This window comes from Mariniluteicoccus flavus (assembly GCF_054776655.1).
The window spans coordinates 111,100-153,180 of the sequence record NZ_BAAHBN010000007.1 but is presented as its reverse complement, the minus strand read 5'-3'; the positions used below and the strand labels follow the sequence as shown (position 1 = coordinate 153,180).

The window sequence follows — 42,081 nt, the reverse complement described above, 5'->3', positions numbered from 1 at the left end:
CCGGGGCGGGGTTGTTCCACGGTGAGGTTCCCGTGGGTGTTCGCACGGTGGACCCGGCGGGACAGGGGTCCGAGGTTGCCGGTGTCGGTGGTGCCGCCCTGGGAGCGGGGGATGGTGTGGTCGTGGTTGATCAGCCGGGACCGGGCTTTGCGGTTGGAGAAGGGGAACATTTCGCGTTGGTCGCGTTCGTCGACGATCCACCGGATGAGGGGGGAGGGGGTGTAGATGTCGGTGGAGCGGGGTTCGTGGAGGTCGATCACGGGTCGGATGGTGACGTGGGTGCAGCCGGCGAGGATCTCGGTGAGGTGGGCCTGGGTGACGGGTCCGAAGCCGTCGAGGACGCCGCCGAGGCCTTGGTGGAGTTCGCGTTCGCGGACGCGGATGACCAGCTCGGCGCCGTGGCGGCAGGGATCGGGCAGGCAGCGGCCGGGTTGGCCTGCCGCACCGGTGTTCGGGCAGCAGGACGCGGCGGTGGCCACGGTCTGCTCGGCGCCCGCCTGTTCGCCCGTCGTGATGTCGGGTAGGTCGTGGAGGGGGAGTGCGTGGTCGAGGAGGTGGTGGGCGCGGTGGGGGTGGGCGAGGAGTCCGAGGGCTTCGGAGCGGAGTTCGGCGTGGGTGCCGTCCATGCCGCCGGTCTTCAACGCGTGGGCGGTCTGGTCGAGGGTGGTGTTGAGGTGGATGGCGGCGGTGGCGTCGAGGGTGCCTTCGAGCCAGGCGTGGCCGTCGGTGCGGCCGTCGGCGCTGATGGTGATGGTGCGGTTGTGGCGGGCGCGTTCGCGGCGGTTGTCGGCGTTGGTGTCGAGGAGGGTGAGGAGGCGTTCGGTTTCGGCGAGGAGTTGGGCGGGGGTGGCGCCGGTGATCCGTCGGGCGAGGAGGGTGTCGAGGTGGCGGGCGTCGGTCTGGCTGAGGGGGGCGGTGAGTGCGGCGATCTTGCGGGCGACCCAGGCGCGGACGCGGCCGGTGAGGGCGTGTTCCCAGAGGATGGGGTGGCGGTGGCGGAGGTTGAGGACGTCGCCGATCAGTCGCCAGGCGGCGTCGGGGGAGATCTGGAGGGCGGGGCCGAGTTCGACCGACAGGAATTCGGCGACCTGCGGGGTGCCGTCGGCGCCGGCGTCGAGGAGTTGTTCGCCGAACAGGAGTGAGGGTGGGAGGTCGCCTTCGGCGCGGGGGTCGGTCGCGGGGGAGGAGGTGAGGGCCCAGGCGTCGCACATGAGGGCGACGAGGGCGAGTTGTTTGCTTTCGGTGGCGATCTGGGTGGCGAGGTTCTCGCGGACGGCGGTGACGAGTTCGCGTTGGGTGGGTGCGGGGGTGGTGGTCATGGGGGCCTCCTCTCACTCCCAAGTATAGTCCACCTGTTCGAATAAAGGAAGGGTGTTCGGGGATGGATTTCGGGGGTGGGCTCCTCGACTCGCTGCGCTCGCTCGGAGAGCGTGTGGCCCTCGACTCGCTGGCGCTCGCTCGGAGAACGTGAGTGGGGAGCTCTTGGGACTCGCGCGCCCAGTGTCCGAAGACACCGGATTGAGCGCGCGAGGCCGTACGCGTCGCGGAGCGACGCAATGTTTACCGCGCGAGGCCGTACGCGTCGCGGAGCGACGCAATGTTTACCGCGCGAGGCCGTACGCGTCGCGGAGCGACGCAATCCAACTACGCAGCCAGTTCCGTGTTCTCCCGCAGCTTCGTCAGCGCGTGCCGCTCGATCTGGCGTACGCGCTCCGCCGTGATGCCCCAGACCGCGCCGATGTCGGCGAGCTTGGCCTGGCGGCCGTCGAGCAGGCCGTAGCGGCGACGTACGACGTCGGCGGACCGCTCGTCGAGGTTCGACAGCATCGACTCCAGGCGCTGGCGCTCCTCGGCGTCGATAACCATCTCGTCGGGGCCGGGCTGGGGCTCGCGGGCGATCAGGTCGCCCAGCGAGGTGTCGCCGTCCTCCTCGACGGGGGCGTCGAGGGAGATGTGGTCGCGGCCATAGCGCATGAGGTCGACGACCTTCTCGGGCTCGAGGCCCATCTCGTCGGCGATCTCGGCGATCTCGGGCTCGCGGCCGAGGCGGCGTTCCAGGGTCCGGCGGACCGAGCCGACCTGGTTGACCTGCTCGGCGACATGGACCGGGAGGCGGACGATGCGGCCCTGCTGGGCGATGCCGCGGGAGATCGACTGGCGCACCCACCAGGTGGCGTAGGTCGAGAACTTGAAGCCCTTGGTGTAGTCGAACTTCTCGACCGCACGGATCAGGCCCGTGTTGCCCTCCTGCACGAGGTCGAGCAGCGGCATCTGTGCGCGACCGTACTTGCGGGCGACCGACACCACCAGACGAAGGTTGGCCTGCGTGAAGCGCTCCTGGGCGCGGCGGCCCAGTTCGGCGAGCTCCTCGAGCTCGTCGCGGGAGATGCGCTTCGCGGCCTTGCCGTTCTCGCGGGCACCGGCCGTGCGCTGGGTCTGGTTGACCTCACCGGCGAGGATCTGCTCGGCGTACAGGCCCGCTTCGATCGCGCGGGCCAGTTCGACCTCGTCCTCCGCGGTCAGCAGGGGCGTCTTCGCGATGCCGTCGAGATAGAGACCGACGGCGTCCTTTCCGTCGATGCCCTCGTTGGCGCGGACGCGGGGGGCGGTGCTCGTGGCCATGTGGATGGCTCCTTTCGTTGCCTTCACCAGCGTCAACGCGCCACCGGGGCAAAAGGATTCCCCAACAACCCTGAAGAGTCCCTGAACCCGACCCTGAGCCGAACCCGTCCGATCGGTGTCAGACCGTGGTCTGATGCCCCCGCCCGGGAATCGCCTGCGTGGCCTGGTCGATCAGCCACGCGTACTCGAATGCGTGCTCGCGCCACGCGCGATAGCGTCCGCTCGCGCCGCCGTGTCCGGCGACCATCTCGGTCTTCAGCAGGATCGGCCGATCCGTCCCGTTGGTCGCCTTCTCGCGCAGCGCGGCGACCCACTTGGCGGGCTCCACATAGAGCACGCGCGTGTCGTTGAGGCTCGTGGTGGCGAGGATCGACGGGTACGCGGTGGCGCGCACGTTCTCATAGGGCGAGTATGCGCGGATGTAGCCGTAGACCTCCGGATCGTGCAGCGGGTCGCCCCATTCCTCCCACTCGGTGACGGTGAGCGGCAGGTCGGGGTCGAGGATGCTGGTCAGGGGGTCGACGAACGGCACCGAGGCGTGGATCGCGCGGAACGCTTCTGGGGCGAGGTTCGCGATCGCGCCCATCAGCAGTCCGCCGGCCGATCCGCCCTCGGCCACCAGCCGGTCGCTGGACGTGAATCCCTGATCCACCAGGTGACGCGCGCAGGCGATGAAGTCGGTGAAGGTGTTGGTCTTGGCGAGCATCTTGCCCTCGTCATACCAGTGGCGGCCCAGCTCACCGCCGCCGCGGACGTGGGCGATCGCGTAGACGAAACCCCTGTCCAGGAACGAAAGGCGGAGGAACGAGAAGTAGGGGTCCATCGACACCTCGTAGGACCCATAGCCGTAGATCAGCGCCGGGGCGGTGCCGTCGAGCGGGGTGTCGCGGTGGCGTACCACCGACATGGGTACGCGGGTCCCGTCGTCGGCGATGGCCCAGACCCGTTCCTGGACGTAGTTCTCGCGAATGTACGGGCCCTCGGTCGGGTGGTCGAGCACCGGCGTTTCCTTCAGCAGCACGGTTTCGCCGGTCGTGAGGTCGAGGTCCAGCACCGACGACGGCGTCACCATCGACGTGTAACCGAGTCGGATGGTCGTCGCGTCGTAGTCGAACGCCCCCGTCGCCGACACCGTGTGGATCGGCTCGTCGAACACGACATCGCGACCCGGGAGCAGGTCGCCGGATTCGTTGCGGGGAAGGACATGCAGCGCGGTCAGGCCGTCGCGCCGCAGCGAGGCGACGGCGTGGCCGGCGTACGCGTCCACACCGAGGATGCGGTCGCCGGCGCGGTGGGGGAGGACCGTGCGCCAGTCGTCGGTGGACGTCGCGGTCAGCGGTGCGTCGGCCAGCGCGAAATCCGGCCCGTCGCCGTTGTGCACGATGAGCAGGCGGTCCCCGGCGGGCTCGATCTCATATTCCAGTCCCTCGCGGCGCGGCGCCACGCAGGAGAACTCTCCCTCGGGGTCGTCGGTGGCCAGGAGCCAGCACTCGGACGTCAGCTTCGACGCCGTGGACAACACCAGGAATCGCTCGTCCCGCGAGTCGGTGACATCGAGCCAGTGTCGCTCGTCGTCCTCGGTGAACACCACGGGGTCGCTGTCCCCGTCGGGGGATCCGAGCCGGTGGCGCAACACCTGGTGGGGACGCCACGACTCGTCGGCGCGGGTGTAGAAGACGTGGTCGTTGCCCGCCCACGCGAGGCCCCAGGCCGTGTTGTCGATGGAGATGGAGCGATCGACGCCCGTGTCCAGGTCGCGGAACCGCAGCGTGTAACGCTCGGCCCCGGTGTGGTCGACCGAGTACGCCAGCACTCGTCCGTCGGGAGACACCGCGAACGCACCGATCGAGAAGAACTCGTGGCCCTGCGCCTCGGCGTTGCCGTCGAGCATGACCTCCTCGCCCGCGATCGGACGCTCGGGGTCGGGCGGGGTGTCGGAGGTCGCGAGGGCCCGGCAGTGCAGGCCGTATTCGGATCCCTCGACGGTGCGGGTGTAGTACCAGTAGCGCACCGGCGCGCCGTCGCGCGTGTGGGTGGCGATCGCGGGAACGCTGAGGTCGGTCTGCTTCGTGCGCGCCTTGACCGCCTCGAAGATGTCCTCGGTGAGCTCGGCCAGGTGGGCCGTCTGTTGTTCGGTCCACGCATTCTCGGCCTCGAGGTGGGCGAGGACCTCCGGATTCTCCTTGTCCCGCAGCCATTCGAACGGATCGACGAACCGGTCCCCGTGGTGCTCGCGGACGGTGTCGACATGCTTCGGGCTCGGGGGCTGCGCGGAATCCATGCGGGCAACGATAACGGCGGTGGCCCCGTGGGGGACCACCGCCGTCATCAGCACCGTCTCGACGTCATCGTGCCCCGTCGATCAGGCCGCGAACCGCTTCCGCAGGAGCGCTGCCGCTGCGGCGAACATGCCGAGACCGGCGAGGCCCTGGCCCAGGCTGCGCGACTCGGAGCCGTCGACACCGTCGATCTCCAACGAATAGGCCGTCATGCCCTGCGCCCCGGCCGGGGCGCCGATCGGCATGGCCTCCTGCTCGGCCCGTTTGGCGCCCGCCTCGATGGCGGCGTACTTCACGCCGTAGTCGACCGAGGTGTTCTTGCCGGCGTCCATGAGCTTCGAAGACCCCTTCTCGTGCAGCTCGTTCGCGCCCTGGGGGATCTTCGCACCGCCGTCGGCGGCCTCGCGGGTGCCGTCGGCGATCTGGGAGGAGCCGTCAGCCGCCTTGTCGAGGCCGGTGGCCAGCTTGGTGGCTCCGTCCTTCAACCGCCCCGCACCGTCGTAGAGCTTGGACGCGCCCTCGTCGAGCTTGCCCGCGCCCTGGTTCAACTCACCGGCACCCCGGTTGACGTCACCGGCACCCTTGTTCAGCTCGCCTGCGCCCTGGTTCAGCTGGCCCGCGCCCTTGTTGACCTCGCCGACGCCGGCGTCGAGCTTCCCGGCACCCGTGTTGAGTTCGCCCGCGCCGCTGTTCAGCTCGCTGGCGCCCTTCTTCAGTTCGCCGGCCCCGGCACTGAGCTCGCCGGCGCCGGCCTTCAGCCTGTTCGCGCCCGCATCGGCCGCGACCACGCCGTTGGACAGCTCGACCGCGCCGAGGCTGAGGGCCCCGGTGCCCTGCTTGAGCTGCCCGGCGCCCGCCTGCAGCTGGGTCATGCCCTCGAGCAGCCGCGCGCCGCCCTCCTGGATCAGGTCCATGCCGCCGCTCAGGGCGCCGGTGCCGGCGCGCAGCGAGGAGGCCTCGACCGACTCGCCCTTCTTGGCCGCCGCGAGCGCCGCATCGTGCTGGCCCTGCGTACCGACCCCGGTCTGGACGCCCTTGACGACCTCGTTCACCAGCGTCGTGACGCCCTGGTCGACGAGGCCGAGCCCCTCGAGGATGCCCGGCGCGAACTGACCTGTCTTCGGGTCGGCACAGGGACTCGCCTTCGGATCGGTGCCGAACGACGTCGCGCTGAGTCCGCACTCGACCTTGACCAGGCCGGGCACGGCACGGTTCTTCAGGCGACCCCCGATGTAGGTCAGCGCCTGCTGCATCGTTGCCGACGACGGATCGGGCTTCGCCCCGTCGATGTACGCGGCGCTGTTCGGGTTGCCCAGCTTGTTGGGGTCGGCGAGCTGGTCGCGGCCCTTGGCGAGCTCGGCGGCCAGGTTGGCCAGGATCAACTTCTTGATGGGGTTGGACTCGCCGGCCGTGGACCCCAGGGGTGCGGCGGCGTTGAGGATGGCCGCCTGGCCGCCGTAGCAGAACGGGTCGAACGTCGTCCGCTTCGAGCCGTCCGGGTTCGTGCCATAGCCACCCTCGTTGAGCTGTTTGGCGACCTGAACCGCGCAGTCGATCTTCTGGTAGGCACCCGCCGTGTCCTTGGAGTCCGACTCCTTGTAGACCTTGTCGGCCACCGTGAGCAGCCCGGCCGCGCCCTCGCCGATCTGCGTACGCAGTTGGTCGACGCCGTGCAGCAGGGTGCCCTCGCTCTTGGTCGACCCGATCCCCTTCTGCAGCTTCTGGATGCCTTCGTGCAGCGGCTTGGCCTTCTCGGGGACGCCGCCGATCTGGTCATACATCTTGACCATGCCGGCGTCCAGGTCGTTCAGCCCGGCGGAGATCTTCTCCAGGCCGGCGATGAGCTGCGGGGCGCTCTTCGTGGCCTCGGACAGGCCTGCGTACAGCTTGTCGGCGCCCGCGTCGAGCTGCGCCGCACCGCCCTCCAGCTTCTCGGCGCCGACAGCGAGCTTGCCGGTGCCGGCCGCGAGCTCGACCGTGCCCGCGGCGAGGCGCCCGGTGCCGTCGACCAGACGTCCCGTGCCGTCGACGAGGCGTCCGGTGCCGTCCTTGAGGCGGCCGGTGCCGTCGACGAGCTTCACGGTGCCGTCCTTCAGTTGGACCGTTCCGTTCTGCAGCTTCACCGTGCCCTCGACCAGGCGGCCGGTGCCGTCGACGAGGCGGAGCGTGCCGTCGGCGAGCTTGCCGGTGCCCTCCTTGAGCTTGCCGGTGCCGTCTTTGAGCTGGCCCGCGCCGTCCTTGAGCTGGTCGCCGCCGTCCGCGAGCTGGCGGGCACCCGGTGCGGCCTCGGTCGACAACCCCCTGTTGAGCTCGGCCGAGCCCTCGCGCAGCTTGACCAGACCCGCCAGGAGCTGGTTGCCGCCGTCGCGGAGCTTGATCAGGTTCTCGTCGATCTGGGCCGCGCCCGAGCTGAGGTCGCGTCCCGATTTCGCGCCGGCCCCGTACGACGCCGCGCCCGCCTTGAACGACGGGCTCTGCAACGGGTTGACCGGCAGGCCCGACACCGACGCCGGTGGCACGGCGCCGTCCTTGATCTGCGCGGTGTAGCCGAACTCCGCCTTCGGGCTGCCGATGGGGCCGAAGAGCGTCATCGTGAACGACAGCTTCGTCCCGCCGCGGCCGTCGCCGGCCATGTTGGCCTCGCCGCTCTGCACGTCGGAGAACGTGGAGGGGAGCGTGGTCGTCAGCTGTCCCACCATCGGGACCACGACGCGCTCGGTGCGCTCGACCATCTTCCCGGTGCCGTCGTCGACCTGGAACGTCTGGTCGCGGCCCGTCACGTTCTCGACCACATAGCGGACGTCGAGCGCGCCCGACTTTCCCACCAGCTGCTTCGCCGTCACCGGCTTGCCGTCGAGCCTGTAGGACACCTTGACCTTCAGCGGGATCTTCTTCGCGTCGTAATTGGACACGGTGCGCAGCCGCGCCTGTCCGTCGACCTGCTGCGTCGTCTCGAGTCTGCTGTTCACGACCTGGAAGCCGCCGAACTCGTCGAGGTTGCGCAGGCCGTCGGTGGCCACCGGGTTGGAGATCTTCGCGGTGCCCCTGCCCTCGAGCGCCAGCTGTTCATAGATGCGGGCCTCGCGGACAGTGCCGTCGGGGGCCAGGTAGGCCTGCACGGTCTCGGTGTTCGTCACTGACACCGGGCCCTCCGCGTGGGCCGCGGGGGCGAACGAGGTGAGGGCCAGGCCGGTCGCGCCGGTCAGGCCGGCGGCGCGGAGGATGAGTCGTCGGTTGGTGGTCATGCGCGGCCTCCGAGGGCGTCGTCGACCGTGAGGCGGTCATGGGGATGGGCGTCGGGATGGGGCTGGGTCGTGTCGGCGGGGCGGTCGGGCGTACGCGCCCTCTCGCCGCGGCCGACCAGCTGCGCCAGCGTCGTGGCGAGTACGCCGACCGACGCCGCGACCAGCACCGTGGTGGCCGCCTGCGGGGAGTCGATCAGGAAGCGCGCGGGGGCGCCGGTGTAGGTCGTCTCGTACGCCGCGGCGATCGCGGCCGCCCCGAGCAGCATCGACCACAGGGGGATCCGTCCGCCGGACACCCCGGCCACGACGGCGAGCAGCAGCAGGACGCCGAGGCACGCGATCGCGCGCCCCGTCGTCGAGTCGGGCAGCGCGGCTGCGCGCACGGCGAAGCCGGCCCACGCGAGCAGGAATCCTGCGGCGAAGCCCAGGAACCTCCCCAACTGGTGCTCGGACGGGACCAGTCCCAGGACGCCGCCCAGAGCGGCGCCCACGAGGGCCACGTGCTCGAGCTCGGACCCGGATCCCAGGAATAGGACGGCTGTGGTCCCCAGGGCCAGAAGACAGCCGCCAGCAAGGTTTCTCAACACTTCTCACACCTCGTCGTGCGATAGGAAACGCTTCTGCGCGCACCCCTCGGTAAGGGGTTACGGGAGCGTAACCATACTGGCGAGTAGTTAGCCAGAGGTGACCCTCGAATGGGTCATAACCTCTCGCTATGTGAGACGGATCACGTGAGCGTCACCACTCCGGCTCACGTTGGGGTCAGCCCGGCGGGAGCGGGCGTACGGTCAGGATCTGCTCCGAACGGCCGACCGGGCCGTCGAGGTCGTGCAGCGTCGTGGACGTGAGGCCCACGCCGGTCGGGCCGAACGTGACCTCGGTGTCGAAGCCCACCCACGGCCCCCGCGGCGAGCGGAAGAGGTGGATCGTGAGGTCGGTGTTGGGGAACATCCACTCGCGCGGATGGACTCGCGTCGCGATGCCGTTGGCCGTGTCGATGAGCTTGCAGAACTCGGCGGTGGGGGAGACCTGGGCGTCGGCGACGAGTGGCTTGTCGGTGCGGATCCAGACCCGGCCGCGGCCAGGCTCCGACGCGGGGTCCATGCGGCACTCGAGTGAGGCGATGTAGCCGCCGGGCCACTTCGTGGTCGAGTCGTACGGCTCGAACGCGTCCGGACCCGGCATGGACTCCCACGGCGTGCCCGCCACCGGGGTGGAGTCGACGCGGAGCAGGCGCCAGGCCGTCGCCTTCACGACCGCGCGGCCGCGTACGGACAGTGTGGCCTCGAGCAGCTGGATCGTCTTGCCCGGGCGAACGACCTCGACCTCGACCGTGGTCGGCTCGGCCGGGATCTGGCCGAGGATCTCGAAGGTGATCTTCGCCAGCTGCAGGTCGTCGCGCGGCTCGTGCTGTTCGATCGCGTGGATCATCAGCCCGCCGACCGGCGCCATGTGCTGCTCGTGGTCGACCCACGCGCCCTGCACGTGGAGGGTCGGCTGGAAGGTGCCGTCGTCGTTGGCCGTGTAGTAGGCGGCGACATCGGCGTCGAGGTTCATCGGGTTCGTCACGGGCCAACTCTGTCACGGGCCCGCCCCGGTGGGCCGGAATCGGGGAAATGTCGACCTGTACGCAAGACTGTCGCTCATGGGTGACGACATCGGACGCTCCGACTACACCGACGAGGACTTCGCACGCTTCCGGAAGGCGGCCGCGGCCGAGCTGGAGCAGCTGCGGACCATGCTCGACGAGCACGCGTTCGACGAGGCCAATCCGCGGGCCGGCATGGAGCTCGAGATCAACCTCGTGGACGCCAACGAGGAGCCGGCGCTCAACAACGCCGCGGTCCTGCAGGCGATCAACGACCCCCAGTTCGTGCCGGAGCTCGGCCTGTTCAACATCGAGATGAACCTGCCGCCCCGCCAGCTCGGCCCCAGCGGCCTGTCGGCGTTCGAGCACACCATCCGCAGCACCTTCAACGATGCGCGCTCGCGGGCGGGCAGCCTCGGCGTACGCCTGGCCGCCATCGGCATCCTGCCCACGCTGGGGCGGGGCCACCTGACGTCGGACTCGCTGTCGGACAACCTGCGCTACCGCGTCATGGACGAGCAGATGCGGCGCATGCGGGGCGGCCGCCCGGTCGCGCTGGACATCAGCGGCGCCGAGCGCCTCGAGTGGACCGTCGACTCGATCGCCCCGGAGGCGGCCTGCACCTCCCACCAGATCCACCTGCAGGTGGCGCCCTCGGTGTTCCCGGCGTACTGGAACGCCTCGCAGGCCATCGCCGGCATCCAACTGGCCCTGGGCGCGAACTCGCCCTATTTCCTCGGCAGGCGCCTGTGGGCCGAGAGCCGCATCGCGCTGTTCGACCAGTCGACCGACCTGCGGAGCCCCGAGCAGAAGGCCGCCGAGGACAAGCCGCGGGTCTGGTTCGGCGAGCGCTGGATCACCTCGATGGTCGACCTGTTCGAGGAGAACGAGCGCCATTTCGAGCCGATCCTGCCCGAGACCGGCGAGGAGGCGACCGACGCGGTCGAGGACGCGGTGCCGGAGTTCAGCGCACTGTCGATGCTCAATGGCACCGTCTATCGGTGGAACCGCCCCGTCTATGACGTCGCCGGCGGCGCGGCCCACGTCCGCGTCGAGAACCGCGTGCTGCCGGCAGGGCCGACCGTCGTCGACATGCTCGCCAACACCGCCTTCTATGCCGGGCTGACCAGGGCCCTCGCGACGCAGGACCACCCCGTCTGGCGTGACGAGGCGTACGCGGTGGCCGAGCGCAACTTCCTCGCCGGCGCGCGCGACGGCATCGAGGCCACGATCGCCTGGCCCGGGCAGGGCGAGCGGCCCGTACGCGAGCTCGTGCTCGACACGCTGCTGCCGCTGGCGGCCGCCGGCCTCGAGATGTGGGGGGTCGAGCCGGACGACATCGCGACCTATCTCGGCGTGATCGAGGGACGCGCCACGGCCGGGGTGAACGGTGCGTCGTGGCAGGTCGCCGCGGTCGAGGCCCGCGAACGTGCGGGCGAAGGACGAGACGATGCGCTGCGTGGCATGCTGAGGGACTACCTTGCGCTGATGTCCGGCAACGAGCCGGTCCACACCTGGGAGGTCTCTGCATGACAGTGGTGGTCGGATTCTCGACGAAGCCGGAGGGCCACGCGGCGCTCGCCGCCGCGGTGACGGAGTCCCGGCGCCGTGCGACGCGCCTCGTGGTGGTGCCGAACACGGCTGCCGACGCCGAGGCGGTCCCGGAAGCGCTCGCCGGTCAGCAGGTCGCCCACGATGTCGTCGCCCCCAGTGACCTCGGGCTCGTCGGCGAGCGCATCCTCGACGTGGCTGACGAGGTGGGTGCGGAGATCATCATCATCGGCCTGCGCCGCCGGTCGCCCACCGGGAAACTCCTGCTGGGCCTCAACGCCCAGAAGGTCCTGCTCGACGCGGGCGCTCCGGTGATGGCCGTCAAGGCGGACAGCTGACGGCTGCAGGCCCGAACGTGACCGGGGGCCGATTGGTCGAGATTTGGGTCGACGTGCCAGAATGAACCGGTCGGCAGCATTGACACCAGCGTGGTTCTTTGCGCCCGAAAACCAGTCGACCATGGCGAGAGGTTCTTTGTGACGCCCCCCGAAACGCGAGATGCAGCCGTTCCAGCCACCACCGCCCGTGCGGGCGAGGTGAAGGCCCCGGCGAAGGCCCCCGCCAAGAAGGCCGCCGCATCGGCGGCCGGTGAGGCCCCCGCGAAGAAGGCTCCCGCCGCGGCCAAGACGGCGAAGAGCGCACCGGCCAAGACCGCCGCCAAGAAGGCGCCGGCGAAGAAGGCCCCGGCCAAGAAGGCTCCCGCCAAGAAGGCGGCGGCCAAGGGCGACGAGCCCACCGCCGTCGAGGTGCTCGACCAGGTCAAGTCCGGCTCGACCGAGGTCGAGGCCAAGATCGAGGGCGACGACCTCGTCCTCACGGTCGGCAAGAAGCGCACCCTCGACGACGTCGACGAGTCTCAGTTCAAGCCCGAGGTCGCGGCGGTGGAGGAGAAGCAGATCGTCGAGGAGACCCAGGGCTTCTCGCTGTCCGACGCCGACGACGCCGACGAGCCCGAGCAGCAGGTCATGGCCGCCGGCGCGACGGCCGACCCGGTCAAGGACTACCTGAAGCAGATCGGCAAGGTCGCGCTGCTGAACGCCGAGCAGGAGGTCGAGCTCGCCAAGCGCATCGAGGCGGGTCTGTTCGCCGACGAGCGGCTCAACGACTCGGGCACCAAGGTGAAGGCGAACCAGGTCGACGACTACGAGTGGATCGCCGAGGACGGCCGCCGCGCGAAGAACCACCTGTTGGAGGCCAACCTGCGCCTGGTCGTCTCGCTCGCCAAGCGTTACACCGGCCGCGGCATGTTGTTCCTCGACCTGATCCAGGAGGGCAACCTCGGCCTGATCCGTGCGGTCGAGAAGTTCGACTACACCAAGGGCTACAAGTTCTCGACCTATGCGACGTGGTGGATCAAGCAGGCCATCACGCGCGCCATGGCCGACCAGGCCCGCACCATCCGCATCCCGGTGCACATGGTCGAGGTCATCAACAAGCTCGCCCGCGTCCAGCGCCAGATGCTGCAGGACCTGGGCCGCGAGCCCACGCCGGAGGAGCTCGCCAAGGAACTCGACATGACGCCCGAGAAGGTCGTCGAGGTCCAGAAGTACGGCCGCGAACCCATCTCGCTGCACACCCCGCTGGGCGAGGACGGCGACTCCGAGTTCGGCGACCTGATCGAGGACTCCGAGGCGGTCGTGCCGGCCGACGCGGTCAGCTTCACGCTGCTGCAGGAGCAGCTCCACGACGTGCTCGACACGCTCTCGGAGCGCGAGGCGGGCGTGGTCTCGATGCGCTTCGGCCTGACCGACGGCCAGCCGAAGACGCTCGACGAGATCGGCAAGGTCTATGGCGTGACGCGCGAGCGTATCCGCCAGATCGAGTCGAAGACCATGTCGAAGCTGAGGCATCCGTCGCGGTCGCAGGTGCTGCGGGATTATCTGGACTGAGTCATCGCTGTGCACGCAGAACGCCCGGGCCATCGGCCCGGGCGTTCTGCGTTGGTTCGGATCCGTTCCCGGCTCCCCGGTTTCCGGTTTCCGGCTTCGCCGGGTCTCGGGCTTCGCCGGGTCTCGCAACTTGTGCACGCGGGTGCACGTGTTGCGTCTTTTGCCCGGCGTGTCGACCCAACTCGTGCAGCGGTGTGCACAAGTTGGGCGAGGGCGAAGCCCGAGGGCACGCCCACACCCGGGAGGGCAGGTCAGTTCGCGAAGCGCGTCGCCCAGCCCGTCGGCGGGCCCAGCCACAGCAGGAACGCCATGACCGCGCCCAGCACGACGACCGCGAGCGCGATCGCCAGCCACGGGCGGCCCAGCGCGAAACCGCGGATCCGCTCGAGAGCCCCCGCGTCCTCACCGGGAACCGGCTTCCGCCACGGGCCCTCGAGCATGCCGCGGCGCTCGAGCCAGCGGTCGTAGGGGAGGGTCGCGTACGGCACGAAGGTCGTCGCGAAGCCCAGCAGGACAGTGCGCGCACGCCACCCCTGGTTCAGCGCGACGAACACGTTCGTCAGCAGGTACGCAAGGAAGGCCGCGCCGTGGCAGAGCCCGGCGATGCGTACGCCGACCTCCGTCACCCCCGTGTATTTCAGCGCCATGCCGGCCAGTAGGAGCGTCCAGGTGACCATCTCGGCGGTCGCGGCGACGCGGTAGAGCCTTCGCGGCGTCCATCCGCTCTCGGCAGCAGGCGACTGCATCAGGTCGGTCGTGGCGTGGCTCATCAGGCTCCTCGGGGTGCTCGGGTCCCCCCATCCTGCCCGCAGGTCCAAGCCCTGCGTACGGTCCGAACGGACCGAACCTCGCTCGCTACGATGCGCGGGTGAGCGAGAACCCCGCGACCGTACGCGTGACCGAGACGACGCTGCTGGGCAAGGTCACCGGCACCGACTCGACCAACGAGACCCACCTCGGCCTCGGCATCCATGGCACCGACCTCGGCTTCCTCTGGGACGCCGGCGACGACCGGGTGTTCTCGATGTTCGGCGACACCTACGGCGAGGGATGGGGCGGCCACGGAGCGGGGCCCCGCAACGCCGACTGGCGCCGCAACGTCCTGCTGTCGTCGCGATCGCGCGACCTCGAGGGCGAGGGGCTGGTCTTCGACCAGGGCGTGGTGAGGCGTACGCGGGGTGGCGCGGCGCAGGTGATCCGGTCGAGTCGGATGAACATCCCGAGGACGAACTTTCCCGAGCACACGCTGATCCCCAACGGCGGCATCACCGTCGACGGCGTCCACTACGTCCACTGGATGTCGGTGCTGATCTGGCTGCGCGGAGGCCGGTGGCGCACGTTCCAGGCCGGCATCGCCCGCTCCGACGACGACGGCCGCACGTGGACCAAGCCGCTGCGCGGACGCTTCCCGAACCTGCTCGGGCGCAGCCGGTTCCAGGTCGCGACCTTCGCGCGCGAGACCGACCCCGCCGCGGGCGACTGGGTCTACCTCGTCGGGACCAGCAACGGGCGGCACGGGTCCGCGTACGCCGCCCGGACCCGGCCGGACGCCGTCGACCGCGTGTCCGCGTACCGGTATTGGGACGGCGCGGACTGGCAGCCGCGCATGGACCGCGCCGCGCCGATCTTCCCGGGGCCGGTGGGGGAGATGTCGGTGGCCTACCACCACGGTCTGAAGCGCTGGCTCGCGATGCACCTCGACGAGGACCGCGCCGCCATCGTGGTGCGCAGCGCGGAGTCGATCACCGGGCCGTGGTCGGCCGGCGAGATCGCGGCGAGCGGGCAGCAGTTCCCGGCGTTGTACGGCGGCTATCTGCACCCCTGGTTCCTCGACGGCGACACGATCTATTGGCTGATGTCGCAGTGGGCGCCCTACAACGTGTTCCTCATGCGCAGCCGCATCGCGCTGGACGTCCCGGAGCGCGACACCCGCTCCACGGGGTCGACCCCGCTGGGGTGAACCGACGCCCGCCCGGCTGGCGACGGCAGTTCGACCTGCCGTGACAGGGTCATCGATCGGCGGCGTCGCGGGAATAGGGCGCCACACCCGCCGGTTGTCCCTGCCATGACGATCCCTCTCTCCGTCCTGGACCTCGCGATGGTGACCGAAGGGGGGACCAGCGGCGACGCGCTCGGGCGTACGCTCCGCACCGCGCAGCACGCCGACCGGCTCGGCTTCGCGCGCTTCTGGGTGGCCGAGCACCACAACATGCCGCAGATCGCGTCGACCAACCCCGCGGTCCTGATGGCCGCCCTCGCCGCCGCGACCGACCGCATCAAGGTCGGGTCGGGCGGCGTGATGCTGCCCAACCACGCCCCGTACGTCGTGGCCGAGCAGTTCGCGCTGCTCGAGGCGCTGCACCCCGGCCGCATCGACCTCGGCATCGGCCGCGCGCCCGGCACCGACCAGGTGACCGCCCGCGCCCTGCGCCGCGACGGCGGCCAGCTCGGCGTCCAGGAGTTCCCCCAGCACGTGCTCGAGGTCATGGCCTGGCTGGGCGACAACCGGCTCGAGGCCCCGATGGCCGCCCAGCTCGCCGCGACCCCGGTCGCCACGTCGTTCCCGGAGGTCTGGCTGCTCGGCTCGTCGGGGTACGCGGCCCAGCTCGCCGGCATGTTGGGCCTGCGCTACTGCTACGCCCACCACTTCGGCCAGATGGACCCGGTCGCCGTGATGGACAGCTATCGCGCCCACTTCACCCCGTCCCCGACGCTCGCCGAACCCCACGCGATGGTGTGCACGTCGGCGCTGGTCGCCGACACCGCTGACGAAGCGGAGTTCCTGGCCGGTCCGGCACGGGTCTCGGCGCTCAGCCTCCGCACCAACGAGCCGAAGCCCGTCACGACGCCCGAGAAGGCCGCGGAGCGCGAGTGGACCGAGCTCGACCTCGCGCTGCTCGAGCAGTTGCCGGCGATCAAGTTCGTCGGCGAGACCCAGGAGGTCGTGGACCGCCTGCGTGCGTTCTGTGAGCGCATCGGCGTCCAGGAGCTGATGTTGACCGGCTCGACCTACGCCGAGGAGACCAAGCACGCGACCCTGACGGCGATCGCCGAGCGCTGGTGATCGGTGCGGCGTGCGTTCTCGGCGAACGGCCCCCAAACACAGAGGTGCCCCGCGCTCAGCGAGCGCGGGGCACCTCGTGCGTGTGATTCAGACGAGTTTCTCGGACTCGTCCTGGATCTTCAGGGCGACCTGACGGAGCTTGTCGCTGTGTTGCTTCGAGTGGTGGTTGCAGAAGAGCAGCTCGAAGCCGCTCTCCATGACGACGCGGACGTAGGCCTGCGCGCCGCAGCGGTCGCAGCGATCAGCACTGGTCAGGCTGGAGTCGATGACGGTGGTGGTCACGTGGGCCTCTCTTTCTGGGTTCACCCGGTAGGTGTCTCACCCTGAACAACAGGTGGGCCCGGGAGTTTGTTCCCGGCCTGCCGCGTCGGTTGAGTTGTGTCGAGAGTACCCGCGAAGCGGGCGAAGTCCAGCGTGTTCCGGGGGTGTCACCTTCCGGGTCCCGCCGGGTGGCTGAGGACCGCGTACGCATCGTCTGGTCCCCGGCGCGCGTCCCACCGCGCACGGGGTCCGCCGGTTACCCTTCGCGGGTGTCAGAAGCAGCGAACTCCGCCCCGACCCGAGCGACCGGCAAGAAGCAGGCCAACAAGGCCGCCGGCGGCCATGACTACGAGGCCCGCCACCTGCTCGTGCTCGAAGGCCTCGAAGCCGTACGCAAGCGCCCGGCGATGTATATCGGGTCGACCGACACCCGCGGCCTCATGCACTGCCTGTGGGAGATCATCGACAACGCCGTCGACGAGGCCCTGAGCGGGTTCGGCACCGAGATCTTCGTCGCCCTGCGGTCCGACGGGTCGATCCACGTGGCCGACCAGGCCCGCGGCATTCCCGTCGACGTCCACCCCGGCACCGGCCTGTCGGGCGTCGAGGTCGTGTTCACCAAGCTGCACGGCGGCGGCAAGTTCGGCTCGGGGTCCTACAACGCGACCGGAGGCCTGCACGGCGTCGGTGCGTCGGTCGTCAACGCGCTCTCCAGTCGCCTCGACGTGGAGGTCGACCGTGGGGGAGCGACGTACGCGATGTCGTTCCGCCGCGGCGTGCCGGGCACGTTCGACGGCCCCGGGCCGGACGCGGCGTTCACGCCGGGCGCGGGCCTCGCCAAGGTCGGACGCGCCAAGCGCGGGGTGACCGGCACGCGCGTGACCTACTGGCCCGACCGCCAGGTCTTCCTCGCCGACGCCGAACTGTCGCTGACCAAGCTGACCGAGCGCGCGCGCCAGACGTCGTTCCTCGTGCCTGGGCTGGCACTGGTCGTGCGGGACGAGCGCGGCGACGAGGTCGTCGAGGAGATCCACCGCCACGACGGCGGCATCGCGGAGTTCTGTGAGTTCCTCGCGCCCGACGCGCCGCTGACCGACGTGGTGCGCCTGCAGGGTTCCGACGAGTTCACCGAGACCGTCCCGATGCTGGACGACTCGGGTGCGCTGACGCCGACCGACGTCGACCGCACGCTCGAGGTCGACATCGCGCTGCGCTGGGGCAACGGCTATGACACGACGACCCGCTCGTTCGTCAACATCATCGCGACGCCGAAGGGCGGTACGCACGTCAACGGCTATGAGCGCGCCGTCGCGAAGTCGCTGTCGAAGGTGCTGGAGGGCACCCGCCTGCTGAAGTCGGGCGAGGAGATCACCAAGGAGGACGCCCTCGAGGGCCTCACGTCGGTCGTGACCGTACGCCTGGCCGAGCCCCAGTTCGAGGGCCAGACCAAGGAGGTGCTCGGCACGCCCGCGGCCTCGCGCATCGTCGCGAAGATCGTCGAGCGCGAGCTGGGCGAATTCCTGAGCTCGACGAAACAGGCCACCAAGGCTCAGGCCCGCACCGTGCTGGAGAAGGTCGTCTCGGCCTCGCGTACGCGGGTCCAGGCCCGTCAGCACAAGGAGGCCCAGCGGCGGAAGAACGCGCTGGAGAGCTCGACGCTGCCGGCGAAGCTGAAGGACTGCCGCTCCAACGACGTCGAGCGCTGCGAGCTGTTCATCGTGGAGGGCGACTCGGCGCTCGGCACCGCACAGCGCGCGCGGAACTCCGAGTTCCAGGCGCTGCTGCCGATCCGCGGCAAGATCCTCAACGTCCAGAAGGCGTCGGTCGGCGACATGCTGAAGAACGTCGAGTGCGGCCAGATCATCCAGGTCGTCGGCGCCGGCTCGGGGCGGACCTTCGAGCTCGACGCGTCGCGCTACGGCAAGGTCATCTTCATGGCCGACGCCGACTCCGACGGCGCCCACATCCGCTGTCTGCTGGCGACGCTGTTCTTCCGCTACATGAGGCCGCTGGTCGAGGCGGGCCGGGTCTACACCGCCGTCCCGCCGCTGCACCGCTTCGAGTTGGTGAACCCGAAGAAGGGTCTCGACAAATACATCTACACCTACTCCGACGCCGAATATCAGCGCACGGCGGCGATGCTGCAGAAGAAGGGCCAGAACTTCAAGGAACCCCAGCGCTACAAGGGATTGGGCGAGATGGACGCCGACCAGCTGAAGGAGACGACCATGTCGCCGATGCACCGCACGCTGCGGCGCATCACGGTCGACGACGCGGCCGCGGCGGAGGCGACGTTCGAGATGTTGATGGGCAACGAGGTGGCCCCGCGCAAGGAGTTCATCGTGGACGGGGCGTACCAGATCGACGCGGAGCAGATCGACGCGTAGCCAGCTAATTGCGTCGCTCCGCGACGCGTACGGCCTCGCACGCGGAGTTGGATTGCGTCGCTCCGCGACGCGTAGGGCCTCGCGCGCGGGGTTGGATTGCGTCGCTCCGCGACGCGTACGGCCTCGCGCGCACAATCCGGTGTCTTCGGACACTCTTCGCGACGCGGCCGGGCGTGGGCGCTGAGGTTCCTGTCGGTTCGCGGGGCCATGTCGCTCATCGGTCCTCCAGAGACCGGGCGCGCGAGTCCCAGGCGTGGCGGGCCGAGGGACCCTCTCCGGGCGAGCGCCCGCGAGACGAGCCCCCGACGTTCTCCGAGCGAGCGCCAGCGAGACGAGGAGCAGGGGTCCGTCACCTTGGCGAACCGTCCTGCAGTTGGCGAGCGCTGGTTGTCCTCGCGAACGGTGCAACGTTCTCCAACGCAATTTCGACTCGCCAAGTGCAGGAGCGTTCGCGAACCCGGGCCCGCGTTTCGGCGTTTGAGTCCCGAAAGGTGGTTTGAGGCTGTTCGAACCGACTCGAACGACCTTTCGGGACTCAAACGTGTGCCTTCACCTCTGGTTGACGTTGATCGCCCAGGTCAGGCCGAAGCGGTCGGTCAGTTGGCCGTACACGTCGCCCCACTCCTTCGTGTCGATCGGCAGGTGGATCTCGGCGCCCTCCGACAGGCCCGCGAACCAGCGGCGGCCCTGCTCCTCGTCGTCGGTGAAGATGCAGGCCTCGAAGCCCTGGGGCTTGATCTTCTGACCCATGCAGTCGTCGGAGCCATAGAGTGTGGCGCCGTCGCCCAGCTTCAGCTCGGCGTGCATGACCATGTTCGGGTCCATGCCTTCGGCCTGCATGTCGCTCCCGCGCAGGATCGTCGGCTGGGCGTCGAAGACGCTGCCGTAGAAGGCGAACGCGGCGGCACAGTCGTTGTTGGGGAAGTGGACGTAGGGGGCGAGCTGGAGAGCCATGATGCGTGATCCTTTCGGTGCCGGGATGTTCCGGTGACAGCAACGCTAGGGGCGGGCGTACGCCGGCGACTTCTCCGATCGTGCTCGGTCAACCGCCCACTTTAATGAAAAACATTTTCACCTAGGCTACTGTGGAGACATCACCGTCCCACTCCAGGAGCAGCCATGACCGCCACCCACACCCATGACGTCGTCATCATCGGCGGGGGAGCGGCCGGGCTCACCGCAGGCATCCTCCTGGCCCGCGCCCGGCGTGGGGTCGTCGTGGTGGATTCGGGCGAGCCGCGCAACTCGCCCGCCGCGCACGCCCGCGGCTTCCTGAGCCGCGACGGCGTTCCGCCGCAGGAGCTCCTGCGGCTGGGCCGCGAGGAGTTCCTCGGCTTCGGCGGCGAGGTCGTCGACGATCGGGTCGTCGCGCTGGACGCGGACCGGACCGTCCGCACCGAGGGCGGCGTACGCTTGTGCGGCCGCCGCGTACTCCTCGCCACCGGGCTCCGCGACCGGCTGCCCGACCTCCCGGGGGTCGCGGAGCGGTGGGGTCGCGACGTGCTGCACTGCCCCTATTGCCATGGCTATGAGGTCCGCGACCAGCGACTGGTCGTGCTCGGCACCCACCCGATGGCGGCCCACCAGGCGCTGCTCCTGCCGCAGTGGAGCCCGCGCGTCACGTTGCTCAGCCATGAACTCGACCTGACCGATGAACAGCGCGACCAGCTCCGGCGTCGAGGCGTCGAGGTCGTGCCCGGGGGGATCCGCGAACTCGCGGTCGCCGACGACCGCCTCCGGGGCGTGGTGGTCGAGGGTCGCGAGGTGCCCTGCGACGCCGCCTTCCTGTTTCCCCCGCCGGAGGCGCGGGACGGATTCCTCGCCGGGATCGAGCCCGAGCGCGACCAGTTCGGCCTCGTGGTGACCGACGACCAGCAACGCACCACCGTGCCCTGGCTGTTCGCGGCGGGGAACTCGACCAATGCGCGCGCCCAGGTGATCACGGCCGCGGGCGAGGGATCGACCGCAGGGATCGCGATCAACATGGACCTGGTGCTGGACGATCTCGCGGTCAGCTGACCGTCAGAGCACCTGCTCCAGCAGCCCCGTGTCGACGTCGTACAAGAACCCGCCGATCTCCACGCTGGTTCCCTGGAGCAGGGGGTGCGTACGCAGCCGGCGTACGTCATAGGACAGGCCGGCGCGCTGGTCCGGCGTCGTGCCGAGCACCATGCCATGGATGTCGACGCCCGTCGCGTCCTGCACCTTGTCGGCGATGGAGCCGTCGTCGCCCGACGCCATCGCGCAGCGGGTGTGGGGGACGATCATGATGCGGTCGACGTTCAGCAGGTGCACCGACAGGATGCAGCCGACCATGGCGTCCGGAGTGATGCGGCCACCCGGCGTACGCAGGATCTTGGCGTCACCGAGGTGGAGCCCGAGCATGCCGAGGGGCTCGATGCGCGAGTCCATGCAGGTCAGGACCGCGACGCCGGCCCGCGCGATGCCGTCGAAACCCCCGTCGGTGAAGGTCTCGGCGTACGTGCGATTGGCGGCCAGGAGGTCGTCGAAGGCGGACATGGGGCCCAGATTAGTGGCCGGGGCAGGTCCGCGTACGCCGAACCCGGGCAAGGAGACACGACCCGTTCATCCGCTCGTCACCCGACTGCGGCCCACGGGTCGGTCAATCGTCCTACTTTTGCGAGGTCAGACCTCCCGACCCCCCTTTGGAGAACCCATGTCCCTCCCCACCCGCCTCGGCGCGGGGCTGCTCGGCCTTGTCCTGGCCTTCAGCCTGGTGCCGGCGGCCCACGCGTACGACGACTTCACGAGCGATCCCACCGCGAAGGGGAACGCGTCGCGTTTCACGCTCGCGGTCATCCCCGACACCCAGTTCTATGCCCGGTACGCCGATCCGCTCGTCGGCGACAAATACACGCCGCGTTGGGGTTCCGAGCCCTGGGCCGCCCAGACCGAGTGGCTGGTCAAGCACCGCCAGGACTACAACATCGCCTTCACCACCCACCTCGGCGACCTCGTCGACCAGTCCGACAAGCCGGGGCGGTGGCAGGTCGCCTCGAAGGACATGGCGGTGCTCGAGGACGCGAACATGCCCTACAGCGTGCTGGCCGGCAACCACGACCTCGGCTCCGACAACAACTACCTGGAGACCTTTCCCAAGGCGCGGGCTCAACGGCCACCACCACGGCGCCGTGCAGCGCGTGAAGAACAACGCGAGCGGCAAGCCGGTCGTGCAGGCGCTGACGGACTACCAGATGGCGTACGCCGGCGGCAACGGCCAGATGGGCCTCGTCGAGTTCGACCTGACCAACAACCGCATCACCGGCACGGCCTTCTCGCCGTGGGTCCTGAAGAAGCCGACGGCGACGCTGCTGCCGCAGTTCGACCGCGCCCTGCCCGACGAGAAGGGTGACAGCTACTCGATCCCGTTCGACTTCCGCGCCCGCTTCGCCGGCCTCGCCGCCGGCGCCGCCGACCAGCCGTCGCTGACGGCCAAGCTGCGCTCCGACATCCGCAAGCAGTTCACCGATCCGGTCGTCGCCCCGCCGGCGCTCCCGAAGGGCCGGGACGACTACGCCAGGGTCACCGGCACCGCCGCCCACTGGCGCATCGACCCCGAGAAGATCGTCGCGGGCCGTCGCCTGGCCGACGGCGACACGATCCCCGAGGGCGGCCGCATCCTCGACGTCGTCGAGGGCGCCGACATGACGCGCGCGAAGGTCGGCCTGCACGGCGCCACCGGCACCGTCGGCGACGTCACCTATTCGACCGACCACCACCGGCTGTCGTCCGACGGCGGCTCGGTGTGCTTCCCCAACGCCACGCGCAACGGCAACCGGGCCAGCTGGTTCTCCACGGCCGTCGGGCCCGTGATCAACGAGCGCCGGTTCACCCAGGGCTACACCTTCGAGACTTTCATCAAGGTGGACAAGGGATTCACGCCCCATGCCAACCGCTGGATGGTGGCCGCCGGCCGCTCCGGCGACCGCGCCGCCATCACCCCGCTCGACCAGATCGAGGGCGGCGAGCCGCCCATGGCCGTCGCGATCTCGAACCTGCGCGAGGTGCAGTTCTCGTTCATGTCGGCCGTCCGCACGCGGTCCGAGGTCGGAGACGGCTCGGCGTGGTCGGGCGACCTCGACCCAGGCAAGTGGATCCACGTCGCGGTCACCAATGACCCCAAGACCAGGGAGACCACGCTGTTCCTCGACGGCGCCCCGATGTTGCGGTCGGTCAGCGGGCTCGCCGGCATCGAGACCGGCGTGAACAGCGTGTGGACGCTCGGCGCGAACTTCAACAGCGTCGACAAGGTCGACAACGGCTGGCGCGGGTGTGTCGGCGAGACGCGCATGGTCGACCACGTGCTCGACGCCACGCAGTGGCTGACGGCCCGCGCCGTGGTCGTCGCGCCGACCGCGACGCCGACCCCGACGCGTACGCCGACCCCGACGCGTACGCCGGCACCGTCCGTCACTCCGGCACCGTCGGTGACCCCGACCGGTACGCCGGGCTCCCCGGCACCCTCCGGTTCGCCCACGCGTACGCCGGTGCCCACGGCCGCACCCTCGGTGACGACGCCCTCGTCGCCCGCGCCGTCGGCCACGCGCCCGCCGAAGGACAGCGAGGGCGGCCTCGCCAAGACCGGCCGCTGAGCAAGCAGCACAAGAGAACGACGGCGGTCGCCCGTTCGGGCGGCCGCCGTCCTTTCTTGGCTTGGTGGGAAATCCGGCCGTCAGTGGCCGATCGCCGCGATCGGCTGGGTGCCGAGCACGCCGGCGCCGTCGCGGCGCTGGTCGGGCTCGGGCAGCTCGACCGCCGAGCCGTTGGCGGCCCCCGCGATGGCCGGCGCGGGACCGGCCCACGCGACCTGGAGCCGGTCCTCGCCCTTGAGGAACCGGTGGCAGCGGACGCCGCCCGTGGCGCGGCCCTTGCCGGGGAACTGGTCGAAGCCCGTCACCTTGACCGTGCCGGAATCGGTGCCGGGCAACGAATCGGAGCCGCCCGCGACGGTGACCACGACCGAGCCGGACGCGGGCGCGGCGCCGAAGAACAGCACCTCGGCCCCGGCGCCGAGCTTCACGCCCGCGATGCCGCCGCCGGCGCGACCCTGGGGGCGGACGCCCGAGGCCGGGAAGTGGAGGAGCTGGGCGTCGGTGGTGACGAAGACCAGCTCGACCGACTCGTCGGTCAGTTCGAGCGCGCCGACCACGGAATCCTTGTCAGCAAGGGTGATCACGTCCCACTCGTCGCGGCCGAGCGTCTCGGGGCGGACGCGCTTGACCACGCCCGTCGCGGTGCCGAGCGCGAGCCCGAGCGAGTCCTCCGACAGCGTCGTGAGGCAGAGGATGCGCTCGTTCTTCTCGAGGCCGACGAGCTCGGCCAGCGGCGTCCCGCCCTGGAGATTGGGCGCGTTGGCCGTGAGCGGCACGTTGGGCAGATCGATGGCCCCCAGCCGCAGCAGCCGCCCGCGCGACGTGACCACGCCGAAGTCGCCGCGCGCCGTGCAGCGGATCACCGACGTGATGACGTCGTGGCGGGCGCGGGCGGCGCGGTCGGGCAGCGGGGCCGAGGTGTCGACGCGGGCGATCAGTCCGGTCGCCGACAGCATCACCCAACAGGGGTCGTCGGCGACCTCGAGCGGCGCCGCGGAGGCCACGGCGCCCGACGACTCCAGCAGCACCGTGCGCCGCGGCGTACCGAACCGGCGCGCGATCTCCGCCAACTCCTCGTTCACCACACCGCGCAGGCGATCGTCGTTGTCGATGATCTCGTTGAGGGCGGCGATCCGCTTGGCGAGGTCGTCGCGCTCCGACTCCAGCTCGAGCCGCGAGAACTTCGTCAGGCGCCGCAGCTGCATGTCGAGGATGTAGTTGGCCTGCACCTCGCTGAGCTCGAACACCTCGATCAGCTTCGCCCGCGCCGTGGCCACGTCGTCGGACTGGCGGATGATCGCGATGACGTCGTCGATGTCGAGGATCGCGATGAGCAGGCCCTCGACCAGGTGGAGCCGGTCGACGGCCTTGTCGCGGTCGAACGTCGTGCGCCGCAGCGTGACCTCGAGCCGGTGGTCGAGATAGACCGTCAGCAGGTCGCGGAGCGACAGCGTGCGGGGCTGGCCCTCCACCAGGGCGACGTTGTTGATGCCGAACGAGTCCTCGAGCTTCGTCAGCTTGTAGAGCTGCTGCAGCACGGCCTCGGGGTTGAACCCGTTCTTGATCTCGATCTGGAGGTGGGTTCCGGTGTCGAGGTCGGACAGGTCCTTGACATCGGCGATGCCCTGGAGCTTCTTCTTGCCGACCGCGTCCTTGATCTGCTCGATGACCTTCTCGGGGCCGATCGTGTAGGGCAGCTCGGTCACCACGATGCCCTTGCGGCGCGGCGAGACCTGCTCGATGCGCGTGGTGGCGCGGATCTTGAACGAGCCGCGGCCGGTCGCGTACGCGTCCTTGATGCCGTCGAGACCGATGATCTTGCCGCCGGTCGGCAGGTCGGGACCCGGGATGAACTTCATCAGGGTGTCGAGCTGGGCGTTCGGGTGCTTCAGCAGGTGGCGCAGCGCCTGGACGACCTCGATGAGGTTGTGGGGCGGGATGTTGGTCGCCATGCCGACCGCGATGCCGGTCGCGCCGTTCACCAGCAGGTTGGGGAACGCCGCCGGGAGGACGACGGGCTCGGACTCCTTGCCGTCGTAGTTCGGCTTGAAGTCGACGGTGTCCTGGCCGAGCTCGTCGGTCATCGCCAGCGCGGCGGGGGCCAGGCGGCACTCGGTGTAGCGCATCGCGGCCGGTCCGGCGTCCGGCGAGCCGAAGTTGCCGTGGCCGTCGATCACGGGCAGGCGCAGGCTCCAGTCCTGAGCCATGCGGACCAGCGCGTCATAGATCGCGGTGTCGCCGTGGGGGTGGTAGAGGCCCATGACCTGGCCGACGACGCGCGACGACTTCACGTGGCCGCGGTCGGGGCGCAGGCTCATCTCGTCCATCGAGAACAGGATGCGGCGCTGCACCGGCTTCAGCCCGTCGCGGGCGTCGGGCAGGGCCCGGGCGTAGATGACCGAGTACGCGTACTCGAGGAACGAGGTCTGCATCTCCGACGACACGTCGATGTCGATGATCTTCTCGGTGAAGTCGTCATCCACCACGTCGGTGCGTCGAGCCATGCCTCATTCTCTCGGTCAGGTGCTGTGCAGCCGCCAGTCTCCCGCCTGCGGGCGCGCTGATGCGGGATGGCGGCCCCGCGTGTCCTAGGTTGGGGGCATGCGCACGGCCCGTCGCCGCTCGGCGATCCTCCTGCTGGTGCTCGTGATGGCACTTGCCACCGGCTGCACCCGGTTCACCGGTTCGGTGACGGTCAACGCCGACGACTCGGTGTCGATGAACTATGACTTCAGCGTCCCGGACGACCCGGCGAACGCGAAGGGCATCGAGGCCGTGAAGGCGAAGTGTGCGGACAACCGCCGGTTCGGCCAGTTCTTCCGGCCGGTGAAGACCGAGTACGCCGAGGCCGGCCGCGTCGGCTGCCGCATCCGGGGCGACGCCAACCAGCGCCGGCTCGGCCAGGCAGGCATCGCCATCTATCACCAGGACGGCAAGCAGCACTTCTCGTTCGGTGAGGGCATGCTCGAACAGCTCGACCCCGAGGGCCCGAAGTCCGGGCCCGTACGCGGCATCGAGCAGTTCGAGCTCAAGGTCACCTTCCGCGGGAAGGTCGTCAGCCACAGCGGCAGCAGCACGGTCGACGGCACGACCGTGACCTGGCGCGATGCCAACGACCTGCGTACGGGCATCAACGCCGCCGCCCAGGAGCCGGGCCTGTTCGACCGCACGGTGGGCGAGTGGGTGGCGATCGGCGTCGGGGCGGCCGGGCTGTTGGGCTTCCTCGGCTGGGCCGTCGTCGACTCCCTGCGGCGGCCCCGCGTACGCCACACCCCGCCGTGGGGCGGCCCCACGCACCGCTAGTTCAGTCGCACGGCCAGGCGCTTCGACGCGCTGCGCTCGCTCGCGAACGTGAAGGGGTGGTTCAGCCGCGCTGCGCGATGGCGTCCCGCAGCAGGGGCTGGAGCCCCTGGCCGTCAGGCGCGCGCACTTCCGGGACCTCCGGGTCACGCGCGGCCTTGTCCTCCTGGTCGAGCGAGGCGAGCGTGCCGTGGGCGAGCACCTGCTCGCCCGGGGTCAACTGGCGGATGCCGATCACGCGGACGCGGTCGGGGTGGGCCTCGGCGAACTCGCCGTACAGGGCGGGATCGTGCTGGCCGTCGTCGCCGATGAGGATCCACTTGACCTTCGGGAAGTCGATGGCGAGGTCGCGCAGGCACATGCGCTTGTGCTCCTGGCCCGAGCGGAACCAGCCGGAGTTCGTGGGGCCCCAGTCGGTCAGCAGCATGCAGCCGCGCGGGTAGTCGTGGTGGCGGAAGAAGCGCTGCAGCGTCGGGGCCGTGTTCCAGGCGCCGGTGGAGACATACACCACCGGGGCGTCGGGATGGTCGGCGAGGAGGTCGGCGTACAACTCGGCCATGCCGGGGACCGCCTGGCGCGCGTTCTCCTCGAGGACGAACGTGTTCCAGGCCGCGACGAGCGGACGGGGGAGCGAGGTCGTGATGACCGTGTCGTCGATGTCGGAGACCAGGCCCCACTCCTGCTCGGGGTCGATGATCTGCATCGGCACCTGGACCGGGTCGGACCCGCCGGCCTGCAGCGTGATCTCCTGCCAGCCGGGCTGGAGGCCCCGGGCCGGGAGGCGCAGGTCGATGTAGCCGTTGCGGTCGGTCACGACCTCGTAGTCGGTGCCGTTGACCGTGCAGGTGACGGACTGGTTGATCGCCGGGGCCGTCACGAAGTTGCGCCACCCCCGGCGCTCGAGCAGGGTCATGGGCGCCTCGGGGCGCGTGGTCGCGTCGGGTTCCGGCGGCGTCAGGATGACGCGGCCCAGCACCCGGACGAACTTGGACGAGCCATAGCCCGTGTAGCCGATGACGCGCTCCTTCCACCCCCGCCCGCGGACGGTCTGGTCGATCTGGCGGTTCAGCTTGTCCTCGACACGCGCGGCGATGAAGGGCTTCGACATGGGCATGACCCTAAACCGTTCTCGGGTCCGGTGCCGAGTCGGGGGATGGGTAGGCTGGGCCCGTGACCAGCGACGACGACGCCGTGGTCCCGGCGTACCCCGTGGAATGGGAGGCGGACGTCCTCCTGTCGGACGGCAGCGCCGCGCGGCTGCGCCCCATGCGGCCGACCGACAGCGACCTGCTCGTGGCGTTCTATGCCCGGGTGTCGCCCGAATCCAAATACCTGCGCTTCTTCGCGCCCTATCCGGTGCTGTCCGCCGCCGACGTCCACCGCTTCACCCACGTCGACCACACCGATCGGGTGGCGCTGGTGCTCACCGTCGCCGGTGACATGGTGGCGGTCGGCCGCTATGACCGCGTCAACGACTCCGTCGCCGAGGTCGCCTTCCTCGTCGAGGATTCCCAGCAGGGCAAGGGCGTCGGCCAGCTCCTGCTCGAGCACCTCGCCGAGGCCGGGCGCGAGCGCGGGGTCCAGCGGTTCGTCGCCGAGATCCTGCCCCAGAACCGCAAGATGGCCCAGGTCTTCGTCGAGGCCGGCTACACGGTGAAGCGCGAGTTCGAAGACGGCATGATCATGGTCGAGTTCCCGATCTCGCCCACCGACAAGTCGGTCGAGGTGATGTTGCGGCGCGAACACCGCGCCGAGGCCAACTCCGTACGCCGGCTCCTGCACCCGCAGCGGCTGGCCGTGGTCGCGCCCGCCGACCGGGCCGCCCAGGTCGTCACCTCCCTGCTGGAGGGTGGCTTCGAGGGGGCCGTGGTCGCCGTCGCGACCGACGGTGGCACGGTGAACGGCGTGCCCACGGCAGCCACGCTCGCCGACATTGACGGAGGCGTCGACATCGTGGTGACCTCGCTGCCGCGCGAGGGCATGGCCGAGGTGATCGGGTCCGCCCGCGAGGTCGGGGCGTTCGGCCTCTACGTGCTGCACTCCGGCGAATACGGCGGTGAGCAGAACCGTGCCATCGTCGCGCAGGTCAGGGCGGCCGGCATGAGGGCGTTCGGGCCCGACGCGCTCGGCATCATCAACACCTCGCTCGGCCTCAACGCGAGCCCCGCCCCGATGCCCCGCGCCGGCGGCATCGGCATGTTCTGCCAGTCCTCCGGCGTCGGGGTCATCCTGCTGTCGACGGCCATCGAGCAGAACCTCGGCCTCGCGAGCTTCATCTCCTCGGGCCTGTACGCCGACGTCACCGCCAACGACGTCCTGCAGTACTGGATGGACGACGAGGCCACCCGCGTGTGCCTCCTGTCGCTCGACCGCATCGGCAACCCGCGCAAGTTCACCCGCATCGCCCGCGCCCTGGCGTCGAGCAAGCCCGTCGTGCTCTTCGCGCCCGGCAGGTCCGAGCGCGAGGCCCACCTGGGGGCGGCGGCGTCGCTCGTCCGGGCCCCGGAGAAGGCCGTCGACGCGCTGTTCCGCCAGTCCGGCATCATCGTGTGCTCGCGACGCGACAGCATGTATGACGTCGCCCAGATCCTCGCCCGCCAGCCCCTGCCCACCGGCGAGCGCGTGCGCGTCATCACGAACTCGCCCGCGCTGTCGGGCCACATCGCCCGCGTCGGGCTCCGCAACGCGTTGGTCTGCGACGACCCGGTCGTCCTCCCGTCGGGAGCGCCCGCCGACGCGTACGCCCGGGCGGCCCGGGCCGCCCTCGCCGACGGGGCCGTGGACTCGGTCGTGGTCTGCGTGGTGGACATCTTCAGCGCGACGGCCCACGCGACCCACGCGGCGCTCGCCGAGGTCGCGCGCGACGCCGCCAAGCCCGTGCTCGGCGTGTTCGCCGACTTCGTGCGCGTCGACAGCGGCCACGACGACGACGCCGAGGGCGGGCTCCCGACGTTCTCGAGCTATGCCGACGCGATCGCCGCGCTCGGCCAGGTCACCGCGTACGCCCGCTGGCGTGCGGCCGACCACGGCGTGGTGCCCGACCTGGAGGTGGACCGCGCGGCGGCGGGCTCCGTGATCGACGACGCGCTGGCCGACAGCCCGGGGGGACGCACGCTGTCGTCCGACGAGACCGCGCGACTCTTGGGGGCGTACGGCATCCCCGTGGTGCCACGCGTCCACGTGGCGACGCTGGACGACGCGGTGCGCGCCGCCGAGGCCGCGGGCTGGAACGTGGTGCTCAAGGCGACCGACCCCGGCGTACGCGGGCGCCCGGACGCCCCGAGCGTGTTCCGGCACCTCGACTCCGCTGATGAGATGGCCGAGGCCTGGCGCGACCTGGGCCTGCTCGTCGACGAGTTGGGCCTGCGGCCGCCGGAGGGGACCGACCCGCAGCGGCTGGCGGCGCCGGTGGTGCAGGCGATGGTGCCGACGGGCGTGTCGCTGGAGGTACGCAGTCGCGAGGACGCGGGCTTCGGGCCCATCGTCTCGATCGGCCTGTCCGGGATCGCGTCGGACCTCCTCGACGACATCGCCCACCGCGTGCCGCCGCTGACGACCGCCGACGCGGCGACGATGGTCCTCGACCTGCGGGCCGCGCCGACGCTCTTCGAGCACGACGGGGCGCCGGGTGCCGACCTCGCGGCCGTCGAGAACCTGCTGGGGCGCGTCGCGCGCCTCGCGGACGACCACCCCCAACTGGCCGACGTCGACCTGACCCCCTGCATCGCGTCGCCGGGCGGCGTGTGGGTCGTCGGAGCCACGGTGACGGTGGCGCCGACCGCCGACGTGCGCGACGCGCAGTCGCGGAGCCTGGGTTAGGCCACGTTGGCTGAGCGAGCGCCAGCGAGTCGAAGTCACCGTGCCGCCTTCCGGTACGCACCCGGGGCGAGAGCGCGTTTCGACCCGCGTACTTGTGTTTGAATGGCGCAATGACCTCCCGTGACGGCGACCTGCGCGCGGGTCTGCGCGCCGACCTCGAGACCTGTGGCTATTTCCCGGACCTCGTCGAGGACTCGATCCTGCTGACCCTCGCCGACGAGGAGTTCGTCGACTTCGTGGTGCACCACGAGCCGACCTTCAACAACGACGAGATCCGGCGCCACCTCACCGTCCTCCTCCTGACGCCCACCCGCCTGCTGATCGGTCACACCGACGAGCAGCCGTCCGACGGGCTGCCCCATGTCGGCGCCCAGGCCGCGTCGTCGGCGGAGTCGATCGACCTCGGCTCCATCAACGCGGTTGCGCTGACCCGCGTCGTCGACCGGCCGGAGACCTATCGGCCCGGCATGGGGGTCTCGGAGGCCTGGCTCTCGGTCTCCTGGGGGGCGATGCGCCGCATCGAGCTCGAACCGGCCGGCTGCGCCGATCCCACGTGCGAGGCCGACCACGGTCTCACCGGCACCATGTCGCCGGACGACCTCACCGTGCGCATGAGCGCGGCGGCGGACGGGGCCGACAGCGTACGCCGACTGGTCTCGTTCTCCACCGCGCTGCAGCGCGCCACGGGCCGGGGATCGCTGGCGACGCAGGTGGGCGGAACGCGCTGATGGCGGTGTGGCCGCAGGACATGGTGACCCCGGCGTACGGGTCGGGGACCCTGTCCGACCTGCTGCCGAGCGTGGCCGCGCGCCTCGGGGTCAGTGGGGCCGACAACCGGCTGGAGCTCCCCGACGGCGAGCGCTTCGTCGTGATGCTGGTCGACGGGCTCGGCGACGTGCTGCTGCGCGATGCGGCCGAGACGGCGCCCTATCTGTCCGGACTGCGGGAGCGCGGGCGGGCGATCACGTCGGGCGTGCCGTCGACGACGGTGACCTCGCTGACGTGCCTCGGGACGGGGCTGGCCCCGGGCGAGCACGGCATGGCGGGCTACATGTGCCGCGTCCCCGAGACCAATGAGGTCCTCAACGCGCTGGTGTGGGACTCGGCGGTGCCGCCGCGCGAGTTCCAGCCGCTGCCGACCTGGTTCGAGCGCGCCCACGCCGAGGGCGTGACCGTCACCTCCGTGACCCCCGCGCGGTTCCAGGGCTCCGGACTCACGTTCGCGGCCCTGCGGGGACCGGACTTCTGCGGGGTGAAGGACGAGGCCGACGAGGACTTCCGCGTGTCGGCGACCGTCGCCGCGGCCGTGGCGGGGGGGCGGACGCTCGTGTACGCGTACGAGCGCGAGCTCGACCACACCGGCCACTCGCTCGGCGTCGCCGCGCCGCAGTGGACGGCCCATCTCGCGCGGGTGGACGCGCTGTGCGCCCGGCTGCGCGCCGAGTTGCCGAGCGACGTCCGGCTGGTCGTCACCGGCGACCACGGCATGATCGACGTCCCGGGCCGCAACTTCCTGGTCGTCGAGGACGAGCCCGGCCTCCTCGCCGACGTCGACCTGTTCGCCGGCGAGGGGCGGCTGCGCCAGCTCTACACCGAGCGGGCCCCGGAGGTCGCGGCGCGCTACGCGGACCGGCTCGGCACCCACGCGTGGGTGCGTACGCGGGACGAGGCGATCGACGAGGGCTGGTTCGGGCCGGTCAGCGACCGCGTACGACGGCGGTTCGGCGACGTGCTCGTGGCGATGCGGACCGACTGGGCGGTGATGTCGACGCGTCTCGGGCGGGAGATGAACCTCGTCGGCATGCACGGGTCGCTGACGCCGGTCGAGATGCAGGTCCCGCTGCTGGTGGACTGACGGCCCGTGATTTCCGCCGCGGCGCCCGAGCGGGAATGATGTGGGCGTGGCTGACCTGCTCTTCTTCACCGGACCGATGGACTGCGGCAAGTCGACGCTCGCGCTGCAGATGGACCACACGCAGCGACTCGGCGGACGGACCGGCGAGCTGTTCACCTGCCGCGACCGGGCGGGGGAGTCGACCATCTCGTCGCGCCTGGGGCTCGTGGGGCGGGCGACGGAGGTCGCGCCGACGTTCGACTTCTGGAAGCACGTCGTCCACCAGCTCACGCAGGGACGCCGGATCGACTACCTGATCTGCGACGAGACGCAGTTCTACACCTCCGAGCAGATCGACCAGCTCGCCCGGATCGTCGACGAGCTGGCGCTGGACGTGTTCGCGTTCGGCATCCTCAGCGACTTCCGCACCGAACTGTTCCCCGGGTCCAAGCGGCTGGTCGAGCTGTGTGACCGCCTCGAGACGCTGCAGGTGCAGCCGTTGTGCTGGTGCGGCGAGCGCGCCACCCACAACGCCCGTACGATCGACGGCAGGATGGTCACCGAGGGCAGCCAGGTCGTCGTCGGCGACACGACGGCGGTGGGGACCCCGGCCGAGGAGGTCCCGGTGGTGGCCTACGAGGTGCTGTGTCGCCGCCACCATCGTCGTCGCGTGAGCCGCTCGGTGGCGACCTCGACCCTCAACGCCGACCCGCTGCCGTTCGGGTCGGAAGACGACTGAACGACCGACGTCCAGGAGGACATCCCATGAACCACGTGCTGATCAGCGCCGATGAGCTGCGCGCCGAGCTGGAGGGGGTGCGGCCGCCGCTGGTGCTGGACGTGCGCTATCTCGGACCCGCCGCCACCGAGACGGGGGAGGCCGAGTTCCGCGCCGGTCACGTGCCCGGCGCGGTGTGGGTCGACCTCGACGCCGACCTCGCGGGTGAGCACGGGCCGGGGACGCCGGGGGGCCGCCACCCGCTCCCCGCCCCGGAGGACTTCGAGGACGCCATGCGCCGCCTCGGTGTCGACAACGGCTATCCGGTCGTCGTCATGGACGGGGCCGCCTCGCTGGCGGCCGGCCGGCTGTGGTGGATGCTGGTCGACGCGGGGCACGACAGCGTGCGGGTTCTCGATGGCGGGTTCGCCGCCTGGCGCGAGGCCGGCTTCGAGGTGGAGACCGGCGGCGGGGCCGCGGTGAACGACGGGAGCTTCAAGGCGCGCCCCGGCCAGCGGCGCGCGGTCGACGCGGAGGGCGTGGCCGCCGCCGCGGCCCGTGGCGGAACCATCTGGGACGTGCGTACGCCCGACCGCTTCCGCGGCGACAACGAGCCGATCGACCCGGTGGCCGGCCACATCCCGGGCGCCGCGAACCTGCCGGCCATCGAGAACCACCACCGCGAGGGCACGTTCAAGTCGGTCGACGACCTCCGCGACAACTTCCGCGACGTCCGACCCGGTGACGTGGTCTATTGCGGGTCGGGGGTGACGGCCGCGCAGACGCTGGTGGCGATGGAGGCGGCAGGCCTCGAGGACGTCGCCCTCTATGCCGGCTCCTGGAGCGACTGGATCACCGACCCCGACCGAGGGGTGGAGCGCGGCTGAGGTTCGCTCGGCCCTCGGGTTCCCCTCGGCCCAACTTGTGCACACGCGTGCGCAGGTTGGGTCGGCGGCCCGGCGTGTCGACGCAAGACGTGCACACGAGGCGAGCGGCTGAGGCGTACGCGGACACCCGGTCGCTGAGGCCCCTGACCGGATGGATGGCACGTGGTGCCGCGTACTCCCGGCACGCGACGCCCACCCGCCCGGTCAGGTGAGGGTACGCGGACGCCTCACTTGGTCTGCGGGCCGCCGAACATGATCTCGTCCCAACTCGGGACCGAGGCGCGCCCCTTCTTGCGGGCGGGCTTGCGCGGGGGCTTCGGGGCAGCGGGCGGGGGCTCGGACGAGTCGTCCGGCATCGCGTCGGCCGCCTGTGGCGCGGACGAGTCGTCCGGCTTCGCGTCGGCCGCCTGGGGCTCGGCCGCCTGGGGCTCGGACGGTGCGGGCTTGGTCGGTGCGGGCTCCGACGGTGCGGGCTTGGTCGGTGCGGGCTCCGACGGTGCGGGCTCGGACGGTGCGGGCTCCGACGGTGCGGGCTTGGTCGGTGCCGATTGCCCCGCCCCGGATTCCGCCACGGGCGGCGCCTCGGGGTCCACCACCGCGGCCTTCTCCGCGATGGCTGCCGGCGTCTCGACCGGGCTCGTCCCAGCCGGCTCGTCGCCGGTCTCGGCCTCATCGACCAGCGACGGCTGCTCGGGGTCGGAGAAGCCGGCGGCTGCGGCGGGTCGGCTGCGGCGGGTGGTGCTGGCCGGGGTTTCGCCCTGCGGAGCCGGTGCCGAGCGAGGCTGCTCGCTGCCGGGACGAGATGCCCGCCCACTCGGCGTGGACTCCGGGGCTTCGACTCGTTCCGCTCGCTCAGCCGGCGGCTCGGCCTCCTCCGACGCCACCACCGGGGTGTTCAGCCCTGCATAGATGTTGATCGAGTCCTCGGCGATGCCGCCCAACATGTCGTAGAGCACGTCCAGTTCGGACTGGCCCTCCGGGATCACGTCGAAGGCGTCCAGCTCGGCCTCGACCTCGTCGCCGATCTCCTGCGGGCTCGGCACCGACCGTGCCTCGCCGGGCTCGTCGCCCCGTTCCTCGTCGGTCGCGTCATCGGCGGCGGGCGGCACGGCCGACAGCGTCGCCCGCGGTTCTGGCAGGCGCTCGGTCGGCTCGTTGTCGGACGTGTCCCCGGCCGTCTGGCCAGGTTCGGCCGCGTCGGCAAGGTCCTCGTCCGCCACCGCGCGCACCAGCGCCAGCTCGTCGGTGTCGTCATAGCGATGGCCCTTGCGGCCCGGCTGCGGGCCCGTCGCCGGGCTCGGTTCGCTGATCAGCCAGCGCGCGTCGTCGTTGGCCGCCGAGGAGAACCTCGCCGCCTTGTCGAACAGGAACAGCGCCTCCCTGTCGGCGCTCCCCGACGAGTACGCCGCGCGTACGGTCCAGCGCCGGTCATCGTTGCGCCAGGCGTCCCAGTCGACGTCGTCGGCGTCGATCCCGCGCGACAGCAGGCGCTCGGCGACGACCTGGCGCAGCGTGCGGTGGGCGTGGGTCTCCCCGCGCCGGCGTACGCTCGACGACAGCGCGATGCCGGCCACGTGCTCGCGCTCGGCGAGGACCGGGGCCGCGAACGGCTCGATCTTCTCCGGGGGCACGCCGGCGGCCCGGGCGACCTCGTCGAGGCTCTGCCCGGAGCGGATCCGCGTCTGGATCTCGCTTGGTCTCAGTGCGCTGTCCATCTCGATCTCCAGTTGTCCCATTCGTGGTCGATCGCGGCGCAGGGCCGCGCGCAACCGTTCGTCCGCCGGTACGCCCAACTGCTCGCCGTCATCGGTCTCGACGACGAGGACCGCGCCATCGGCGCTCAGCCCCAACGGATGCGCGATGCGCATGGGCGTCCGTTCCTCCCGACGTTACAGGGCGGCCGTCAGCGGCCCCACTGACCTGACCGGCATGTCGCGGCCAGGGCAGCGACAACCTACCGGTTCGACGCCGGACCCCGCGTACGCGGGCTCAGAGCTCTTCGGTCGTCCGGCGACGCGTCGGGGCGCCCTCGACCCGGGTCTCCGAGACGTGGCGCGTGCGGTTGCGCATCGCGTTGAGCACCAGCGAGAGGATCAGGGCGAGCGCGCCGACGACCATCAGGATCCAGCCGAGCGTGTCGTCCTCGACGCCGGGGATGTTGACGTCCAGCGCGAAGGTGAGGACCGCGCCGATGAGCAGCAGCAGGATGCCGAGTCCGATTCCCATGGTCATGACCTTTCCTCGATGCCAACCGTGTGTCGACAAGGTGATACGTACCATGGCAGCACACGCGCGAGACTCGCAACACCCCGCAGTCCGCGGCGCGTCGCCGTGGTGCAAGGATGATCGCCATGTCGACGTCCCCCTACGATGCCCTCCTGCTCGTCTCGTTCGGTGGCCCCGAGGGCGAGGACGAGGTCGTGCCCTTCCTCGAGAACGTGACCCGGGGCCGGGGCATCCCGACCGAACGCCTCCGTGAGGTCGGCACCCACTACTTCGCCCGGGGCGGCGTGAGCCCGATCAACTCCGAGAACCGCGCGCTCATCGCCGCGCTCGAGGCGGAGTTGGCGCGGCGCGGGCTCGACCTGCCGATCGCCTGGGGCAACCGGCACTGGGCCCCCTACACCGCCGACGCCCTCGCCGACCTGGCCCGTGCCGGCCATCGCCGCGTCCTGGCGCTGACGACGAGCGCCTACCCCTCGTACGCGTCCTGCCGCCAGTACCGCGAGGACCTCGGCCAGGCGCTGGCGACCCTCGAACGAAGCGACACCCCGGCCGACGGCGTCGAGATCGACCGCGTGCGCCAGTACGCCCAGACCCCCGGCTTCGTCCGCGCCAACGTCGACGCGGTGGTGGACGCGTACGCCGGCGTCGCCGCAGACGCCGCACTGGTGTTCGTGACCCATTCGATCCCGATGTCGATGGCCGCCACCGCGGGACCCGAACCGCGTTCTGCGCGCGGCAGCTATGTCGAGTGGCACGAGGCGGTCGCCCAGAGTGTCGCCGACGGCGTCTCCGAGCGCCTCGGTCGCACCGTCGACTGGACCCTCGCCTACTGCTCGCGCAGCGGGCCCGCCCACCAGCCCTGGCTGGAGCCGGACATCAACGACCACCTCGCCGACCTCGCCAAGGACGGGGTGGGGGCCGTGGTCCTGAGCCCGATCGGCTTCACGTCCGACCACATGGAGGTCGTCCACGACCTCGACACCGAGGCCGCCGCCACCGCGCGCGAGCTCGGCCTCGGTTTCGCGCGTGCCGCGACGGCGCGTACGCATCCCGCGTTCGTCGCCGGGCTCGTCGACCTCATCGAGGAACGCGCGGCCGCCGCCCGCGAGGAGCGCGTGCTGCCGGCGGTCGTCGACGGGGGTTCGCCCGGGCTATACGTGTGCCCCGCGACCTGCTGCCCGGCGCCCCAGCGGCCGGGCCGGCCGGCCGTCGGCTCGCGGCCCGATCCGTCGCCCGCGGACCCCGGTCAGGGCCAACAGCGATCGGGACGCGTGATCACCTCGGAGAGCTGACCACGTCCGCGCGTGGACAGTTGGGCGTCCGGCCAGCACGCGCTTGCGCAGTGTGGTATTCATACGCCCAGACGTTTCGCGGGTGGCTGGTGGAATACATCGGTGGTCGCGCCCGTTGACCGCCCGTCGACCCCATTCCATCCCCGGGGTCACTGCTGATGAGGAAGGCACCCATGGCGACTGATTACGATGCACCACGCAAGACCGATGAGGAGATGAGCGAAGACTCCATCGAGGACCTCAAGACCCGTCGCAACGACAAGAATTCCGGCAAGGTCGACGAGGACGAGGTCGAGGCGGCCGAATCCTTCGAGCTGCCCGGCGCAGACCTGTCCCACGAAGAGCTCACGGTTCGGGTCCTGCCCCGCCAGGCCGACGAGTTCACGTGTGCCGGCTGCTTCCTCGTGCGACACCGCTCGCAGATCGCCGAGGAGAAGAAGGGCAAGGCGTACTGCCTGGACTGCGCGGGCTGACGCGACGCGATTGCCCAGAAGAGACGCGGCGGGCCCCCGGGAAACCGGGGGCCCGCCGCGCATCTGTTCCGGGTTCAGATCTTGAGCCGGACCTGCTGCACCTTCGCGTCCGCCTCGGCGAACTGTGCGCGGAAGCGGCGCATCGTGAAGCGGTTCGTCATCAGCTGCACCACGCCCACGCCGATCGCGCTGGCCAGGGCCCACGTGACCGCCATGTGGAGCGGGGTGTCGGGGTCGCCCGGCTCCGGCGGCTCCTCGCCGGTCGCCAGCTTCCAGGCCTGGGTCACGGCCTTCTGTGCGGCGATCGTGGTGACGGCGCCCAGAACGCCGGTGTAGATCTTCCACACCAGTCCCTGTGTGGGTCCCATGCGGGCCTCCTCGTGTTGTCCAAGTGGCCTCCACACTAGCGCGGGGTGGGGGTACGCTCGCACCCGTCCCCGTCCCGACCGACCCGCCCAGGAGCCGCCGCCGTGCCGACCTTCCGAGAACGCGTTTTCGTGCCGGTGTGGTGGTGGCTGGTGGCGGGCGTGTTCGTGTTCTCGGTGTTCGTGGCCGCGGCCTTCTCCCTGGGCCCGTGGCCGGCGCTGGTCCTCGCCCTGGCGGGGGCAGCGGTCGTCGCGGCGGTCCTCGTCCCGTACGGGTCCGCCCGGATCGTCGTCGACGACTCGGGGCTGACGGTGGGGGACTCCCACCTCGAGTGGCAGTGGGTCGCCGGCGTACGCCACCGCGACGCCGCTGAGACCCGGGCCCGCCTGCGCACCGAGGCCGACGCGCGGGCCCACCTGGCCGTACGCCCGTTCCTCGCCGATTCGGTCGAGGTGACGCTCGACGACCCGGCCGACCCGCACCCCTACTGGCTGGTGAGTTCGCGGCGGGCGACCGAACTGGCGGCCGCGATCCAGCAGCACCTCGCCACGCAGGAGTCGCCTCGTGCCTGAACCCACCCGCCCCGTCGTCCGCGTACGCCGCCTCGATCCCGACATGCCGGTGCCGGCGTACGCCCACCCCGGCGACGCCGGGGCCGACCTTCCGTGCGCCGAGGACGTGGTCCTGGCGCCGGGGGAGCGCCGCCTGGTGGGCACGGGACTGGCGATCGAGCTGCCGGAGGGGTTCGCGGCCTTCGTCCATCCTCGGTCGGGACTCGCGGCGCGCCACGGGCTGACCATCGTCAACGCGCCCGGCACGATCGACGCGGGCTATCGAGGCGAGATCAAGGTCTGCCTGCTCAACACCGATGCCCACCACCCGGTCGCGCTGGGCCGCGGCGATCGCCTGGCCCAGCTCGTCGTGCAGCGGGTCGAGACCGTGCGCTTCGTCGAGGCCGGTGAGCTCGAGGCCAGCGCGCGCGGCGAGGGCGGGCACGGCTCCACCGGGCTGGGCCGTCGGGACACACCCGCCGGATCGTGAAGGGCGCCCCCACCTTTTGATGGAGGCCCCGACACCTGACAGACTGAGATGTCGTAACGGGCCGCGCCTCGCGGTCCCCGGATTGCGCGCAGTCAGCCGACGTCACGCGGAGGAGAACCCGAATGATCTTTGGTCGCAGGAAGAAGAACGCAGCCGACGAGGCCGAGGCGGTCGAGGTCGTCGAGACGGACGCGGCTGACACCGGCGCGGCCGAGGAGACCGACTCCGCGGACGCGGACGTCGACGCGCGCGAGGCCGATGCCCTCGAGCCCGACGACGCCACCGACGCGGGCGAGGACGACGACTCCGACGACGACCGCTGGGCCGCGTTCGACACCAGCCGCGACTGGCGCGAGGAGGGCCCGTTCGACATCTCCGAGGTCGACATCGACGACGACGACACCGAGCGGCTCGACTTCGGCGCCCTGATCATCACCCCGATGCCGGAGTGCGAGATCCGGCTGCAGGTCACCGAGGACACCGAGCAGATCATCGCGGCCCTCCTGGTCAAGGGCGAGTCCGCCCTCGAGCTGTCCGCGTACGCCGCCCCGCGCACGCCCGGCATGTGGGCGGAGATCCGCGACGAGATCATCGAGGGTACGCAGGCGGCCGGCGGCACCGCCGACTGTGTCGAGGGCCCGTTCGGCACCGAGCTCGTGCGCAACCTTCCGGTCAAGACCCCGGAGGGCCAGCTGGCCTTCCAGCCCTCCCGCACCTGGGTCGCCGAGGGACCGCGGTGGCTGCTGCGGGGGGTCCTGTTCGGCGAGGCGGCCCTCACCGACGAACATGACGACGACCTCGTCGGGCCGTTCTTCGACGCGTTCTGCGACGTCATCGTGCGCCGCGACGACGCGGCCATGCCGGTCGGCGACGTCCTGGCGCTGACCCTGCCGGCCGAGCTGCAGGCGGCCGCGGAGGCCCAGCAGGCCGAGGCGATGCAGCAGGCCGAGTCCGAGGCCAGGGGCTGACCATGGGAAGCATCCTGGGGCGGTTGAAGCGCCTCACCTCGAGCAACGAGGAGCTGGAGTCGGAGGAGCGCCAGCGCACGGCCGTCGAGGCCGGCGCCCGCACCGTCCGCAGCTGCAGCGACCGCGAGCGCGTCACGGTGCGCGGCACGCTCGACACGGTGACGCTGAGCCCGCGCGAGTCGAACCCCGAGCTGGTCGCCGAGTTGAACGACGGGTCCGGCACGGTCACCGTCACCTGGATGGGGCGACGTCAGATCGCCGGCATCCGCGCCGGCACCACGATCGAGGTCGAGGGTCGCATCTCCTGCCAGGGCGGCGTCCGACGCATGTTCAACCCGCGCTATCGGCTCCTCGAGGTGCCGCGGGGCTGACCGTGCTCACGCCAGCGGCAGCTGGGTGTTCAGCACCACCTGGGGCGTGACACCCTTCGGCGTCAGGGCTTCGGCGAGCGGCTGCTCGTTGTCGGCGGTGGTCACGAACAACAGCTCGTCGCCGGCCTCGAACGAGCCGTCGCGATCGGGGGCGTGGGCCAGTCCGTCGCGGATGATCGCGACCAGCACCGCATCGCCGGGCAACACCGCGTCGCCCACCCTGCTGCCGACCAGGGGGCTCTCGTCGGGCAGCGTCATCTCGACCAGGTTGGTCCGGCCGTTCTTGAACGTGAACAGGCGCACGAGGTCGCCCACCGTCACGGCCTCCTCGACCAGCGCGCACATGAGGCGCGGCGTCGACACCGAGACGTCGACGCCCCACACGTCGTCGAACATCCACTCGTTGCGGGGGTGGTTCACGCGGCCGACCGTGCGCGGCACCCCGAACTCGGTCTTCGCCAGCAGCGAATGGACGAGGTTGGCCTTGTCGTCGCCCGTCGCCGCGATCGAGACGTCGCAGGAGTCGAGTCCCGCCTCATCGAGCGACGCGAGCTCGCAGGCGTCGGCCAGCAGCCACTCGGCCTTCGGCACCGAATCGGGCTTGATCGCGCGCGGGTCGCGGTCGATGAGCAGCACGTCGTGCCCGTGCTCGAGCAGCTCGCTGGCGATGGACCGGCCGACGTTGCCGGCACCGGCGATGGCGATGCGCATGGGATTCTCCAGTCTCGGGTGGTTCAGGGCCGGTCAGTGTCGGCGAGGGGGAGCGCCGAGGATCGCCTCGACGTCGGCGACGCGGTCCTGCTCGACGGCCGCGTACGCCAGGTCGCCGTCCTGGAAGAGGGTGTCGGCGCGGGGGACCATGCCGTTGCCGGTCCGCAGCAGGAAGGGGATCGGCGTACGCACGGCTTCCTGCATCGCGCCGACCGTGTGGCCGACCCAGTCGCGGTGGACGCGCACCTCCATCAGGCGCACCCGGCCCGCCTGGTCGCGCCAGACCGGCTCGGAGCCTTCGGGCAGGAGGCGGCGCAGCACCTTGTCGGACGCCCATTTCACGGTGGCGACCGTGGGGATGCCCAGCCGCTCGTAGACCTCGGCGCGGCCCGGGTCGTAGATGCGGGCCACGACGTTGTCGACGCCGAACTGCTCGCGCACCACGCGGGCGGCGAGGATGTTCGAGTTGTCGCCCGACGAGACGGCGGCGAACCCGTCGGCGCGCTCGATGCCGGCGGCCAGGAGCACGTCGCGATCGAACCCGACGCCCTTGACCGTGCTTCCCTGGAAGCTCGG

Annotated in this window: 38 protein-coding genes (1 of these 38 only partly in view); 21 read left to right on the top strand and 17 right to left on the bottom strand. The window is 70.8% G+C overall.

Features of this window, described 5'->3' with window-relative positions:
• From ACYVAG_RS12995 to ACYVAG_RS12970, 6 genes are all read right to left on the bottom strand, one after another.
• Positions 1–1,319, bottom strand: a 1,319-nt coding sequence (locus ACYVAG_RS12995) for an HNH endonuclease signature motif containing protein (RefSeq protein WP_460770278.1), incomplete at its 3' end; no start/stop codon positions are given.
• Between the two features lie 325 nt (positions 1,320–1,644).
• Positions 1,645–2,622 carry a sigma-70 family RNA polymerase sigma factor gene (locus ACYVAG_RS12990; RefSeq protein WP_460770276.1) on the bottom strand — a complete coding sequence of 326 codons (978 nt, stop codon included), beginning with the start codon at positions 2,620–2,622 and terminating at the stop codon, positions 1,645–1,647.
• A gap of 118 nt (positions 2,623–2,740) precedes the next feature.
• Complete coding sequence (locus tag ACYVAG_RS12985) at positions 2,741–4,903, bottom strand: S9 family peptidase (protein WP_460770275.1); 2,163 nt, start codon at positions 4,901–4,903, stop codon at positions 2,741–2,743.
• Between the two features lie 81 nt (positions 4,904–4,984).
• Positions 4,985–8,146 (bottom strand): hypothetical protein, encoded by a 3,162-nt coding sequence (locus tag ACYVAG_RS12980; RefSeq protein WP_460770273.1) that lies wholly within the window; start codon positions 8,144–8,146, stop codon positions 4,985–4,987.
• On the bottom strand, positions 8,143–8,646 hold the full coding sequence (locus ACYVAG_RS12975; protein ID WP_460770272.1) for a hypothetical protein: 504 nt from the start codon (positions 8,644–8,646) through the stop codon (positions 8,143–8,145). Before ACYVAG_RS12975 ends, ACYVAG_RS12980 begins: the two co-directional genes overlap by 4 nt.
• Positions 8,647–8,908: 262 nt before the next feature.
• Positions 8,909–9,715: a thioesterase family protein gene (locus ACYVAG_RS12970; RefSeq protein ID WP_460770270.1), complete on the bottom strand. Its 807-nt coding sequence runs from the start codon at positions 9,713–9,715 to the stop codon at positions 8,909–8,911.
• Between the two features lie 76 nt (positions 9,716–9,791).
• Between ACYVAG_RS12970 and ACYVAG_RS12965 the strand changes: the two genes are divergently transcribed.
• The 3 genes from ACYVAG_RS12965 to ACYVAG_RS12955 all read left to right on the top strand — a co-directional run bounded on the left by ACYVAG_RS12965 (position 9,792) and on the right by ACYVAG_RS12955 (position 13,174).
• A complete protein-coding gene (locus ACYVAG_RS12965; RefSeq protein ID WP_460770268.1) occupies positions 9,792–11,267 on the top strand; it encodes a glutamate--cysteine ligase in 1,476 nt (491 codons plus the stop codon).
• Positions 11,264–11,623, top strand: coding sequence for a universal stress protein (locus ACYVAG_RS12960; protein ID WP_460770266.1), 360 nt, complete (start codon positions 11,264–11,266; stop codon positions 11,621–11,623). Before ACYVAG_RS12965 ends, ACYVAG_RS12960 begins: the two co-directional genes overlap by 4 nt.
• 138 nt (positions 11,624–11,761) lie before the next feature.
• Positions 11,762–13,174 (top strand): RNA polymerase sigma factor, encoded by a 1,413-nt coding sequence (locus ACYVAG_RS12955; RefSeq protein ID WP_460770264.1) that lies wholly within the window; start codon positions 11,762–11,764, stop codon positions 13,172–13,174.
• A 251-nt stretch (positions 13,175–13,425) separates the two neighbouring features.
• On the opposite strand, the gene ACYVAG_RS12950 is transcribed toward ACYVAG_RS12955, so the two are convergent.
• Positions 13,426–13,944, bottom strand: a complete 519-nt coding sequence (locus tag ACYVAG_RS12950; RefSeq protein WP_460770263.1) for a DUF3817 domain-containing protein — start codon at positions 13,942–13,944, stop codon at positions 13,426–13,428.
• 98 nt (positions 13,945–14,042) lie between these two features.
• Between ACYVAG_RS12950 and ACYVAG_RS12945 the strand changes: the two genes are divergently transcribed.
• The gene (locus tag ACYVAG_RS12945; RefSeq protein ID WP_460770261.1) at positions 14,043–15,134 is read left to right on the top strand and encodes a DUF4185 domain-containing protein; all 1,092 of its coding nucleotides are present in this window, start codon (positions 14,043–14,045) and stop codon (positions 15,132–15,134) included.
• Between the two features lie 105 nt (positions 15,135–15,239).
• Positions 15,240–16,238, top strand: coding sequence for an LLM class flavin-dependent oxidoreductase (locus ACYVAG_RS12940; RefSeq protein ID WP_460770260.1), 999 nt, complete (start codon positions 15,240–15,242; stop codon positions 16,236–16,238).
• A gap of 87 nt (positions 16,239–16,325) precedes the next feature.
• On the opposite strand, the gene ACYVAG_RS12935 is transcribed toward ACYVAG_RS12940, so the two are convergent.
• On the bottom strand, positions 16,326–16,520 hold the full coding sequence (locus ACYVAG_RS12935; protein ID WP_460770258.1) for a DUF7455 domain-containing protein: 195 nt from the start codon (positions 16,518–16,520) through the stop codon (positions 16,326–16,328).
• A gap of 248 nt (positions 16,521–16,768) precedes the next feature.
• Between ACYVAG_RS12935 and ACYVAG_RS12930 the strand changes: the two genes are divergently transcribed.
• Entirely contained in the window at positions 16,769–18,886 is a 2,118-nt protein-coding gene (locus ACYVAG_RS12930) for a DNA gyrase/topoisomerase IV subunit B (protein ID WP_460770256.1), read from the top strand.
• A gap of 549 nt (positions 18,887–19,435) precedes the next feature.
• Here ACYVAG_RS12930 and ACYVAG_RS12925 read toward each other — a convergent pair.
• Positions 19,436–19,840 carry a VOC family protein gene (locus ACYVAG_RS12925; protein ID WP_460770255.1) on the bottom strand — a complete coding sequence of 135 codons (405 nt, stop codon included), beginning with the start codon at positions 19,838–19,840 and terminating at the stop codon, positions 19,436–19,438.
• Positions 19,841–20,005: 165 nt separating this feature from the next.
• Here ACYVAG_RS12925 and ACYVAG_RS12920 point away from each other — a divergent pair, with 165 nt between their 5' ends.
• Positions 20,006–20,905 (top strand): NAD(P)/FAD-dependent oxidoreductase, encoded by a 900-nt coding sequence (locus tag ACYVAG_RS12920; RefSeq protein WP_460770253.1) that lies wholly within the window; start codon positions 20,006–20,008, stop codon positions 20,903–20,905.
• A 3-nt stretch (positions 20,906–20,908) separates the two neighbouring features.
• Here ACYVAG_RS12920 and ACYVAG_RS12915 read toward each other — a convergent pair whose 3' ends face one another.
• Positions 20,909–21,406: a beta-class carbonic anhydrase gene (locus ACYVAG_RS12915; protein ID WP_460770251.1), complete on the bottom strand. Its 498-nt coding sequence runs from the start codon at positions 21,404–21,406 to the stop codon at positions 20,909–20,911.
• Positions 21,407–21,563: 157 nt separating this feature from the next.
• On the opposite strand from ACYVAG_RS12915, the gene ACYVAG_RS12910 reads away from it, so the two are divergent.
• Together ACYVAG_RS12910 and ACYVAG_RS12905 are read left to right on the top strand one after the other, a co-directional pair.
• The gene (locus tag ACYVAG_RS12910) at positions 21,564–22,259 is read left to right on the top strand and encodes a metallophosphoesterase (RefSeq protein ID WP_460770250.1); all 696 of its coding nucleotides are present in this window, start codon (positions 21,564–21,566) and stop codon (positions 22,257–22,259) included.
• 292 nt (positions 22,260–22,551) lie between these two features.
• Complete coding sequence (locus tag ACYVAG_RS12905; RefSeq protein WP_460770290.1) at positions 22,552–23,499, top strand: LamG-like jellyroll fold domain-containing protein; 948 nt, start codon at positions 22,552–22,554, stop codon at positions 23,497–23,499.
• An 80-nt stretch (positions 23,500–23,579) separates the two neighbouring features.
• Here the strand turns inward: ACYVAG_RS12905 and ACYVAG_RS12900 are convergent, their stop codons facing one another.
• Positions 23,580–26,003, bottom strand: coding sequence for a DNA gyrase/topoisomerase IV subunit A (locus ACYVAG_RS12900; RefSeq protein ID WP_460770248.1), 2,424 nt, complete (start codon positions 26,001–26,003; stop codon positions 23,580–23,582).
• A 97-nt stretch (positions 26,004–26,100) separates the two neighbouring features.
• Here ACYVAG_RS12900 and ACYVAG_RS12895 point away from each other — a divergent pair, with 97 nt between their 5' ends.
• Positions 26,101–26,802 (top strand): LppM family (lipo)protein, encoded by a 702-nt coding sequence (locus ACYVAG_RS12895; protein WP_460770246.1) that lies wholly within the window; start codon positions 26,101–26,103, stop codon positions 26,800–26,802.
• Positions 26,803–26,863: 61 nt separating this feature from the next.
• Here the strand turns inward: ACYVAG_RS12895 and ACYVAG_RS12890 are convergent, their stop codons facing one another.
• A complete protein-coding gene (locus tag ACYVAG_RS12890; protein WP_460770245.1) occupies positions 26,864–27,907 on the bottom strand; it encodes an App1 family protein in 1,044 nt (347 codons plus the stop codon).
• 62 nt (positions 27,908–27,969) lie between these two features.
• Between ACYVAG_RS12890 and ACYVAG_RS12885 the strand changes: the two genes are divergently transcribed.
• From ACYVAG_RS12885 to ACYVAG_RS12865, 5 genes are all read left to right on the top strand, one after another.
• On the top strand, positions 27,970–30,618 hold the full coding sequence (locus ACYVAG_RS12885) for a GNAT family N-acetyltransferase (RefSeq protein WP_460770243.1): 2,649 nt from the start codon (positions 27,970–27,972) through the stop codon (positions 30,616–30,618).
• 110 nt (positions 30,619–30,728) lie between these two features.
• Positions 30,729–31,346, top strand: coding sequence for a DUF5998 family protein (locus ACYVAG_RS12880; protein ID WP_460770241.1), 618 nt, complete (start codon positions 30,729–30,731; stop codon positions 31,344–31,346).
• The gene (locus ACYVAG_RS12875; protein ID WP_460770239.1) at positions 31,346–32,473 is read left to right on the top strand and encodes an alkaline phosphatase family protein; all 1,128 of its coding nucleotides are present in this window, start codon (positions 31,346–31,348) and stop codon (positions 32,471–32,473) included. The genes ACYVAG_RS12880 and ACYVAG_RS12875 overlap by 1 nt, the downstream gene beginning before the upstream one ends.
• Positions 32,474–32,519: 46 nt before the next feature.
• Positions 32,520–33,191, top strand: coding sequence for a thymidine kinase (locus ACYVAG_RS12870; protein ID WP_460770237.1), 672 nt, complete (start codon positions 32,520–32,522; stop codon positions 33,189–33,191).
• A 26-nt stretch (positions 33,192–33,217) separates the two neighbouring features.
• Positions 33,218–34,057, top strand: a complete 840-nt coding sequence (locus ACYVAG_RS12865) for a sulfurtransferase (protein WP_460770236.1) — start codon at positions 33,218–33,220, stop codon at positions 34,055–34,057.
• 227 nt (positions 34,058–34,284) lie between these two features.
• Here the strand turns inward: ACYVAG_RS12865 and sepH are convergent, their stop codons facing one another.
• Both sepH and ACYVAG_RS12855 read right to left on the bottom strand, forming a co-directional pair.
• Complete coding sequence (gene sepH, locus ACYVAG_RS12860) at positions 34,285–35,925, bottom strand: septation protein SepH (protein WP_460770234.1); 1,641 nt, start codon at positions 35,923–35,925, stop codon at positions 34,285–34,287.
• A 121-nt stretch (positions 35,926–36,046) separates the two neighbouring features.
• Positions 36,047–36,289: a DUF6458 family protein gene (locus tag ACYVAG_RS12855; RefSeq protein ID WP_460770232.1), complete on the bottom strand. Its 243-nt coding sequence runs from the start codon at positions 36,287–36,289 to the stop codon at positions 36,047–36,049.
• A gap of 119 nt (positions 36,290–36,408) precedes the next feature.
• Here ACYVAG_RS12855 and ACYVAG_RS12850 point away from each other — a divergent pair, with 119 nt between their 5' ends.
• Together ACYVAG_RS12850 and ACYVAG_RS12845 are read left to right on the top strand one after the other, a co-directional pair.
• A complete protein-coding gene (locus ACYVAG_RS12850) occupies positions 36,409–37,575 on the top strand; it encodes a ferrochelatase (RefSeq protein WP_460770230.1) in 1,167 nt (388 codons plus the stop codon).
• A gap of 173 nt (positions 37,576–37,748) precedes the next feature.
• Complete coding sequence (locus tag ACYVAG_RS12845) at positions 37,749–38,048, top strand: DUF4193 domain-containing protein (RefSeq protein WP_460770228.1); 300 nt, start codon at positions 37,749–37,751, stop codon at positions 38,046–38,048.
• A gap of 74 nt (positions 38,049–38,122) precedes the next feature.
• Here ACYVAG_RS12845 and ACYVAG_RS12840 read toward each other — a convergent pair whose 3' ends face one another.
• Positions 38,123–38,416, bottom strand: coding sequence for a DUF4235 domain-containing protein (locus tag ACYVAG_RS12840; RefSeq protein WP_460770226.1), 294 nt, complete (start codon positions 38,414–38,416; stop codon positions 38,123–38,125).
• Between the two features lie 102 nt (positions 38,417–38,518).
• Between ACYVAG_RS12840 and ACYVAG_RS12835 the strand changes: the two genes are divergently transcribed.
• The 4 genes from ACYVAG_RS12835 to ACYVAG_RS12820 all read left to right on the top strand — a co-directional run bounded on the left by ACYVAG_RS12835 (position 38,519) and on the right by ACYVAG_RS12820 (position 40,794).
• A complete protein-coding gene (locus ACYVAG_RS12835; protein ID WP_460770224.1) occupies positions 38,519–38,986 on the top strand; it encodes a DUF3093 domain-containing protein in 468 nt (155 codons plus the stop codon).
• The gene (gene dut / locus ACYVAG_RS12830) at positions 38,979–39,455 is read left to right on the top strand and encodes a dUTP diphosphatase (RefSeq protein ID WP_460770223.1); all 477 of its coding nucleotides are present in this window, start codon (positions 38,979–38,981) and stop codon (positions 39,453–39,455) included. Before ACYVAG_RS12835 ends, dut begins: the two co-directional genes overlap by 8 nt.
• A gap of 122 nt (positions 39,456–39,577) precedes the next feature.
• A complete protein-coding gene (locus ACYVAG_RS12825; RefSeq protein ID WP_460770221.1) occupies positions 39,578–40,423 on the top strand; it encodes a DUF3710 domain-containing protein in 846 nt (281 codons plus the stop codon).
• A 2-nt stretch (positions 40,424–40,425) separates the two neighbouring features.
• Positions 40,426–40,794 carry an OB-fold nucleic acid binding domain-containing protein gene (locus tag ACYVAG_RS12820; protein WP_460770220.1) on the top strand — a complete coding sequence of 123 codons (369 nt, stop codon included), beginning with the start codon at positions 40,426–40,428 and terminating at the stop codon, positions 40,792–40,794.
• Between the two features lie 6 nt (positions 40,795–40,800).
• Here ACYVAG_RS12820 and ACYVAG_RS12815 read toward each other — a convergent pair whose 3' ends face one another.
• Positions 40,801–41,505, bottom strand: a complete 705-nt coding sequence (locus tag ACYVAG_RS12815) for a potassium channel family protein (RefSeq protein ID WP_460770219.1) — start codon at positions 41,503–41,505, stop codon at positions 40,801–40,803.
• A 33-nt stretch (positions 41,506–41,538) separates the two neighbouring features.
• Positions 41,539–42,081, bottom strand: the 3' portion of a protein-coding gene (locus ACYVAG_RS12810; RefSeq protein WP_460770288.1) for a potassium channel family protein. The gene runs 105 nt beyond the window's last position; the window shows 543 of its 648 coding nt (coding positions 106–648); its start codon lies beyond the right edge, outside the window — the gene reads right to left on this strand; its stop codon occupies positions 41,539–41,541.

Bases quoted from the DNA above. Each gene is read 5' to 3' on its own strand.
- ACYVAG_RS12985 (WP_460770275.1), bottom strand. From the start codon at position 4,903: ATGGATTCCGCGCAGCCCCCGAGCCCGAAGCATGTCGACACCGTCCGC.
- ACYVAG_RS12925 (WP_460770255.1), bottom strand. From the start codon at position 19,840: ATGGCTCTCCAGCTCGCCCCCTACGTCCACTTCCCCAACAACGACTGT.
- ACYVAG_RS12900 (WP_460770248.1), bottom strand. From the start codon at position 26,003: ATGGCTCGACGCACCGACGTGGTGGATGACGACTTCACCGAGAAGATC.
- ACYVAG_RS12965 (WP_460770268.1), top strand. From the start codon at position 9,792: ATGGGTGACGACATCGGACGCTCCGACTACACCGACGAGGACTTCGCA.
- ACYVAG_RS12950 (WP_460770263.1), bottom strand. From the start codon at position 13,944: ATGAGCCACGCCACGACCGACCTGATGCAGTCGCCTGCTGCCGAGAGC.
- ACYVAG_RS12840 (WP_460770226.1), bottom strand. From the start codon at position 38,416: ATGGGACCCACACAGGGACTGGTGTGGAAGATCTACACCGGCGTTCTG.
- ACYVAG_RS12845 (WP_460770228.1), top strand. From the start codon at position 37,749: ATGGCGACTGATTACGATGCACCACGCAAGACCGATGAGGAGATGAGC.
- ACYVAG_RS12940 (WP_460770260.1), top strand. From the start codon at position 15,240: ATGACGATCCCTCTCTCCGTCCTGGACCTCGCGATGGTGACCGAAGGG.
- ACYVAG_RS12990 (WP_460770276.1), bottom strand. From the start codon at position 2,622: ATGGCCACGAGCACCGCCCCCCGCGTCCGCGCCAACGAGGGCATCGAC.
- ACYVAG_RS12895 (WP_460770246.1), top strand. From the start codon at position 26,101: ATGCGCACGGCCCGTCGCCGCTCGGCGATCCTCCTGCTGGTGCTCGTG.
- ACYVAG_RS12915 (WP_460770251.1), bottom strand. From the start codon at position 21,406: ATGTCCGCCTTCGACGACCTCCTGGCCGCCAATCGCACGTACGCCGAG.
- ACYVAG_RS12980 (WP_460770273.1), bottom strand. From the start codon at position 8,146: ATGACCACCAACCGACGACTCATCCTCCGCGCCGCCGGCCTGACCGGC.
- ACYVAG_RS12960 (WP_460770266.1), top strand. From the start codon at position 11,264: ATGACAGTGGTGGTCGGATTCTCGACGAAGCCGGAGGGCCACGCGGCG.
- sepH (WP_460770234.1), bottom strand. From the start codon at position 35,925: ATGCGCATCGCGCATCCGTTGGGGCTGAGCGCCGATGGCGCGGTCCTC.
- ACYVAG_RS12880 (WP_460770241.1), top strand. From the start codon at position 30,729: ATGACCTCCCGTGACGGCGACCTGCGCGCGGGTCTGCGCGCCGACCTC.
- ACYVAG_RS12850 (WP_460770230.1), top strand. From the start codon at position 36,409: ATGTCGACGTCCCCCTACGATGCCCTCCTGCTCGTCTCGTTCGGTGGC.
- ACYVAG_RS12865 (WP_460770236.1), top strand. From the start codon at position 33,218: ATGAACCACGTGCTGATCAGCGCCGATGAGCTGCGCGCCGAGCTGGAG.
- ACYVAG_RS12875 (WP_460770239.1), top strand. From the start codon at position 31,346: ATGGCGGTGTGGCCGCAGGACATGGTGACCCCGGCGTACGGGTCGGGG.
- ACYVAG_RS12920 (WP_460770253.1), top strand. From the start codon at position 20,006: ATGACCGCCACCCACACCCATGACGTCGTCATCATCGGCGGGGGAGCG.
- ACYVAG_RS12820 (WP_460770220.1), top strand. From the start codon at position 40,426: ATGGGAAGCATCCTGGGGCGGTTGAAGCGCCTCACCTCGAGCAACGAG.
- ACYVAG_RS12825 (WP_460770221.1), top strand. From the start codon at position 39,578: ATGATCTTTGGTCGCAGGAAGAAGAACGCAGCCGACGAGGCCGAGGCG.
- ACYVAG_RS12910 (WP_460770250.1), top strand. From the start codon at position 21,564: ATGTCCCTCCCCACCCGCCTCGGCGCGGGGCTGCTCGGCCTTGTCCTG.
- ACYVAG_RS12815 (WP_460770219.1), bottom strand. From the start codon at position 41,505: ATGCGCATCGCCATCGCCGGTGCCGGCAACGTCGGCCGGTCCATCGCC.
- ACYVAG_RS12855 (WP_460770232.1), bottom strand. From the start codon at position 36,289: ATGACCATGGGAATCGGACTCGGCATCCTGCTGCTGCTCATCGGCGCG.
- ACYVAG_RS12890 (WP_460770245.1), bottom strand. From the start codon at position 27,907: ATGTCGAAGCCCTTCATCGCCGCGCGTGTCGAGGACAAGCTGAACCGC.
- ACYVAG_RS12905 (WP_460770290.1), top strand. From the start codon at position 22,552: ATGACGCGCGCGAAGGTCGGCCTGCACGGCGCCACCGGCACCGTCGGC.